Source organism: Streptomyces sp. NPDC057474, assembly GCF_042802555.1.
GTDB lineage: Bacteria > Actinomycetota > Actinomycetes > Streptomycetales > Streptomycetaceae > Streptomyces.
The window spans coordinates 1-57,671 of sequence record NZ_JBHVDX010000019.1; the positions used below are offsets into that span (position 1 = coordinate 1).

Genomic DNA, 57,671 nt, shown 5'->3' on the forward strand with positions numbered 1-57,671 from the left:
CGGCGGGTCCGCCCCCTACGGAGGTTCCATGGCCGACAACGTCACCTCGTTGTTCCGCAGCACTGCGGCGCACAGCCCGTCGATGGCGGCGCTGACGCGTGAGGGCGGCGACGGGGTGGGTCCGGTGGACTTCTGTATCCCGTGCAACCCCTACTTCCCCACCCCCGCCATGTTCGATGACATGGCGGGCAAGCTGCGCGACATCATCACGTACTACCCGAGCAGCGCCGACACCATCACGGCGGAGCTGTGCAACCTGCTCCAACTGCCGCCGCAGTGCGTGGCGATGGGTAACGGCTCGACCGAACTCATCACCTGGCTCGACCATCTGATGGTCCGTGAGTCCCTCGCCGTCCCCGTCCCCACCTTCGGACGCTGGACCGACCAGCCGATGGAGACCGGCAAGCGGGTCGACATGTTCCCGCTCCAGGAGTCCAGCGGCTTCGCCCTGGACCTCGCGCAGTACGCCGAGTTCATCCGTGCCCGCGGCACCCGGGTCGCCGTCATCTGCAACCCGAACAACCCCGACGGCGGCTTCCTGCACCGGCACGCGCTGGTGCAGTTCATGGACGCGATGGCCGACCTGGACCTGATCGTCATCGACGAGTCGTTCCTGGAGTTCGCCGACGCCGAGTCCGAGCCGAGCACGGTCCAGGACGCGGTCATGCGGCCCAACGTGGTCGTGCTGCGCAGCCTCGGCAAGAACTTCGGTCTGCACGGCATCCGCTTCGGCTACATGGTCGCCAACCCCGCCCTCGCCGGCAAGATCCGCTCGATGCTGCCGAAGTGGAACCTCAACTCCTTCGCCGAGTACGTGGTGTTCATGCTGAAGAACCACGGCGCCGAGTACATGGAGAGCCTGCACCAGGTCCGCCGGGACCGCCTGGACATGGCCCGCCAGCTCTCCGCCCTCCCCGGGCTGACGGTGTACCCGTCGCAGGGGAACTTCCTCTTCGTGCGCCTGCCCGTGGGCGCCGAGGGCACCGTGGTCCGCGACCGGCTCCTCACCGAGCACCGGATTCTGGTCCGCGAGTGCGGCAACAAGGTCGGCTCGTCCAGTCGCTTCCTGCGACTCGTGGTCCGGCCCCAGGTGGACGTCCGTCGCCTGGTGTCAGGCCTGGAGTCGGTTCTCTACGGGTCCAGGAGGGGAGCCGCCGTACCCGAGCTGAGCACCGGGACCAGCTACAGCTCGGGTACGGCGGCCGTGGACCGGCTGATGGGCGAGACCAGCGGCACCGGGATGCACAACCTCGCCGCGCAGGCCATGAGCATGCCGGCCCCGGCGCCCGCGTCCTCCATGCAGTTCGCGTCCCCCGCGCCGGCGCCGATGCCCGCCGCCGCGTCCATGCAGTTCGCGTCCCCGGCCCCGGCGCCCGCCGGGTCCATGCAGTTCCCGTCCCCGGCCCCCGCGCCGGCCCCGATGCCGATGCCGATTCCCGCGCCGGCCCCGATGCCTGCCGCACCGGCCGCCGCCATGCCGGCCCTCGGCCTCCAGCCCGTCTCCCAGACCGGCATGCCCGGCCTCGCGGCCGCCGCCCAGGGCCGTCGCACCATGGGCGCGGCCCAGGGCCTGACCGCCGCCCAGGTACGCGGCCGCACCCAGCCGGAGCCGCTGGAGGAGCCGCAGGGGTGGCCTGCGGCGGGGGCGGTGTACAACCAGGTGGGGTGAGGCCCGGCCTCCCCGCCTGACGGACCCCATGAGGCGACGCCTCCAACAGGCCCTGTACGGGCTGCTGTTGGGGGCGTTGCCTTGTCGGAGCGTTGCCTTGTCGGAGCGTTGCTTTGTCGGAGCGTTGCTTTGTGGGAGCCCCGGCGTCAGTTCTGGTGGAGCTTGTTGCGGCCCGGGCCGCCGGAGAGGGTGTCCTTGCCCTTGCCGCCGTACAGGGTGTCGTTGCCGCTGTTGCCGTAGAGGGCGTCGTTGCCGTCCTCGCCGTACAGCTTGTCGTCGCCCTTGCCGCCATGGAGGGCGTCGTTGCCGGCCCGGCCGCGCAGGGTGTCGTTGCCGGAGTCCCCGTAGAGGCCGTTCGAGTTGGCACCGCCGCTGAGGGTGTCGTGGTCGGCGCCGCCGTGGCACGCGAAGGCGCAGCCGGTCATGGTGTCGTCGCCCCGGCCGCCGAAGGAGCCGAGACCCCAGACCCCGCCGCCGCCGTCGATCCGGTCGTTGCCGTTCTCGCCGTAGAGGACGACCGACTTGTTGCCGAGGAGGACGTCGTTGCCGGTGCCGCCGTAGATCGCGGCGTACGCGGAGTTGGCGGCGGCGATCGTCACCGTGTCGCTGTTGTCGCCGAGGCTGACGTCGTAGATGTCCGAGTCGTCGGAGCCCAGCGGGATCGGGACCGCGCACTCGGCGACGGTACGGTCGGCCGGCTCGGGGTACGTGCACTCCTTCGCGGCGAGTGTGATGGCGTACCGGTCGTTGAAGGTCAGCACATAGTCCGCCTCCCACTCCGTCCGCTCCACGATCTTCGCCGACACCGTCAGCCGGTTCGCCTGCCCGGGCGCGGCCTTGAACCACAGCTCACCCTTGTCGTGCACGAGGGAGGCGGTGGGCGCGGGGGCGGCGTGAGCGAGGGGTGCTGAGAGGAGGGCGCCGGCCAGGGTGAGGGTGAGGACAGCGGTGGCAGTGGCGGTGGTGACGGCTCTGTGCCTGGGCAGTCTGTGGATGGGCATGGCGAGGTACTCCTTCGCGGAGCGGTGAAATGAGTACCCGTTACGACACGGCTCCGGAACCGTGGGTTGTACCGAAAAACCCTCCCGAACACCCACAGGGCCGGTTTCATCCGGGGCACACCTACGGGAATCCCGGAGTTCACATCATGGCCACCCTGCATACCGGGCCTCGTCCGAAGTGAACGACGGTCGCGCCGAATCCGTACTTCCTGTCGCTGGTGGGGCATCTCGGTCACTCCCGTCACACCCTCGGAATCAAAACGCAACGTCCAGGGCCCCGTACGCACCGGTGTGCGCCATACGATCAAGCCCAATCTCTACTCCTGTACTCACGCGTCTCAGGTTCGGCTGCAAGCTGGAAGTGGGTGGACCGTGCGCCACAAGGCCCGGACGATCGTGGCGGCCACGGCCGCGCTGGGACTCGCGGCCGGGCTGTCCGGCTGCGGCGGCACCGCGGACGCGGAGTCGGGAACGGTCTCCCTGACGGTCGTCGCGACCAACTACGGCGACAGCGTCCGCAAGAACTCCGAGGGCTACTGGGACCGAGTCGCCCTGGCGTTCGGCGCCGAGCACCCCGGCATCGACGTGGACGTGGAGGTCTACGACCCTGACGAGGTCGACGAGAAGGTCGCCGAACTGGTCGAGCAGGGCGAGGCACCCGACATCGTGCAGACGGACAGCTACTCCGAGTACGCCGCGCGGGACCTCCTCTACAGCGCGGACGAGGTGCTGTCGGTCCCGGTCCAGGCCTCGTTCGTCCGGAGCCTCGCGAACGCCGGGGAGATGGACCGGGCGCAGTACGGCCTGCCGTTCACCGCGAGCACCCGGATGCTCTACTACAACAAGGACCTGTTCGAGCGGGCGGGCCTGCAGCCGCCGAAGACCTGGGACGAACTCCTCACCGCGGCACGGGCGTTGAAGGCGCAGGGGGTGAAGTACCCGATCGCCGTGCCGCTCGGCCCGGAGGAGGCGGAGGCCGAGACACTGATGTGGCTGCTGGCCGGCGACGGCGGCTACACCGACTCCACGAACAGCTACGACATCGCCTCCCCCACCAATGTGGCGACGCTGACCTGGCTGAAGGAGAACCTGGTTGGCGAGGGTCTCACCGGCCCGGTCGCCCCCGGGGAACTGAACCGGCGCGCGGCCGTCGACGCCTTCCTCACCGGCGACGCGGCCATGGTCAACGGCCCGCTGTCGCTCGTCCGCCAGATCGAGGACTCCTCCGATTCCGTGCCCTACGGCGCCGTGCCACTGCCGAGCCGCGACGGCGAGGACACGCCCACCATGGGCACCGCGGACTGGGTCATCGCCTTCAGGAACGACGACCACCGCGACGCCATCGGGCAGTTCCTCGACTTCCTCTACGCCGACAAGTACGTGACCGAGCAGGCCGCCCAGTACGAACTGCTCCCCGTCACCACGTCCGCCGCCGACGCCATGCGCGCCGACAAGGCCCACCAGTCCCTGTGGAGCGGCCTCGACACCCTGCAGAACCTCCGCCTCTACCCCGTCGCCGAGACCAACTGGTCCGAGGTGGCGACCGCGATCCGCGCACAGATCGGCAAGGCGGTGACCCCGGACGGGAATCCGCAGGAGGTACTGGAGTCGATCGCGAGGGTGGCCAAGTAACCCCCGGGGGGCGAGGAATGCCACCGAACAGGTCATTCAACGTTCCATCAACTCACCTGTCTCACAAGAGACTTGACGGTGGCTCACTTTGCCGAACTGACAGCCGGCCGACAGTTTCCGTTTCTACGGTGCCGTGTCCATGACAGACACTTCAGTGCCCTCAGAGGCAACAGAGGCAACCGAGGCGACCGAGGCGACTTCGATCGGGCGCCGCACCGTACTGATCGCCACCGGTGCCACGGCCGCCACCCTGGCCGTGGGCGCCGCCGCCACGCCTGAAGCCCCCACAGCCGGGACGGCCGACACGGGGAACACCGCGCCCGTGGCCGCCGCGGCCGTCTGCACCCTCACGAAGGAGATGACCGAAGGCCCCTACTACCTCGACGGACAGCTCGTCCGCGCCGACATCAGCGAGGACAAGACCGGCTTCCCGCTCCAGCTCACCCTCACCGTCGTCGACGACGACACCTGCGCGCCGCTCAACAGCGCCCTGGTCGAGATCTGGCACTGCGACGCGCTCGGCGAGTACTCCGGTTTCGTCGGCAACAACGGCCACGACGAGCCCGACAACGGCACGTTCCTGCGCGGGGCCGTGCTCTCGAACTCCAGCGGCGTCGCGAGAATCACGACCGTCTACCCGGGCTGGTACCGGGGCCGGTGCATCCACATCCACCTCAAGGTGCACACGGACGTCACGCTCACCTCCGACGGCTCGTTCACGGGCGGCCAGGAGCTCCACACCGGCCAGCTCTTCTTCGACGAGACCATCACGGCCCGGGTCGCGGCCCTCTCCCCGTACTCGGCCAACACGGTCCCCCGCACCACCCTCGCCCAGGACTCCATCTACGACGAGGGAGGCGCCGCCTCGGGACTCCTCACCCTGACGGCCCTGGGCGGCTCGCCCACGGCCGGGTACGCCGGGTCGCTGACGGTGGGGGTGGAGTCGAGCTGACGTAACCCGCCCCCAACGCCCTGGACGACGGCACGGGCTCCCTCCCAGACCGTGCGGGAGGGGGTCGGTGCCGTGTTGCGGGCCGGGGCCCGCCCCGACCGATCCCTCTACGGGCCCCAGGGCGGCCCCCTCCCCTCCCTCACCGATCGGCGTACGCAAACCGATCAGCCGAGGACGGGCGAATCCGGTCACCATTCGATCGAATTCATACGATTCCGACCAGGCGCGATGTCCTCTCGATCTCCTGGGTACTCATCGGGCGAGCACGGCTAGCGTGGGCGAGGTTCGCCAGTTCGCCTTTGACGCCCAGCGCCCCGTGCCCGTACCCATCGACACCCATCGAGAGGAGGCGGTCGTGATGCCGGGCGGGGAGATGGACAACGGAGCCGGAACGATCGGCGGCCCGGGCGGTGGCGCCCCCGGTCTCGCCCCCGAAACGCTCTTGCTGAGACGCCACTTCACGGGCGAGAACCTCCCCCAGGTGCGCGCCCAGGTGGAGGACACGGCGGCAGCGGCGGGCCTCGGCGGGGTACGCCTCGGCGAGTTCACCCTCGCGGTGAGCGAGATCGCCGCCAACGCCGTCGAACACGCCGGCGGTCAAGGCCGCCTCGAACTCCGCCGCCTCCCGCACGAACTGGAGTGCCGCATCACCGACAACGGCCCCGGCTTCACCCCCGCCATCCCCGAACTCCTCCCCGGCCTCACCGACAACTGCCCCGGCCGCGGCCTCTGGCTCGCCCACCTGGTCACGGACCGCCTGACGGTCACGACGGACATGACGGGGGCGGGGGCCGAGGTGACGCTGGCGATGCGGCTGGGATGAGCTGCGGAAGACGCCCACCGGGTGCAGCGACTCCCACCCGCGCTCAGGACATCTGTGCGCACGTTCTCCGCGGAGGTGGTCGCCGCCCGTAGGGCCCGCGCAAGGAAGCTCCGGTCGCCATCGGCGGGCAACGTGCGTCCGGCATTGCTGTACCGGCCTTCCGCGTCCTCGAGCCACGCCGCCGACGAAGGACGCAAGGTGTTCACTTCGGTGCCGCCGCGGATGGGCGCCGGTCGGCCAGGATGAAGCCCGCGCGGAGCGAGACCTGCCGGCGGCGGGGGCGGGACCTCGCCGACGAGACCTGGTGAACGGTCAGAAGCATGGTTCTCTGACGACCCCGTCCCATAACCTCGTGCATGGAGACGTCAGGTGCCATGTGGATCCATGTCGAGGAGGCGATGGTGCTCGGAAGAGGCACACGGTTGCTCGCGGGCGCCGTGACCGTGGCCTGCATGGTGCTCGTCGGCCCCAGCGCACCGAGCGGTGTCCTCTTCGCCAGGGCACTGCCCGTCGAGGCCGTCAGGGATGTCGTACCGAACCGGGTCATGACGTGGAACATCTGCAACCCCTGCGAGGCAAGCAACGTTGACCGGGCAGCGGAGATCGCCACGTACGCGCCCCAGGTCATCGGCCTGCAAGAAGCGTGCGTGCGTGACGTCGAGAGGATCCGGGACCATCTGGAGAACCTTCACGGGCTGGTGTACCACGTCGAGTACGGGATGGTTCTTCGGGATTGGGGCCGCTGCGGGGGAGCGCCGTGGAGTCCGGGAGCCTTCGGTCAGGCGGTCCTCTCGGCGGCACCGATGACGGACCGCGTCAACGTGGAATACCCCGACGGCGGATCCGAAGCCCGTGGATACATGGCAGTCACCACCATGGTGGGCGGCCGGCCCGTCCGGGTCTTCAACACACACCTCGCCCAACGACGTCAAGAAGCAGTCCGAGCGGACCAGACCGGCGTACTCGCCGCCGACGCCGCCCGGCACGACCGCGCGATCCTTCTGGGCGACTTCAACGCCGTGCCGGACGCTCCCGAACTCACCCGTATATGGGCACTGGCCGCGGATACGGACCCCCAGTGCCCTCCCTCGCCCACCGGCACCTGCGAGCCGACCACCGACTGGCACAGCAAGTTCGACTACGTCTTCCTGCGAGGCATCGCCCCGCTCGAGCACCACGTGCAACCCACCCCGTACTCGGACCACCATCTGCTGCACACCGACCTGGATCCGACTCAGAGCCCCTGAACTGGCGAATCCCGTCCGCTGCCTCCCACCGGCGCCATCGCCTCAGACGGTTGGTCGACTGTGTCCCAACTAGCGTCGAAACGGCGCCCGTTGAGACTTACATCCCCAGTGCATTCACAGCCGCACATCAAGGATTTCTTCAGGTGCGCTTCTAGCTTCGTGGGCATGACGGAGAACACGAACCCCCAGCACACACACCAGGACCCGACCCAGGACGCGGCAGGCAAACACCGGCGGGACAAGAGCGTTCGGCGGCGGCGGGTGCTCATCGGCGGGGCCTCGGTCGCCGCGGCGGGCGGCCTCGCGGCTGCCGGGCTCGCGGCGGCGACCACCACGGAGAGCACCGCCACCGGGAGCGGCACCACCGAATCCGCCTCGGCCAGTGAGTCGGCGTCCACCTCGACCAGCAGCGTCTGTGTCCTGAACGCCGAGGTCACCGAGGGGCCGTACTCCCTCGAAGGCGCCCTCGTCCGCGAGGACATCCGGGAGGAGACCGAGGGCTTCGAGGTCCAGTACACCTTCACCGTCGTCGATGTGGCGAACGACTGCGCGCCTCTCGCCAACGCCCTGCTCGAGATCTGGCACTGCGACCACCTCGGCGAGTACTCCGGGTTCGTCGGCGGCAACGGGCACAACTACGAGGACAACGGCACCTTCCTGCGCGGCGGTCAGACGACCGACGAGAACGGGCAGTGCAACATCACGTCGATCTGGCCCGGCCACTACGTCTCCCGCGCGGTCCACGTCCATATGCGAGTGCACACGGACGTCACCCTCACCGACGACTCGTACACCGGCGGCGAGATCATCCACACCGGCCAGCTCTTCTTCGACGAGGCCATCAACGAGGAGATCCAGGCGACCTCCCCGTACTCGGACAACACGACGCCGGAGACGACGCTGTCCAACGACAGCATCTATGACGACGGGGGTGCGTCCAGCGGGCTGCTGACGCTCACGGCGTTGGGGAGCAGTGTCTCCGACGGTTACAAGGCGACGATCACCGTGGGTGTGGACAGCGTCTAGCCGTTGTGGGTCGCCGTTGCCGCCGGTTCGGCGGCAACCCGCTCGTGGTGGCTTGTCGCGCCGTACCCCGCGCCCCTTTCGGGCGCGGGGAGGGCAGCCTTTTCCTTCAAGTGCTCCCGGATCGAGTACGTCAGGGCCGCCGCCCACAGTGCGTACACGGCGACGTGGACGACTGTGCTCACGGAACCCGACGCCGCGATCCAGTCGCTCTTGAGGAGCGTGCGGACGTTCGTCGCGATGATGACGCCGCCCACCGCCGAGCCCAGCACCCTCGGCGGGACCAGGCGGACCAGCCACGCGGCGATCGGCGCGGCGATCAGGCCGCCGAGGAGGAAGGCGGCCACCCAGGCCCAGTCGAGGCCCTGGGAGCCCAGGGAGAAGAGGAAGCCCAGGCTGGCGGAGACCGCGACGAGGAATTCGCTGGTGTCGATGGAGCCGATGACCTTGCGGGGTTCCATACGGCCGCTGGCGAGGAGGGCGGGGGTGCCCACCGGGCCCCAGCCGCCCCCGCCGGTCGCGTCGAGGAAGCCGGCGACCAGGCCGAGCGGGGACAGGAACCGCTTCCGCAGCGGCTGACCGAGGCGTTCCCTGGGCAGGCCTCGCAGGGTGAAGCGGGACAGCACGTAGAGGCCGAGGCCGAGCAGGATCAGCGACATCGCCGGCCCGGCGACCTCGGTGGACAGGTTGGACAGGACGGTCGCGCCGAGGAACGCGCCCACCGCGCCCGGTACGCCGATCTTGGCGACGACCTTCCAGTCCACGTTCCCGAACCGCCAGTGCGAGGCGCCCGACATCAGGGTCGTGCCGATCTCGGCGAGGTGCACCGTGGCCGAGGCGGTGGCCGGGTTGGTGCCCATGGCAAGCAGCAGCGTCGTCGAGGTCACGCCGTAGGCCATGCCCAGGCTGCCGTCCACGAGCTGGGCGCCCAGGCCCGCCAGCGCGAGCAGTACCAGCGTCCGCATGTGTTTCCGGTCCCGTCTTCCGTCGCCGCTCTTTCCTGTCTTTCCCACCGGTTAAGTAGGGATTGACCGGTGGGAACGCTACGGGGCCAAGCTGAGGAAAGACTTAGGACGAGGTAACGATCCTGTGCACGTGGCCGCGGGGCCTACGGGTTCTCCCAGGCCGTCGGCTCCGCCGCCAGATCCTTCACCGGCTCGGGGAGGGCGCCGGCCGCGATGTCGGCCACCGTGACGCCCTCCAGGATGCGGCGGACGTTGGCCCGCAGCGCGATCCACAACGGCAGCAGCGGCTCGGCCGACCCGGTGTAGGTCAGGCCGGTCGGCCGCTCCCCCCGCACCGACACGATGGGCCCGTCCACGGCTCGGATCACATCGGCGACGGTGATCGAGGCGGGGTCTCGGGCCAGCTGATAGCCGCCGCTGCCGCCTCGCCGACTCGTGACGAGGCCGCCACGCCTCAGGTCCCCGAGGATGCCCTCAAGAAACTTGTGCGGAATCTCCTGCACGGTCGCGATGACTTCCGCCTTCACCGGCCCACTGCCCTGCCGTACGGCGACTTCCAGTACCGCGCGTACGGCGTAATCCGCCCGTGCCGAGATCCTCATGGCCAACATTGTCGACCACCCGCGCCCCCCGAGGGGCGCGGGACTGGTCCGGGCTCTCAGCCGAGCCGGATCACATTCCACGACAGCGGCTCAAGGACCGCGCTCAGCACGCCGTCCTGAAGCGAAGCCCCCTCACCCGCGTGCGGAGCGACCCGCTCGGGCTCAGCCAACGTGTTCCGCGCGTCCGGGTCCGCGTCGGCCAGCACACTGTGCTCGACGATTCGAGTCAACTCCAGCCCGTTCAGGGCGACTTCCAGCGGCAACGCATCCGTACGACCCCGGTTGACCGCGAAAACGGTCACCGACCCGTCCTCGGCCCGCACCGCCGTCGCGTGCAGCAGATCCGCCTCGCCATACTTCTTCGTCTCGTACGTCGGCGAGTCCACCCGCACGTCGAGCACCTCGCCCCGCCCGTACTTCGCGGCCTGGGCGAACGGGAAGAAGGTCGTCTGCCGCCAGGCCTGCCCGCCCGGCTCGGTCATGATCGGGGCGATGACGTTGACGAGCTGCGCGAGGCAGGCGACGGTGACGCGGTCGGCGTGCCGGAGGAGGGCGATGAGGAGGGAGCCGAAGACGACCGCGTCCATGACGCTGTAGTTGTCCTCCAGCAGACGCGGCGCCTCGGGCCAGTTCAGCGGGTTCGCCTTCGCGTCGTCCTCCCACTCCTGGAGGTACCAGACGTTCCACTCGTCGAAGGAGAGGTTGATCTTCTTCTTGGACTTGAGCTTCGCGCCCACGTGGTCGGCGGTGGCGACCACGTTCTCGATGAAGGACTCCATGTCGACGGCGGAGGCGAGGAAGGAGTCGTAGTCGCCGTCGGTGGGCCAGTAGTAGGCGTGCAGGGAGATGTAGTCGACGAGGTCGTACGTCTCCGCCAGGACCGTCGCCTCCCACTCGGCGAACGTCGGCATGGACTGGCTGGAGGAACCGCAGGCGACGAGTTCGACGTCCGGGTCGATCTGGCGCATCGCGCGGGCGGTCTCGGCGGCGATACGGCCGTACTCGACCGCCGTCTTGTGGCCGGTCTGCCAAGGGCCGTCCATCTCGTTGCCCAGGCACCAGAGGTTGATGCCGAACGGGTCCTTGTCCCCGTGGGCGGCACGGAGGTCGGAGAGGGCGGTGCCGGCGGGGTGGTTGGCGTACTCCTGGAGTTCGAGGGCCTCGGCGACTCCGCGGGTGCCGAGGTTCAGGGCCATCATGGGCTCGGCCTGGGGGCCGATCTTCTTCAGGAAGGCGATGTACTCGGAGAGGCCGAAGCGGTTGGTCTCGGTGGAGCGCCAGGCGAGGTCGAGGCGGCGGGGGCGCTCCTCGGCGGGGCCGACGGAGTCCTCCCACTTGTAGCCGGAGACGAAGTTGCCGCCGGGGTAGCGGATCGTGGTGACGCCCAACTCCCGCACCAGGTCCAGCACATCGGTGCGCAGACCCGCCTCGTCGGCCGCGGGGTGGTCCGGCTCGTAGATTCCTGTGTAGACACAGCGGCCGAGGTGCTCGACGAAGGAGCCGAAGAGTCGAGGGTTGACCTCGCCGACCTTGAAAGCGGGGTCGAGGGTGAAGCGGGCGGTGCGGGTCATGGGGGCGGCCCTTCGGTTTTCGTGTTCAGCGTTCGTTGTTCGGTATTACGGATGGCGCTCGTTGAGTCGAACGGGACGCTATGGTCGAAGCCAGGGCGAGTCAATGGGGCGGGTGGTTGAGGGACGGACGCCCCATCGTCTGCCAGGTGCACTGGTCGGGCGGGTACGGGTCGTTGGTGGTTGCTCGCGCAGTTCCCCGCGTTCCTGAAGGGGCAGCCCGTTTCGAGGGCGGCACAACTATCGTTCGTCAAGATTCAACGATCGTTGGATTCTCGTGGTGTGGGCGCCCCCTGCCACGTAGGGTCGGCGCGTGCCTGCCCTCCCCGACGCCCTTGCCGAGACCCTGACGCGACTCGACGCCCGTATCGCGGAGACCGGTGCCGACCGGGGGCTGCTTCTTGACGTACCGACGCTGGTGGAACGTACGGCCCTCGGTGAGGACGAGGTACGGGCGTTGCTCGACGGGGGCGAGCCGATGGCCGACCGGGTCGACGACCGGGTGCGCGGGCGGGTGCGGGCGTTGCATGAGGCGTATGTCGCGCGGAGCGGGAAGCGGGCCGGTGAGGTCTGCAAGGAGGTCGCGGAGCGGCTCTCGATCAGTCCCGAGTGGGCCCGGCAGCTGCTGCTCGGCAAGAAGATGCCGAACGTGCCCGACCTGACCGAACTCGCGGAGTTCTTCGGGATCGAGGAGGGCGTCCGGTTCTTCACCGACCCGGCCGCGACCGTCCTGAACCGGGAGCTGGGGCGCGTACTCACGGGACTTGAGGGTGACGCGGACGACGACGGGCCGCTGGTCGAGTACGGTCCGCTGGTCGAGTTCGCCACCCGGCACGGGGTCGTCACGCTCGCGCTGCGCGGCCATCGGCTGACCCCCCGCAAGCAGGAGGCGCTCGCTGTCATGCTCGAAGGGCTGCTCGGCGTCGACGACGAGGCGGCCCGGCGATGAGCGGTGGCGAGGGCATGAGGGATGCCCGCGCCAGGAGCAGTGACGCCCGCGTCAGGAGTACGGGAGGCGGCCTCGCCCGGGTCATGGGGATCGCGGGGCTGCGCGGGGCCGTCGGCAGGGTCCGGGCCGCGTTGTTGCCGTCGCGGTCCGGCGCCGAGATGCGGAAGTTGACCGCCGGGCTCAGCAAGGCGGTGCGGGGGAGACTCGACGCGCCCGTCGACGTACGGGAGTTGGGCGCGGCGCTGTGTGCGGAGATGAGTGCGCGGCGGGGCGGGCGGCCGGTGAAGCTACGGTTCGAGCGGTTTCCGGACGGGATCGGGGTGACCGGGCTGTGGATGGAGTTCCCCGACTTCGATCTGGTGATCGTCGAGGAGCGGGCGGAAACCGTGCAGCAACTGGTCATCCTGGGCCATGAGTTGTGGCACATGCACGCCGGACACTGCCACAACCATCTGCCGGGCGCTGACGCCGCCGCGCTCGCGCTGTCCGGTGAGACGGGCAGGCCGGGCGGGCCGGGTGAGTGCGACGCGTCCGCGCTGCCGCCGCTCTCCCCCGAACTGTCGGCCGCGCTCGGGCAGGGCGGCACGCCCATCGCGGCGCGCAACGGCTCGCACGAGTCCGACGAGCAGGAGGCCGAGGACTTCGGCCATCGGCTCGCGACCGCCTTCCGTTCCTGGGTGGACACCGGGCAGGGCGGGTCGGCCGATCCTGCCGATTCGGCCGACCCCGTAGGGCAGGCCATCCAGGCGTCCTTGGGTTATCGCAGGCACCGGAGATGAGGGGGACGGCTGTGCCCGCGACGACGACCGGGGCCCTCGGTCCCGCCGACTTCTTCGGCGAGCTGTACATCTCGTTCTGGATCCCCACGGCCGTACTGACCGCCGCCCTGGTGATCAAGCTGCCCGGCATCGTGAAACTGTGGCGGGACTCGCTGCTGCGGGCGGTCGGCGGGCTGCTGCTGCTCGCCTGCTGCGTCTTCGTGTTCGCGGTGCCGTCGGTGATCGCGTGGACCAACCGGACCGTGGGCGTGCCGAACGTCGCCGCGCCCTGGGTGTACTCCCTCATCACCGCGTTCTGCGCGTGCTGTCTGCTGCTGATCGTCGCCTGGCGCAACGGCCCTGCCGACCGTTCCCCGGCGACCCGTCGGCTCGTGCGGTGGGTCGTCGGCGTGTACGCGGGGGTGATCGTCGCCCTGTGGGTGCTGTTCGTACTGGCGGACGTCCCCCGCGAGCGGCTGCGCGACCTGGACACGTACTACGCCACCACGCCTTTCATGCGCGAGGAGATCCTGCTCTACCTCGTCGCGCACACGGCGGCCTGTCTGATCACCTTCCGGCTGATCCGCAACTGGGTCCGCGCGGACGGCCTCGACCTGTGGCTGCGCGGTGGTCTGAAGGCGCTGGGCCTCGGCTGCGCGCTCAACCTGGTGTTCGACGCCTCGAAGCTCACGGCGGTGGTGGCCCGCTGGACGGGGCACGACCTGGACTGGCTGAGCACGCATGTGGCGCCGCCGGTCGTCGCCCTGGCGGCCATCTTCATCGCGGTGGGCTTCATCCTGCCGCACGGCGGCCAGTATCTGCGGGACCGCTGGCGGGTGCGGACGAGCCACCGGCGGCTGCGGCCCCTGTATCTGCTGACCCGGACCGTCGACGGCTCCCGCGTCCCCTTCGCGCTGCGCGCCACCCCGGAACTGCGCCTCACCCGCCGGGAGACGTTCATCCGGGACGCCCTGCTCCGGCTGACCCGCCACCTCGACGAGGACCTGCGGCGCCGCGCGTACGACACCGCCCTGGACCTCGGCCACGAGCCCGGCCGCGCGAAGGCCCTCGCCGCCGCCGTCACGATCCAGGACGCGGTGGCCACGCGGAAGCGGTCTCCCGACAGCGGGACGACGGCCGCACTCGCGTCGGGCCCACTCGTCTTTCCGGGGCTCGCGGCGGGCTCCGGTGACCTGTCGGGCGTGGGGGACCTGTCGGGCGTGGGGGACCTGTCAGGGGTCGGTGGCCTGTCAGGGGTCGGTGGCCTGTCGGGCGCGCCGGGCCGTGCGGTCTTCCCGGAATTCACGGTCTCCTCGGACTTCACCGGCCTGCTCCAGGACATCGAGGCCGTGTCCCTGGTGCTTCGCGAGCCCGTCGAGATCGAGGCGGTGCGTGCGCTCGCTGCCGCCTCCAGAGCAGAGAGCAGTGTGCCCACACATGAGTGAACGTCCCGCCGCCGACCGGTCCTCCGGGTCGTCACGGCCCGTCCGGCCCGTCCGGGCGGTCCAGGCGGTCCAGGCGGTCCGGACCGACCAGAACGGCCGGACCGCCGTCGTGCTCGGTGGTTCTCTCGCCGGCATGCTCGCGGCCCGTGCCCTGGCCGGGTTCGTGGACAAGGTCACGGTCGTCGAGCGGGACGCGTTGCCCGAGCGCCCCGGTCCGCGCCGGGGCCTGCCGCAGGCACGCCACGCCCACATGTTGTGGTCGGGCGGGGTCCAGGCGGTGGAGGAACTGCTGCCGGGGACCACCGAGCGGCTGCTGGCGGCCGGGGCCCACCACCAGGCGGTCACCACGGACATGGTGGTCCTGTCGCCCCAGGGCTGGTACCGGCGCTGGCCCGTGTCCCACCACAACCTCCTGGCCGGCCGGGACCTGCTGGACGCGACCGTCCGTACGGCTGTTCTGGCCGACGAACGGGTCGAACTGCTGGAGCGTACCGAGGTGCTCGGGCTCGTCGGCGGCGAGGCGGCCGTGACCGGGGTCCGGGTCCGCCACGACGACGGCACCGAGCGCACGCTCGAAGCCGGGCTCGTCGTCGACGCCACCGGCCGTTCCTCCCGCGCACCCCACTGGCTCGCGGCGCTCGGGCTGCCCGAACCGGAGAAGCGGGAGGTCGACTCCGGTCTCGCGTACGCCAGTCGGGTCTACCGCGCGCCCGAGGGGGCACGGCGGGGTTTCCCGGTGGTCGCCGTACAGGCCGACGCGCGACAGCCGGGCCCCGGCCGGTCCGCCTTCCTGGTGCCCATCGAGGACGGGCGGTGGATCGTCATGCTGTCCGGGACGCGGGGCGGCGAACCCTCCCCCGACAACGACGACTTCGTACGGTTCGCCCGGGAGGATCTGCGGCATCCGATCCTCGGTGAACTGATCGCCGGGGCCGAGCCGTTGGGAGATGTGGCGTTCACGCGGTCGACTGCCAACCGGCGTTGGTTCTACGAGCGGATGTCCCGCCGGCCGGAGAACTTCACCGTCGTCGGCGACGCGCTCGCCGTGTACAACCCGGTCTACGGGCACGGTATGGCGGTCGCCGCCCAAAGTGCGGTCGCCCTGCGGGATGTGATGCGGCGTCAGGGGTGGGGCTCGCCCGGTCTGGCACGGCGGATCCAGAAGGCGGTGGCCCGTCCGGTGGGGGTAGCCTGGGACCTCGCCATAGGGCAGGACGTGTTCTACAAAGGTGCGACGGAGGCCGGCCCCACGTTGCGGGACCGGCTGGTCGCCGCGTACGTGGACCGGCTCCTCCTCACCGCCACCGGCAACGGCCGCATCGCCCGCCGCCTCACCGACGTGACCTCCCTGGAACGCGGCCCGGAGGTCCTTCTCACCCCGAGTGTCCTCCTCGCGGCAGCCGCCGGCCCCCTCAAGCCGAGGCTGGAGGAGGCACCGCTGACGGCGGAGGAGCGCAAGGCCGCCGGCCTCTGACCACCGCCGCGCGACTGCGCGGGAGGCCGAGACCGGATGCGGTCCGTTCGGCACCGGCGACCACGTGAGCGGCGGACCCAGGACCCGGGAATCAGCCCGCGAACGCCGGCTGAGCCAAGCCCTTCCCCGCGCCCGGTACCACCAGCAGCGAACCCGACAGCGGGTGCGGGGTCTCCGTTCCCGTGCGGGCTGTCGTGATGTACAGGTCGGTGAGGTCGGGGCCGCCGAACGCGCAGGCGGTGGGGCGGGGGGTGGGGAGGTGGATGACGCGGTCCAGGTCGCCGGTCGGGGTGTAGCGGCGGACGGCGCCGCCTTCCCAGAGGGCGACCCAGACGCAGCCCTCGGCGTCGACGGTGAGGCCGTCGGGGAAGCCGTCGCCGTCCTCGATGGTCACGAAGGGGCGCCGATCGACGGGCAGGCGGCCGTCCTCGGTGTCCGTGTGGTCGAAGACGTCGACGCGGCGGGTCGGCGAGTCGATGTAGTACATCAGTCGGCCGTCCGGGCTCCAGCCCGTGCCGTTGCTCACGGCGACGTCGTCGAGGACGGTCGTGGCAAGGCCCTCGCCCGTGAAGCGGGCCAGGTTGCCGCCGCCCGGGGCCTCGTCGTAGCGCATGGTGCCGGCGAAGAGGGAGCCGTCGGGGGCGACGGCGGCGTCGTTGGCGCGGCGGCCGGGGACCGGCTCGTGGTGCAGCCAGCGGAAGCCGCCGTCGGGGTCGGTCAGGCCGACGCCGTCCCGGAGGTTGAGGACGAGGCCGCCGCCGACGCGGGGCTTGGCCGCGCCGACGTGCTGTTCGGTGACGAGGACCGTGCGGCGGCCGGAGGCCGGGTCGTAGGTGTGGACCCGGGAGCCGAGGATGTCGATCCAGATCAGGCGCTGGGCGTCGGCGTCCCAGGTGGGGCCCTCGCCGAGGGCCGCGTACTCCCGTACCGCGATCTCGTAATCCGTGTACGCGCTCATGCCACGCTCCGGTGGCCGAGGCGCTCGGACAGCTCCGCGGCGCCCTTGGCGGCGAGCTGTTCCAGCTCGATCCGGCGCTCGTCGCTCCAGCGGATCATGGGGACGGAGATGGAGATCGCGGCGACGACCTTGCCGGTCCGGTCGCGGACCGGCGCGGCGACGCAGGAGACATCCGGGTTGGACTCGCGGTTCTCCACGGCGAGACCCCGCTCACGGATCCGGGCCAGGGCCTCGCGCAGGGCGGCCGGGTCGGTGATGCTGTTGGGGGTCATGGCGATCAGGTCGGCGTCGTTTGGGATCCGGGCGCTCAGCTCGACCTCGGGAAGGGAGGCGAGGAGCATCTTGCCGACGGAGGTGCAGTGCGCCGGGAGGCGGCGGCCCGCGGCGGAGACCATGCGCACGGCGTGCGTGGAGTCGACCTTGGCGATGTAGATGACGTCCGTGTACTCCAGGATCGCCACGTGCACCGTCTCGTCGCAGGTCTCGGCGACGGACCTGGCCACCTGCTGTCCCTCGGCGGCGAGGTCCAGCTGCTCGGCGTAGCGGCTGCCGAGCTGGTACGGGCGGACTCCGAGGCGGTAGCGTCCCGGCTGTCCCTGTACCTGGACTATGTATCCCCGGGCGGCGAGCGTGGTGACCAGCTCGTGCACGGTGGTGCGGGGCAGCTGGAGTCTGCGCACGATGTCGGGGGCGGACAGCGTGCCGTCCCCGTCCAGGAAGAGCTCCAATATGTCGAGCGCCCGGGTCACGGCAGGTACTAGGCGTCCCACTGTCGGCCCCCTCCCTCTGTCTGTCTTGTCTGCGGCGAGTGTTCGAAATTTCAACTGTCGATCGGCATAACGAACACAGGCTAGTCATAGTGCCCATGACCGGGCAATGGTCCGGAACACCCCGGGTTTCCTGTGACCGGTGAGCGGACACTGCCCTTCCACGTGGCGAGGGAGACGGGGAACACGGTGACGGAACCCGGCAGAGCGGCGAAATTCGGGCTCGGGGCCTGGTCCCCAAGCAGGCCCCCCGAATCCCAAGCAAGGCTCCGAATCCCAAGCAGGGGCCTGCTCTCTTCAGCGCCGCCCGCTCGATCAGCGTCTGCCGCGCGGGTCTCCCAGCTCTCCACGCAGCCGTTGCGCCCGCAGCACCAGTTCCAGTTCGAAGCGGCGGTCGGGGTCGTCGATCTCGTCGCCCCAGAGTTCGCGGATCTGCCGGAGGCGGTAGCGGACAGTTTGCGGGTGCACACCGAGGCGGGTGGCGATCTCGGGGGCGCCGCCGCGGGTCTCCAGCCAGGCGAGGAGGGTCTCGGCGAGGCGGCGGCCGTGGGTGGGGCCGCAGTGGGCCAGCGGGGCGAGGCAGCGCAGGGCGAGGTCGTCGATCAGCTCCTCGGGCTGGAGGAGGACGAGCGCCTCGGTGTGCTCGGTGCAGTGCAGGACCTCGCCGCCGGGCAGCAGCCGGCGTTCCATCAGACGTACGGCGGCCTCCGCCCAGCGCAGCGACTTCGCCGCGTCGGCCAGCGGCACCGGCGGGCCGATCGCGCCGGACCAGCCGGTCAGGGCGCGGTGGAGGAGTTCGGGACGGCCGGCCGCGTCCGGTTCGGGGACGACCATGCGGGGCTGCTCGTACTCCATGTCGAGCAGGACGCCCTGGCCGACGGCCGGGGCCATGGCCTCTCGGGCGGGGCGTAACAGGACCCCGACCGCGACCTTCTCCGGGAGGGTCCAGCCGATCCGGGCCGCCCGTTCCGTGAGCGCGTCGGCCGGGTCGCCCCGGTGGTGCTCGGCGAGAAGGAGTTCCATCAGTCGGCGTTGCAGTCGCAGCCGTTCGCCCGCCTGTCGGGCCGCCGCCTCCGCGTAGCCGCGCACCGACTGGTCGACCAGGCCGTCCAGGTACTCGTATCCGGCGTCGACCAGCTCGTACATCGCGGGCGGCGGGATCTCCACGCGCTGGCCGATCTCCGCGAAACGACGCCAGGCGAGGCGTACGCCGAGGCGGTAGATCGCCTGCAACGAATCCAGGCTGCGGCCGTTCAGGCCCTCGCCCCGGCCGAACTCCTGGAAGACGCCGGGAGGGACGCGCGGTCGGCCCTCTGCGGTCTCCAGGTGCTGGACGAAGACCTCGATCGCGCGGCGGATGCCGATGAGGGCCATCGGCTCGCCGGAGTCGTCGAGGACGACGGGCAGATGCGGGTACTCGCGGCGGATCTCGCGCAGGATCTCCTCGGCGAGGGCGGGGGCCTCGGCCATGGCGATCGCGGCGAACTCGCGCACCTGCAGCCGCGGCACGTCGTGCCAGGCGGATCGGACTGTGACGGTTCCCGGGCCTCCGGTCACCCCTCAGCGCTCCTGACCGGCGTTCTCGTACGTGATGAGTGGGGTGTTCGGCTGGTCCGGGGTCGCGTCGAGCAGCGCGACGATGCCGAGCGCGGCCCCCACGGCGAGAGCGGCGGCGGTCACGATGGTCAGTGCGGCAGCGAGCAGTCTGGACATCGCAGGGGCAGCCTCTCGGTCGACAGGTCGTCCCCACCCAGGGCACCCCGCAGGCTCAGTGTCAGCAATGCATTGACACTGCGTCAAGACTCCGCCTACGGTTCCCGGCCCATACGTCACGCGCACATTCCCCCCTGGCGTCGCCTCTGCCGCACGCCTACCCGAGACGCACCTCCCAACGCCCCCTGGAGTGCCCGGATGCGCCGTACAGCCCACCCGTCGCCCGACCACCACCCCTCATCGAGGCCCTTCGGGCCGCACCCACCAGGCGCGATCTCACTGGTCCTGCTGGGCCTCGGCACCTTTCTGCTGGTCCTCGCGCCCATGCTCGCGTGGTACGTGCAGCCACGGGCCGCCGTGAATCCGATCGACATCGACACGACAGCCGTCTACACCGGCACGGGCAGCGTCTTCGACGTGGAGCAGGTGAAGACCGTGCCGGACCAGGAGATCACCGTGACCCAGCGGGTACGCGGCGATGTGGCCGAAAGTGAGCGCAGCGGGGCCGCGGTGTGGGACGTGATCACCTCGGTCGACACCGACAAGTCGCTGCCGGCGGCCGACCCGCACGACGCCCTGGACTTCAGCCCGCACCGGTGGGTCAGCGACCGCAGGACCAACCGGCCCGTGCACTGCTGCGACGAGAAGCCGTACATCGAGGGCGAGGCGTACCTGAAGTTCCCCTTCGACGTACAGGAACGCTCCTACCGCTGGTGGGACAACACGCTCGGCGCGACGGTGACCCTCCACTACGAGGGCCGGAAGAAGGTCCGGGGCTATGAGGGGCTGCGCTTCACGGCGAAGGTTCCGGCCACCCGGACCGGCACCCGGATGGTCCCGGGCGCCCTCGTCGACGAGCCGAACCGGCCGCAGGTGCTCGCCGAGGAGTGGTACGCCAACCACGGTCTCGAACTGGTCGTCGACCAGAGCACGGGACGCGTGCTCTACGCGCAGACCGGGCCGCGCCGGACGCTGCGGGCGCCGGGCGGGGACGAGGACGCCGCGGTGCTGCTGGACAGCCGGAAGCTCGCGTTCACCTCGGCGACGCAGAAGTTCGCGGTCGACCAGGCGGAGAAGGACAGCGGACTGCTGCGACTGGTGGGGCGGACGGTGCCGATCGGTACCGCTGTGGCCGGTTTCGTCCTCGCCGCGGTGGGTGCCGTTTTGGTCGCGCGCGGCAGGCGGCGCCCCGATACGTCCGAGTCGTCCCAGGAACCGATCACGATATGACAGGGCGTCAGTTCAATAAACCCCGGAAATTGTCACGCAGGTGAGTAGCAGCTTCGAACCGCTGGGCGAAAACTGTCCACCCCACCTGAGCACAGCCCACCCACACCCTGCGTACAAGCACCTACAAGCACCAGAAGAAACGAGCGACCCGCAAGACCCACCCGGACCCCTCCCAACCGGAACATCCCCCACAGCGAACGTCCTTCTCCCCGCTGAGTTCCGCACCCCGAGACGAGTTGGAGCACCCATGCCCCAGCACGTGCCGTTCTCGCTGGTCGAGGTGTTTCCACGCCTTGATCAGCAACGGTCCGCAGGCCCCCCACAGCCGCGCCGGATCGTCTTTCTCGCCCGCCGTGACCTCGGTAATCCGGCGGCGGGGGGCTCCGAGCTCCTCGTCGACCGGCTCGCCGACGGCCTGACCCGGCTCGGCCACCAGGTCACCCTGCTGTGTGGCGGCCCGGCGGCCTACCGCGACTACCGTGTCGTGTCGGCCGGCGGCGACCTGAGCCACCATCTGCGCGCCAAGTCGGCCTTCGCCCGTCAGGTCGGCGACTGCGACCTCCTCGTCGAGGTGTGCAACGGCATGCCCTACCTCGCGCCGCTCTGGCACAACGGTCCGACGATGTGCCTGGTCAACCATGTGCACACGGATCTGTGGAAGCTGCGGTTCGGCGGCCCCCTGGCGCCGGCCGCGCGGCTCGGCCGAAGACTCGAACACTGGTCGCTGACGGCCGCGCAGCGCCGGAATCTACTGGTCGCCGTGTCCTCGTCCACCGCCACCGCGCTCCGCTCGATCGGTGTGGAGCGGGAGCGGATACGGGTCGTGCACAACGGGGTCGAAGAGCCCGGGCCGCGTTCTGAGCGGTCGCCCGAGCCGCTGTTCGTGGCGGTGGGACGGCTCGTCGAGTACAAGCGGATCGACCTGCTGCTGCGGCTGTGGGAACGGGTGCGTCCGGTCACGGGCGGGCGGCTCGTGATCGTCGGTGACGGGCCCGAGCGGTCGCGGTTGGAAGCGATGGCCGGGCCCGGGGTCGAGTTCGCCGGGCACGTCTCCGAGGCCGAGAAGCACCGGCTGCTGTGTGCGGCCTGGTTGCTGCTTCATCCGTCCGCCGTGGAGGGGTGGGGGCTGGTCGTCACGGAGGCGGCGGTGCGGGAGACCCCGTCGGTTGCCTTCGATGTGCCTGGGCTGCGGGATTCCGTCGTGGACGGGGAGACCGGGGTGCTGGCTCGGGGGGAGTCCTCGTTCGCCGCCGCTTGGTGCGCGTTGGCGTTGTCCACCGATCGGCGGGTGCTGATGGGGAAGGCTGCGCGGGAGCGCGCTGCGCATTACCGGTGGGACCGTACTGTGCGGCAGTTTCGTGCGGTGGCCGCCGAGGCCGTGCGGGGCTGGACTCCGTGAGCGCCAAATGGGGTGCCTCGGACGGTCGTTGGCGGGTGCGGGTGCGTCGTGGCTCGTCGCGCCCACGCGGCGGAGCCGCAAATGTCACAGCCCCGCGCCCCTACGGTGACCCCTCCCTGAAACGCTCCGTATCCCTGTTTCGGGCCTTCATGCGGGAGCAGGACGATCCCGAGTACTGCTATGCGCTCCTCGCCCGCGATGCCGTTGATCAGGTCGAGGCCTACAGTGGTGGGCTCCTCGACGGGCTGACTGTCGTCGATGTCGGCGGCGGGAGCGGGTACTTCACCGAGGAGTTTCGGCGGCGGGGTGCGCAGGCGTATCTCTTCGAGCCGGATCTGCGGGAGTTGGGGGCGAAGCCGCCCGAGGGGGCCGTGGTCGCCGACGGGTATCTGCTGCCCCTGGCCGACGGGGTCGCGGACGTCACCTTCACCTCCAACGTGCTGGAACATGTGGCCGATCCGCCGACCTTCATCAGTGAGCTCGTGCGGGTCACGCGGCCCGGCGGGCTGATCTATGTGTCGTTCACGAACTGGCTGTCCCCCTGGGGCGGGCACGAGTGGGCGCCCTGGCACTACCTGGGGGCGGAGCGGGCGCGGGCCCGCTATCGGCGCCGTACCGGGAAGGACGCCAAGCACACGCTCGGCGAGAACCTCTTCGCCGTGCACATCGGACGCACTTTGCGGCAGGTGCGCGGCCGGGACGACGTGACGGTCGTGTCGGCGCGCTCCCGCTACTGGCCGTTTCTCGCGGAGACCGTCGTGAAGGCGCCGGGACTGCGTGAGTTCGCCACCTGGAACCTCCTCCTCATCCTCCGGCGGTGTCCACCATGACGAGCACGGTCCAGGCTCCACCTCCCGCGCCGGTACGGCCGGCGGGCACGACCGAGGGACCCCCCGAGGGCCCTCGGTCGAGGCGCTGGCTGCTGGGGTTCTGGGCCGTGGTGTTCGTCCTGCTGGTCGCCGCGCAGCCGGGGCGGCAGACCTTCGACACCAAGCTCGGAGTCACCACCGATCCCTGGCAGTTCGTCGCCGATCTCGGTCAGTTGTGGCACGACCGGGGCGGGTTCGGCGGGATCCAGGACCAGTACGTCGGTTACCTGTGGCCGATGCTCCCGTACTACGGGCTGACCGATCTGGTCGGGCTGCCGGTGTGGCTCGCGGAGCGGCTGTGGCTGTCGCTGATCGTGTCGGTGGCCTTCTGGGGTGCGCTGCGGCTGGCGGAGCGGCTGGGCGTCGGCAGTTCCGCATCACGGCTGTTGGCCGCCGGCGCCTATGCGTTGTGGCCCGTGTTCACCACCGTCGTCGGGTCGACCTCGGCCGCCGCGCTGCCGGGGGCGTTCCTGCCGTGGGTGCTGCTGCCGCTGACGAGCGAGCGGCACAGCGCGCGCGTGGCCGCCCTGCGGTCGGCGCTCTTCATCCCGTTCATGGGCGGGGTCAACGCGTCCGCGACCCTGGCCTCGCTGTTGCCCGTCGGGCTGTATCTGCTCACCCGGACGCCGGGGCCGCGGCAGCGGAGGCTGATCGCCTGGTGGGTGCCGGGGGTGATCCTGGCGACCGCGTGGTGGGTGGTCCCGCTGCTGCTGCTCGGCGTCCACGGGGAGAACTTCCTTCCATATGTGGAGAGTTCGCAGACCACGACAGCGACGATGTCCGCCACCGAGGCGCTGCGGGGCGCCGGGAACTGGGTGGCGTATCTGAACTTCGGTGAGGCCTGGCTGCCGGCCGGGTGGTCCGTCGCCGCCTCCGTGATCGTGATTCTGTCATCGGCGCTGGCGGCGGGGCTGGGTCTCGCCGGGCTCGCGCGGCGGGACATGCCCGAGCGGCGGTGGCTGGTGCTGACCGTGCTGGTGGTCGCGCTGATCACGCTCGCCGGGTACGGGGGTGTGTTCGGGGCGCCCTTCCACGGGGTGGTCCAGGACTGGCTGAACGGGGGCCTCGCGCCCTTCCGGAACATCTACAAGTTCCAGACCGGGCCGGCGCTCGCACTCGTCCTCGGTCTCGCGCATCTGGTGGGGGTGGCCGCGCAGGCGCGCGGAGTCCGCCGGGTGCGGGGCCGGCGGTTCGCACCGCTGATCGCGGCCGTGCTCGTCATACCCGGGCTGCTGTGGCCGTACCTCAACGGGTCGGTACTGCAACCGGGTTCGTTCCAGGAGCTGCCCAAGTACTGGCAGTCGACGGCGAACTGGCTGGAGAAGTACTCCCCGGATTCACGGGCGTTGGTCGTACCGGCAACCGCGCACGGCATCTACACCTGGGGCACCACCGTCGACCAGCCCCTCGACGTGCTCGCCGACTCCCGCTGGGCGCAGCGCGACTATGTCCCCTTCGGCACCGCCGGCAACCGGCGCGCGATGGACGCCGTCGAGCAGGCGTTGCTGACGGGTGGTCAAGTACCCGGACTGGCCGACTACTTGAGCCGGGCCGGTCTGTACTACGTCGTCGTACGCAATGACCTGGACCCCGACCAGATCGGCTCCGTACCGACGACGACCGTGAAGCGGACCCTGGAGCAGTCCGGGTACGAGCGGGTGACGGGGCTCGGGCCGATGATGACCGGCGGGCGGATCGCCGCGGACACCCCGCTCCAGGTCGAGGGGCTGTACGCGCAGCACCGGGCCGTGGAGATCTACCGCCCCGCCGAGGACGTGCCACGCCCCGGGCAGGCCGGGCTGAAGGCGATCGCGGACACCGCCGTCGTCTCCGGCGGGCCCGAGTCGCTGCTGCCGCTGGCCGCCGACCCGGAGCTGCGCGCCCGGGCCACCGTGCTGACCGGCGACAACCACCCCGGCCTAGGCACCCCGGCCGTCCAGGTGGTCGGCGACGGGCTGCGCCGCGCGGACACCCGCTTCGGCCTGGTCAACGCCAACACGTCGTACACGTACACGGCGAACGAGCGGAACCCGAGCGGGAGCGTGCAGGACCCCGGTGAGAAGCCGAAGCAGATCCTGCCGGTGTCGGGCCTCGACCATCAGACGGTGGCCGAACTGCGTGGCGCCAAGTCGGTGACCGCCTCGACCAGCGGCAACTGGCTGTTCCATCTGCCGCAGTACGACCCGGTGAACGCCTTCGACGGCGACCGGGACACCGCCTGGGCAGAGGGCGCGGCCGGGTCGGCGAACGGGGAGTGGCTGCGGATCGACTTCGACGGCAGCCAGGACATCCCGGAGACGTTCGAGGTCACGCCGTTGCCGCAGGACGGGGTGCGGTCTGCGGCTACGCGGATCAAGGTGGAGACCGAGCGGGGCTCGCGCTCCACGAACCTCCAGGCCGACGGTTCGACGCAGACGGTCAACGCCCGTCCCGGCGAGAGCGGTTGGCTGAAGATCACGATCCTCGACTCGGCGGAGCGGCACACCGGGCTCGTCGGCGCGGGCTTCTCCGAGATCGACATCCCCGGCGTCAAGGTCACCCGGATGCTGCGGCTCCCGACGGACGCGAAGGAGACCGACGCCTCCGCCGAGGTGGTCTCGCTCCAGCGGGCCGCCGACCCGACCGGTCTCTCCCCCACGGGCACGGAACCCGGGCTGCACCGCGCCTTCGCCACCTCCACGGCGGGGACGTACGAGGTGAAGGCGACGGCCGTCCCCGTGCCGGGTGAGGAGTTGGACAAACTGCTGTACGAGGTCGCCCCCGACCAGCAGACCCGGATCACGGCGACCGCCGAGTCCACGGCCTCCCTCGGGGCCGGGCTCTCGCCGCGCAACCTGACCGACGGCGATCTGACCACGGCGTGGATCGCGGGCGACGACCCCACGATCCACCTCAGCTGGGGCGACAAGTGGCCGGTCGGCTCGCTCGTCCTGGCCCCGGCGGGCGGCCTGTCGACCCGGCCGACACAGGTCGAGATCAGCTCCCCGGACGGTGCGGCCATCGCCGGTGTCGACGAGAACGGCTGGGTCCGCTTCGACCCGATCAACACCGACCAGCTCGACATCACCATCACCGAGACGGCCCCCCTGACCGTCCACAACCCCGTCGCCGACGACGACCTGCAACTCCCGGTCGGCCTCACCGAGGCGTACGTCCCGGCCCTCGACCAGTACCGCACCCCGCAGCCCGCCCCGACCCGGGACTTCGAGCTCCCGTGCGGCGAGGGCCCGGTGGTCGAGGTCGACGGGACGCTGTACGAGACGAGCGCGCAGGGGACGGTACGGGACCTGGTGGAGCGCCGGTCGATCGACCTGACGCTCTGCCAGAACAGCGGTGCGGGGGCTGGGTTGGAGCTGGACGCGTCCGACCGGCACACCTTCGAGTCCGAGGACTCGGGCGCCCTGGCCGTCACCACCGTCACCCTCACCCGGGGTTCGATCGCCGAACCCGCTGCCAGTGGCCGCGACCTGGGCATACGGGACTGGCTCGGCGACCGCCGCGAGGTCACCGTCGGCGACGGCGCGGCCTCCTACCTGACGACGTACGAGAACTTCAACGACGGCTGGAAGGCCACGCTGGGCGGCCGCGAGCTGACCCCCGTGCGGCTCGACGGCTGGCAGCAGGGCTGGCGCGTCCCCGGCGGCGCGGGCGGCACGGTCAAGATGTCGTACGAGCCGTCCGTGACGTACGAGGCCGGGCTGATCGGTTCCGGTGTGGGCCTCGCCGCCCTGATCGGGCTCGCCCTCTGGCGCCGCCAGGAGCCCAACCCCGACGAGCCCCAGCCCACCCCGCCGGGCCCCGGCCTCTGGCTCGGCACGATCGCCCTCACCCTCGTCGGCATCGTCATCGCGGGCTTCTTCGCCCTCCTGGTCCCGCTCCTGGCCCTCCTCGCCTGGAAACGGCACACCCTGCTCGTACCGATCGCCTTCCTCGCCCTGGCCGGCGCCGGTGTCGCCGCCGCCTTCGGAGCGGGTGAGCCGGTCGCGGCGGACGAGGGCGCGTTCGGGCATGTGGCCCAACTCCTCGCGCTGATCGGTCTGTTCGCGGCGCTGGTGAGCGTGGGTGCGGACGTCGTGACCTCGCCGGAACGGCCCGGCTCCACACGGAGGTTCGAGGTGCCGCCGGGGGCGAAGGCGCCTACGGAGCCGTTGCCGCAGCGGCGGCGGGTGGACAAGACGCTGAACGGGGGGCCGGGAGGTCCTGGAGCAGGTGGCGGGTCCGTCGCGAGTCCGACGATCTCGGCGCGCGGGCCGGGCTCCCTGCAGGGCGACCCGGACACCCCGACCCGGCGGATTCCGTTGACCAAGCCGAAGTTCAGGGCGACGCCGCCGGAGGCCGACGGTTCTACGGGAAACGGCCGTACGGAAGACGGCGGTACGGGTAAGGGGGAGCCGGTATGACGGCGCTGGACCACCCCGCACGGGACGAAGCCGCTCACGGGCCCGTCCGCGTCCCCTTCCCGGTGGTCGACGAGGTGTCCCGCCACTGCCTCCAGGAGGAGGAGCCCGAGACCGTCCACATCGAGGTCCACCTTCCCGGCCGCCTCGACCCCGACCGCCTTCGCACCGCCTTCACCGCCGCCCTCCGCGCCCACCCCCGCATCCTCATGCGGGAGGCGCCGGGGCGGTGGTACAGCCGCCGCTACGAGTGGGAGCTGACCGAGGGTCCGGAGGTCGAGGTGGTGGCCTTCCTGCCGGCCGGCCCGCACGCACTGCGGGACGCGCGGACGAGGGCCCTGATCGAGGCACCCCCGCTGACGCTGTCGCCGCCGATCCGCTTGGAGGTGGTGGCGGGAGCGGGGCCTGCGGTGGGAAGCGAGGCCAGCGACGACGTGGGCCACGCATCTCGCCGTGCCGCCCCGACTGCGGGCATTCGTGCCGCTGGGACGATGGGGGTCCCCCCGCTCGAGCGAAGCCGAGAGTGGGGGAGGGTGGGCGCAGCGGCACCTCGAACCGCCGAGCAGCGGAAACACCCCCCGGCCGACCCCACCCCCGGACACCGCACAGGCACCGGCACCGTCCTCTTCCTCACCATCAACCACACCGCACTCGACGGCCCCGCCTGCCTCCGCATACTCGCCACCGCGGCCCAGCTGTACGGCGGCAAGGACAACGCCCCCACAGCCCCACCCGTCCGCCCCACCTCCACCCAGGACGAGCCGACCCCTGCCGAGACGGAAACCCCCTCCAACTGGGCCCGCCCCGCCCGCGTCGCCCCCGGCACCCCGGAGCCCTCCCCCGGCAACGGCCTGCTCGTCACCGAACTCCCCGTCCCCCGCCGCCCGAAGTCCGCCCCCTACACCGTGAACGACCAACTCATGGTCACCACGGCCCTGATGCTCGCCCACTGGAACCGGGAACACGGCGCCCACCCCCGTCCCCTCCGCATCACCATGCCCGTGGACGACCGCCCGAGGGACACGGACATGCCGATAGGCAATGGCACCCGCTTGGTCGAAGTACCCTTCTCGCCGGTCGAGTTGAACCCGGCCCACACCCCCCTCCCCACCCTGCTCCGCCGCACGGCGGAACGCACCCGCGCCCTGAAATCACTCCAACGCCCCCAACTGGGCCACGGTGCCTCCCTGTTGACCGCCCCGGTGGTACCCGTGTCGTGGCGCGCGGCCCTCACCCGGGGCCTGCGCAGAGCCGCGGCCCCCTGGACGTCGACGACTCTGCTCAGCAACATCGGCCGCATCCCGTACGCGCTGGACTTCGGCGAGGAGGCCGGCCGTGCCCGCGCCGTATGGTTCTCGGCCCCCGCCCGCATGCCCCGCGGCCTCACCGTCACGACCGCCTCCACGGCGGGCCGCCTCCACCTGGCCCTGCGCTGGTCCCGTGCCCTGCTCAGCCACGGTGACGGCGCCCACCTACGCGACCTCTTCGAGCACTATCTGCACGCGACGGCAGAGGACACCGAGTAATAATGCCGACCACCTCGCCCACGGAATCCCCGGCCCACGCCCCGAGAAAGGGACTCAGGGACTTCTACGAGGACCCGTCCGTCCCCGTCGCCTCCGGCACCCCCCGCAGCCTCGCCCAGGCCCGCATGCTGGCGGCCGCCCTGGGCCCGGCGGCCACCACAGGCCCCCGCACGATCCTCGACATAGGCTGCGGCGACGGCACCGCGGCCGCCACCGCCGCACCGCTCCTCCCCGGCCACCGCATCATCGGCGTCGACTGGTCCCAGGACGCCCTCAGACGCGCCCGCACCCGCATCCCGTCCGCGATCCGCGGTGAACTTGCCGACGGAGGGCTGCCGTTGAGGTCGGAGTCCGCCGACGCCGTCCTGTTCAGCGAGGTCATCGAGCACCTGGTCGACCCGGACGCGGCCCTCGACGAGATCCGCCGCGTCCTGCGCCCCGGCGGCCATCTGATGCTGTCGACACCCAATCTCGCCGCCTGGTACAACCGCGCCCTGCTGCTCGCTGGCGTCCAGCCGGTGTTCTCGGAGGTGAGCCTGCGCGGCATCCACGGCCGCCCGGGGACGGAGGTCGTGGGCCATCTGCGGCTCTACACCGCCCGCGCGCTACGGGAGTTCGTGGCCGCCTCCGGCTTCGAGGTCGTACGGCTGCGCGGGGCGCCCTTCCACGGCGTACCGCGCCCGCTGCGTCCGCTGGACCGCCTGGCCTGCGCGGCCCCGTCGGCCGCGTCGATCCTGCTGCTGCACGCACGGAGGATGTAGGCGATGTGGTGGGGAGTGGCCGCGGCCCTGTTGGCGAACGCGCTGTACAGCACCGGATTCGTCCTGGAGAAACGGGCGCTCACCGCCATGCCGCAGGTGACGGTCCGGGAGCCGGTGAAGCTGCTGCGGCAGGTCGTCGGCAGCCCGCTGTGGATCGCGGGGTCGCTGTCGCTGGCCGCCGGGTTCGCCGCACAGCTGGCCGTGTACCGGACGCTGCCGATCGCCGCCGCCCAGGGCATCTTCGTATCGGGGCTGGTCCTGCTGGTCCTGCTCTCGGCGCGGCTGCTCGGCGAGGAGACGACCGGCCGGGAGCGGTACGCCCTCGGGGCCATCCTCGCCGCGCTGCTGATGGTGGTGCTGTCGCTGGACGAGGGCTCCGACACGGTGAGCCGGGAGGCACCGTACGCGCTGGTCCTGACGATCTGTCTGCCGGCGCTGGCGGCGGGGGTGGGGCTGTACCGGTCCGCCGAGCGGCGCGCCCGGCACCGGCACCGGCTGCCGACCACGGGCGTCGAGTACGGCGTGGCCGTGGGTCTGCTGTACGGCGTCAGCTCGCTCGCGATCAAGGGCGTGTCGAGCTATCTGACCAGCGGCGGGCTCGGGGACGCGGTCGTCGGACTGCTGCGCTCCCCGTACCCGTACCTCCTTCTCTTCACCGGCGCGTTCGGCCTGGTGATGTCGCAGGCGGCGCTGCAGCGCTGCCGGGCCTCGCTGATCGTGCCGGTCTGCACGACGGTGACCTGCCTGTTCACGGCGGTGCTCGGCACGCTGTCGTTCGGCGAGTCGCTGCCCGACGATCCGCTGCGGCTGGCCCTGCGGCTGTCGGGCACGGTGCTGGCGGTCGCCGTACTGCTGAGCATGCCCAAACACGACAGTCCGCCGCCGCCCTCGCCCCAACCCCCCATTCCTGCCAAGGAGTTGACCCCTCCATGAACCCCGACGACCCGTTGCTCCAGATCCTGGCGTGCCCGCTGGACAAGGGGCCGCTGCATCTGGTGGTCCACAAGGAGGAGCGACCGGACACCGCCGCCCAGGCGTCGGAGTCGCTCTACAACCCCCGGCTGCACCGCCGTTACCCGATCATCGACGGCATTCCGCAGTTGCTGCCGTCGTCGGGCGAGCAGGTGACGGAGGACGAGCACCAGGAACTCCAGGCACTCCTCAAGAGGATGAGCTCATGACGACGCTCGCCGCGCGGCTCGCGCCGCTCCTCCCGGACCGGCTGATCGCCGCGACCGCCCGGCTCGTCTACCCGCGCTTCGAGCCGGAGCTGGCCCGGCTCGACGAACTGTGCCCGCCGGAGTGCGGGACGGCGGTGGACGTCGGCGGCTGGTACGGCCCCTGGACGCGGCGACTGGCAGGACGAGCCGGGCGCGTGGTGACCGTCGAGCCGGTGCCCCGGCTGGCCCGGCTGCTCGCCTCGGCGGCCCCCGCCAACGTCCGCGTCGTCCAGGCCGCCGCCTCGGACCACCCGGGCACGGCCCGCCTCTGGCTGCCGCCGGGCGACGACGGTGGACGGGGTGTGTCGTCGCTGGTCCGCCGGGACATCCACGCCCGCGCCCTGGACGTCCGCTGCGTCACCCTCGACGGTCTCGGCCTCACCGACGTCGGCTTCATCAAGATCGACGTCGACGGCAACGAGCCGGCCGTCCTGCGCGGCGCGTCCGGCCTCCTGGTCCGCGACCGCCCGGCCCTCTTCGTCGAACTGGAGTCCCGTATCCAGCCGATCACCCCGGTCGTCGACCTCCTCGCCGGCCTCGGCTACGCCGGCTGGGTCCTCCCCGCCGGGACCTGGCTCCCCCTCGACCCGGCCGCCCTGGAGGCCCACCAGGCGCGTACGTCGCACATGGCGTCCAAGGGGCTGCTCCGCCGTGTCCTGCCGTTCGCCGGGCCCCGGTACGTCAACTCGGTGCTGTTCCTGCCGGACGGGCGCCGCCCGGGTGAGCGAGCCGGTGGCCGCCGGACCGCCTCGGGCGCCGTACGCCACGATGGACCCCATGTCCTCCGCGAAGCGCCCCGGCCCCGATAGGCCCTCCGGTCCGTTCACCCCGCTGGACTTCCAGCTCGTGCTGCTGCGCCGTATGGCCGACCACAACCCGGAGCTCGTCGAGGACGCCCGCCGTGAGATGGGCGTCTCGATCGCAGAGATGCGTGAGGCGAACAGGCGGTGGCAGGCGATGGTGCGGTCGCCTCGGGCACGGGGGTCGGCATCCCGGTACCGGTCGGTTCTGGGCGCGCCGGAATCGGTCACGGCGCGGAAGATCGGCGACCTGGACTGCGAGGCGTGGCTGTGGCCGGTGCCGTTGTGGGCCGACCTCCGCTTCGAGGTGTTGCTCGCGCCGAACGGGGCGGTGTGGAACGAGTGGCTGGTGCGGGCTCCGGGGGCGGCCGGGCCCGAGTTGCGTGCGCTGGAGGATCTGACGCCGTGGTCCTGCACGGTGGATGAGGTGGCGCGGGCCTTCGCGCCGGTGCGGCCGTTGGAGGGGACGGCGCCTACGCGGTGGGGGTTGGCGTTTGCGGCGCCTGATGGGGCGGGGGTGCGGCGGGAGTGCGTCGCGGAGTTCACGTGGGGGCTGTTGCAGAGGATCGCCTAGGAGCTCGGGAGAGTCGGGTCCGTTTGCGACTGCAGGTCCGATTGCGACTGCGGGTCCGATTGCGACTGCGGGTTCGATTTGCGACTGCGGGTTCATGGGGGCTGATCGCGCGCCCACGCGGCGGAGCCGCACATCGATACAGCCCCACGCCCCTAACAGCACCTGGTCGCACCCCGTCAGGTCACGCACGCTATCGATCAGCCTTCTCTCTATCCGGTCCCAAAAGCCTTCTGAGCAGAAGATTGGCGATCATCCGGCCGTTGGCATCACATATGGGCCTACTGTCCGTGCAGAGTCCTGATCCTCACGGGAAGGCACCCCATGACGCCCCAGCACCCCGCTGAGCGAACCGTGCCCGTCGAGCGGCTGCGGCTGGGGGATCACGCGTGTATGGGGCCGGGGGCCATCGAGGAGGGGGACGGGGAGTCGCCGTGGAAGGTGTTCACCGCGTACACCCGGACGAGTCTGGCGCGCGGGGAGAAGGTCCTGCTCGTCATGGACCCGGACGACCTGACCGACGACGAGGTGGTCGCCCTGCTGGACCGGGGCAGCGGGCAGGTCGTGACGGCGCGCGCCGGCGGCCAGTTGTCGCTCAAACGCAACACGGAGATCTACGTCCCCGACGGCCGCTTCCAGGAGCGGCGCACGATCGACACGTACGCCTCCGAGGTCGACCGCGCCCGCGACGAGGGCTGGGCGGGGCTGCGGGCCACCGCCGACATGAGCTGGGCGCCCCGGATGAACCTCGGCCACGACCGGCTGCTGGACTACGAGGCGTCCGTGGCGCCGCTGTTCGCGGACCCGCTGTTCACCGCGATCTGCTGGTACGACCGCCAGCGGTTCGACGACGACCTGACGGCCCGCGTCGGCAAGGTCCACCCGCTGCGGGTCATGGAACGCCTCGACTCCCTGGAGGTCACCGAGACCCCCGACGGCGGGCGGATCGCCGGTACCGCCGAGCTGAGCACGCGGACCGAGTTCGTCGAGGCCCTGCGCGAGGCACTGGAACGCCGTGACGACTCCGGCCCCAGCCACTTCGTCCTCGACCTCCGTGACCTGTGCTTCATGGAGGCCCACTGCGCCTGGCAGCTGATCAGCCTCGCCGCGTCGCTCCCGGCCGGCAGCGAGGTCACCGTGCGCTGCGGCGAGCTGCTGGGGCTGGTGCTGGAGCAGTTGGGCGCCGACGAGGTGCCCCAGCTGGTGGTCAGCGTGGCGGGAGAAGAGGACGAGGGAGACGCCGGATGAGCGAGGGTCAGCTGCACGATCACGGACGCCGACCCCGGCCCGTCGGCCGGCGGCGGGCCCGCCTCACCTCCGGCCGACGGCGGGCCCGCCTTTCCGGAAGCGCGGTCCGAGGGGCACGGGCTGCGTCTCGCCGAGTCACTGATCGCCGGCCCGGGTGTCGGCGCCGTCCGTATCCGCGTCCGCAGCACCCATCGGGGCACCACGGCCACCCCGTCCGTGCTTCTGCCGGCCCCGCCGACCCGGCCGAGCCCGGCGGATACGACGCCCTCGGCATCCCCGGCCCCGGCTCCCGCCCCCGCTACAGTCCCGCCCGCGCGCTGAACCAGGCCGCCACCTGACTGCGGTTGTGGAAGCCCAGCTTCACGAGGATGCGTTCGACATGGCCCTCGGCGGTACGGCGGGCGATGACGAGATGGTCGGCGATCTGCTTGTTGGTGCGGCCCTGGGCGACGAGGGCGGCGACCTGGAGTTCACGGCGGGTGAGCGGGACCGGGTCGGCGACGGGAAGGGGGGTGGGGACGGGGGAGGGGTTCCTCGCCGAGGCTCGGTCGTCGGCCACGCCTCCGACCGAGGCGGAGCCTTCGCGTGGGCCCGAGGTGGAACTCTGGCGTACGGCAGCGACCTCTTCCGTGCCTGCCCCGGGCGCCGAGCCGTCCCATCGGCCCCCCGTCCGCAGGGCGGAGTCCGGGCGTTCGCGCCGCCCGCCCGTACGCGGGGCGGAAGCCGAACCCTCCCCCGGCTCGCCCAGGGCGTAGGCCACCGCCTGCTCCGCCGTCAGGCGGCCGCCTCGGCGGTGGGCCAGGGCGTAGGCGTGGTCGCCGAGGGCGCGGCGGGCGTGGTGTTCGGCGGCGCGGGGCCGGCCGGGCTGGAGGGCGTCCATGGGGTTGCCGCCGATGTCGTGCCAGATGCGGTCGACGGCGCCGTGCAGGACACCGGCCCGCTCGGCGTCACCCGCCAGGGCCTCGGCGGCGGCGAGCAGGTCGAGGGTGCGGGCAAGGCTCTGGTGCTGGCGCACGGTGTACGGCAGCCGCAGGCAGGCGCGGGCGTGCTCGGCCGCGCGGTCGTACTGCCCGGCCGACCAGTGCGCGAGGGCGAGGGTGCGCAGCGCCCAGGAGCGGGCCCACTGTTCGCCGTGGGCCTCGCAGAGGGCGACGGCCTCGGCGCACAGCGGGATCGCCTCCGCCGCGCGGCCCCGGCTGACGAGGGTGCAGGCCAGTTCGACGCGGGTGAGGACGACGAAGGCGGTGCAGGCGCGGGCCCGGCCCGGGCCGAGAGCGCCGGCCGGCACGGGCGGGGGCGCGGGCACCGGGAGTTCCTCGTCGGCGGCGGCCGCGGTCCGCACCGGGTCGAGGCCGGCCAGGACGGCGGCGGAGCGGCTGTGGACCAGCGAGGTCAGGGCACCCGCCCACATGGCGCGGGTCAGGGCCTCGTCGGGCCGGGCCCCGGCCCGCAGGGCACCGTCCATCCAGTGCCGGCCCTCGCCCCAGATACCGCCCGCGACCCAGTGGAACCACAGGCCGGCGGCGAGCCGCAGCCCGTGCTGGGCCTCGCCCGGGGTGGTGAGGCAGAAGTCGAGGGCGGCCCGGAAGTTGTCCTGGTCGATCCGCAGCCGTTCGGTGATCCCGGCCTGATCGGGGCCGAACCAGGCCTGCTCGTACTCGGCGCCGAGGCGCGCGAAGTGGTCGCGGTGCCGCCGCCGGGTGTCGGTCGCCTCGCCCAGGTCGTGCAGCTTCTCCAGCCCGTAGTCGCGCAGGGAGACCAGCAGCCGGTAGCGCACCTGCCCGGCGTGCTCCTCCCGGACGAGCACCGACTTGTCGACGAGCCCGGCGACGGCGTCCAGGACGGCGCACGGGGCCACGTTCTCCCCGGCACAGGCGGCCTCGGCGGCGCAGACTGCCTCGGCGGCGGCCAGGTCGAAGCCGCCGACGAACACCGAAAGCCACGCCCACACCAACTGCTCCTGCGGGGTGCACAGTTCATGGCTCCAGTCGACGGCGGAGCGCAGGGTGCGGTGGCGGGGCGCGGAGGTCGGGCTGCCGCAGGTGAGGAGCTGATAGCGGTCGTCGAGGCGTTCGACGAGCTGGTCCACGCCGAGGGCGCGCACCCGGACCGCCGCCAGCTCGATGGCGAGCGGCAGCCCGTCGAGTCGTCGGCAGAGCCGGGCCACGGCCTGCTGGTTCGCCTCTCCGACGGTGAAGCCGGGGACCACGGCCGCCGCCCGGTCGGCGAACAGCCGCAGCGCGGGGAAGGACCCGACCGCCGACGGGGTCAGCTCCTCCGGCGCGGGCGCGGGCAGCGGCGGCACCTCGAAGAGCTGTTCCCCGGCCAGCCCGAGTCGGTGCCGGCTGGTGGCGAGGATCCGTACGCCCTCGGTGGCCGCCAGCACGGTCCCCGCGAGGACCGCACAACTACCCAGCAGGTGCTCGCAGTTGTCGAGCACGATCAGTAAGCGCCGCTCGCGCAGATGGTCGAGGAGGATCTCCAGCGGGGGCCGTACGGTCTCGTTGCGGACGCCGAGCGCGTCGTTCACGGCGTGCGGGACGAACGCCTCGTCGCTCAGCGCGGCCAGCGGTACGAGCCACACGCCGTCCGGGAAGGCCCGTGCGACCTGTCCCGCCACATGCCCGGCGAGCCGGGTCTTGCCCACCCCGCCGGGTCCCGTCAGCGTCAGCAGTCTGCCCGCCGACAACAACCGTCTGACATCGGCCGCCTCGTCCCGTCGCCCCACGAAGCTCGTCAGCTCCGCCGGGAAACCGGAAGTGCGCCGCGACTCCGATCCGCCCACGATGCTGGTCACGCCCTCAGTTGTGCTTCTCGTACGCGCTGTTGTAACCCCGAAGGGTAGGCAGCGGGTACGGGCGGGAGGCGCGCTTCGTGGATTTCCCGCCTCTTCGGGTGAGGGGGGCTTGCGGGGTCGGGCATGGGCCGGGTCATGGGCCCGGTCATGGGCCCGCTGGTCAGCCGGTGGTGGTCGCCGCCGCCAGGATCGCGTCGACCACGCGGGGCAGCGAATCCGGGTGCAGCCACAGGAAGAGGTTGGGCTCGACGAGCTCCAGCTCCATCACGCACGGCCGCCCGTCGTCCCCGGTGACGAGGTCGACGCGCGCGTACAGCAGCTCGGGCCTCCCCGGTACGGCGGCCAACGCCCGCTCGGCGACGGCGAGTTCGGCCTCGGTCGGGTTCCAGGGCTCCAGGCCCGGGTGGGCGATCTTGTCGGCGTCGTACGCGGTGCCGGGCGCGAGCACCGCCCCCTTGCGGCTGGCGTGCAGCAGCCCGCCCCCGAAGAACTGCAGGGCCCGCTCCCCTTCGGTGTCTATGCTGGTCACGAACGGCTGCACCATCGCGGTGAGTCCCTCGGCGTGCATCCGCTCGACATGGCGTACGGCGGTCTCCCGCTGGTCGGGGGTGTACCGCGCGGCGAACCGGGCGCCCGCGCCGGAGGTGGGCTTGACGACGTACTCGTGTGCCTCCGGAAGTCTCACGGTCTCGCCCGGCGCGAGATAGGCCGTCGGCACGACCGGTACCCCGGCGTCGGCGAGGTCACCGATGTACCGCTTGTCGGTGTTCCAGCGCACGACCCCGGCCGGGTTGGCGAGCCGGGTGACCTCGCCGGTCTTCTCCGCCCAGGCCACGAACTCGGCCGCGCGCCAGCTGTAGTCCCAGGTAGACCGGATGACGACGAGGTCGTAGCCGGCCCAGTCGGCCGCCGGGTCGTCCCAGTGCACGGCCGCCGCGTCGGCCCCGGCCTCCCCCAGCGCCCGCACGAGCGCCGGCAGATCCCGGTCGTGGCTCGTCTCCGGCCCGGGGTCGTAGGTGGCGACGGCTATGCGGGGGGCGGCTGTGCGGGCCACGGGGGCTCCATTCTCGTACGTCTGCGGCGGCCCTCCGGGCAGGTGCCCGGGAAGGGGGTCTCCGGCGCAGGCTAACAATCGCGAAGACCGAGGAGGGAGGGGATTTCCGCGAGGGTGCTCCCTCTCACGGCACGGCCGGCCCCGTGATGAGGCGGCCCTTCCTGTCGTACGGCCAGACATTGGGGACGCAGCCGTTCATGCCCTTGATCTGCTGCATCATCGCCGGGGCGGGCTTGCCCTCGCCGGGGCAGCCGACGTGGCCGAGGCCGAGGAAGTGGCCGACCTCGTGGTTGATGATCAGGGCGCGGTAGGCCTTGACGTCCTTGGCGTAGACAGGGGTCGCCAGTTCCCAGCGTTCGAGGTTGACCATGACGTCGGCGCCGACGTTGCAGTTGTACTCACCGCCGGTGTTCAGGCCGCCCGCGCCGCAGACGTCGTCGACGGTGCCGGGGGTCGCGAGCTTGACGACGAAGTCGAAGGTGCCGCCGGAGACCCGCTGGAAGGCCCGGTCGCCGCCGGCCGTCCAGCCACGCGGGTCGGCGAAGACGCGTTCCACCTCGTCGGCGACGTCGGCGCTGGACAGCGACAGCCCCTTCTCGACCTCGACCCGGTAGCGCAGGGGCGTGCCCTCCCCCACCTTGCCGCTGCCGCCGGAGGCCGTGGTGAACGTGCCCGGCCCGGTCCTGGGGATGGTCACCGGGGAGCCGCTGGGGGACGACGACGCCGACTTGCCCGGAGACGAACTGGGCGAGGAGGAGGGGCTGCGGGGGGCACCGGCGCCGGCACCGGAACTCTGACTGGGGCTGGGGCTGGGGCTGGACGAACGCCGGGAACGCTCGGGCGAGGGCTCGGCGGACGCGCTGGCCCCCGCCTCGCCGGCTAACTCCTCGGTTCCGCCGTTCATCCAGCTCAGCGCCGCGAATCCGGCGACACCGAGGACCGCCACGGCCCCGAGCCCGCCCCACAGGGGCCCTCCCCCCTGTCGCGCGGGGCCCTTTCTCCTGCGCCCCGAGCCCTTCCCTCTCCCTCCGGCCGTCCCCGTGGCCGAACCTTGGGCGGTGACACGCGGCGGCCCGCTGCGGCGGCGGGTACGGGTGCCGGAAGGTGTTGCGTTGTGCGCGGTCATGTTCCTTCAGAGTGTGATCGATACGTGATCGGATGTGGCCGAGTCAGTCACGAAACGATAACGGGTGATCGACGCGGCTCCGCACCACCGCTTGACCTTCACCTTCGGTGAAGCCCCAGCATCGATCGCGGAACGAGGAACGGCCAGGTCCGAGGGAAGGCCAGGGGAGCCATGGAGATGCTGACGATCGGGGCCTTCGCGAAGGCGTGCCGACTGTCACCGAAGGCACTGCGGCTCTACGACGAGCTGGAGCTCCTCCGGCCCGCCCGGGTCGACCCGGACACCGGCTACCGCTACTACGCCACCGAGCAGTTGGAGCAGGCCCGGCTGGTGGCCTGGCTGCGCAGGCTCGGCATGCCGCTGGCCCGTATCCGTACGGTGTGCGCGCTGGAGCCGGGTCCTGCGGCCCGGGAGATCCGGGCGTACTGGGCCGGGGTCGAGGCCGAGACGGCGGCCCGACGCGACCTGGCGGCCTTCCTCGTGGACCACTTCACCCACACATCCGAGGAGGACACCCCGATGCTGGAACTCCGTTACGCCGCTCTCTCCGACACCGGCCTGGTTCGCGCCGCCAACCAGGACACCGCCTACGCCGGCACCCGCGTCCTCGCCGTCGCCGACGGCTTCGGTCCCGGCGGGGCCCCCGCGAGCACGGCCGCTGTGGAGGCGCTGAAGATCCTGGACCGCGACACCCTCCCGGCGGGCAGCGTGCTGAACCTGCTGGAGGACGCGGTGCGGGGCGCGACCGAAGCCGTACGGGACATCGCGGCGACCGGGGACGACGGCACGACCCTGACCGCGATGCTCTGGACCGGCTCCCAGCTCGCCCTCGTCCACATCGGCGACTCCCGCGCCTATCTGCTGCGCGGCGGCGAACTGTTCCGGATCACCCACGACCACACCGTCGTCCAGTCGATGATCGACGAGGGCCGCCTGACCCCGGAGGAGGCGACGACCCACCCCCAACCCGCCCTGCTTCTCAAGGCGTTGACCATCGACGAGACCATCTCCACCCCCGACCTGCGCCTCCACGACGCCCACCCCGGCGACCGCTACCTCCTCTGCTCGGACGGCCTGTCGTCGGTCGTCCCCGACCCGGCCATCCAGCGAACCCTTTCCTCGATCGCCGACCCCGGGTCAGCCGTACGCGCTCTCGTCACCGAGGCGAACGAGGCGGGCGGGCCGGACAACGTGAGCTGCGTGGTGGCGGACGTGGTGGCGGTCGACGTGGCGGACGAGGTGGCGGACGAGGTGCGGAAGGAGGCAGCGAAGCGATAGGAAGCTCTATCGATCGTCCCGCTGTGCCGCACGCCCCGGCAGCGGTTCCAGCGCCCGGTTCAGGCGGTCCAGCCATTCCTCGGCCGTCCCCCGCACCTGTGGGTGGGCCGCGCGGAAGTCCGCCCAGTCCACGGAGTCCAGTACGACCGCGTCCAGGTGCAGGGCGTCCGCGGCTGCCGTGTCACCGGGCTCGCGGCGGAAGACCTCGCGCAGCAGCCGTGGGGACAGTTCGGTGGCTTCGGCCTCCGCGAGAAGTACGGCGTCGTAGAGGTCCTTGGCCCGGGCGCGGCCCTCGGTGGCGCAGTCGGCGTGCAGCCACAGGAGCTTCCAGGCCAGGGACAGTTCGCGGCCGGGGGTGCGTACGACGGTCCTCGCGGAGCCGTCGCCGCGGGGTATCGCCGTCCACACCGGGAGCTCCGGGAGCCTCTCGTCGCGGGCGAAGTCCAGCCGCGCCTCGCCGGGCGGGAGGCCTTCCGCCGCCCAGGGGATCGTCAGGCGGGTGCCGGGAGTCTCGTACTCCGTGTAGGTCCAGGTGCCGTCGGGGCGGGCGGCGTCCACATCGAGCACCACCCCCGACGCGGCCACCGGCCGTTCCCGCACCAGGTCGAGCACCGCCAGGTGCGGCGGGCACTCCTCCGGCTCCGCCTCGACGATCCAGTGCAGCCCTTCCGGCGGGACCGCCGGCCGCAGGCCCCCGGTGTCGAACTCCTCGAACTTCCAGATCTCGTACCGGTCGGCGCCGTCGGCCGCCTCCGGCCACTGCTGCACGTCCTCCAGCCCCTCCACGTACGGATAGGGGTGCGCGGCATCCACCGGGACCAGCAGGGGCCGGGGAACGATCCAGTCGAGGTCGGCGGGCTCCCGCGCCTCGGCCCCCACCCACGCCGGCATGACCATGCTCCCGCGCAGCACCAGGTCGTCCCCCAAGGGGGAATCGGCGACGAGGTGGAGCAGGTGGTCGAGCACGGCCCGGTGGGCGAGGCGCCACGCGTCGGACCGGGTCACGATGCTTCTGCCTGCCCCGTGCGGAAGTCCGCCCGCGTGTCCGCATGCCCGCCCGTCCCCTCGTCGATCCACCCGCTGTCCAGGGCCGGACGGTCGTCGTGCACGACGAACTCCTCCTCCACCTCGACGGCCTTGAACCCCGCCGCCGCGAGCGCGTCGAGAAGGGCGTCGAGACGGCGGCGGGCCTCGGGGCGGCCGACCCCACGGCAGCGCTGGGTCACGAAGCGCTCGTGACCGCTGCCGCTCCGCCCACTCAGCTCGCGGCGGGCGTTGCGCGACACATGGGCGGAATGCAGCTCGGCGAGTGCTCGTACCGCCACCACCTCGGCGCCGTCGGCGAGGGCGAGCTTGACGTGGTGTTCGAAGTAGCAGCCGGGAGGAAGGGCCCGGGCCTCGGCGGCCGTCCGGGGCACGTCCTCGTTCCAGGGCGCGGCCTCGATCTTCACCCGGGCGACCTCGAACCCCTCGGCACCCAGCCGCTCGACCCAGGCCGACGCGGCCGCTCGCCGCGCCGGCAGGACACCCTCGCCGCGCACCGTCAGCATCGGCTGGTCGGGCGTCGCGCCCCGGTCGAGCACGATCCGCGTGTACTTCACCCGGTGGCGCTCCGCCCAGCGACGTATCCGGCCCTCGTCACCGGCCACGGAACCGGACCCCACCGTCAGATGGGTCTCGAACTCCCCCGCGAAATCCCGCACCGCCGCCCCGCATTCACCCGTCCGCGCACCGGGGCCGACTGTACTGACCACCACTGACAACGGCGGGGGGCCGCACGCGGGGCCGCGCTCAGGAGGCCGATTCCCCCGGGTCCCAGTCCAGCAGGCGGACCTTCGCGACCGTGCGGACGTGGCGGCGCATCGCGGTGGCCGCCTGCTTGGGCTGCTGGGCGGCGATGGCGTCGAGGATCGCCTGGTGCTGGGCGAGGGAACGGTCGGGTCGGCCCGGCTGGCGCAGCGACTCGGTGCGGCTCTCGGCGATCTGGTCGGCGATGGAGCGCATGAACTCGGCGAGCAGACTGCTGTGCGCGGCCGCCGTGACCGCCGCGTGGAAGAGCCGGTCGCCCTCGATGCCGTGCCCGGCCCGCTCGATCTCCCCGGCCATGTGCGCGAGCGCGTCCCGCATCGCGGCCAGGTCGTCCTCCGTCCGGCGCTCGGCGGCCAGTTCGGCGAGCTTCGTCTCCAACGCCTCGCGGGCCTCCAGCACATCGGGCAGCCGCCGACGCCGTTCGACCATCTCCTCGACGGGCTCGACGTCGAGGCTGTCCCGGACGAGATACGTGCCCCCGCCGTGCCGCGCCTCCACCAGGCCCTGGACCTCCAGCACCACGATCGCCTGCTTGACCGAGGCCCGGCTCACCCCCAACCGCTGGGCCAGATCCCGCTCGGGCGGCAGCCGGTCGCCGGCTCTCAGACCGCCCTCGGCGACGTACTGACGCAACCGGTCGAGAACCTGCTCGTACAACCGCTGCTTGGCCATGGGTCGCAGGGCGTCGCTCACGGTTCCCCCGATCGTCCGGCTGGTCCGGCTGGTCCGGCGCGTACGGCGACGCCCGGGCGCGTCCGGCGTCGCTCGTCGGGAGCGTAACACCGGCCCGCGCCGGTGGCCCGGTGGCCGAGTGGCTGAGCCAATTCTTGCGCGACCTCTTGACGTCATGGTCGTACGCGCCCACGCTGACCACCCGTAAGTGGCTCAGCCACTCGGCCACTCGCTCGTAGTCACCCGCCTCTCTTCCCCCCTCTCCCCCAACCTCCCCCTCGGCTGTTCCGGGACCCAACGACGGGAGCCCGTATGTCCCCCGAACTCATCTCGATCCTCGTCCTCGCCGTGGTGTTCGTCATCGCCACGACCCGTTCCGTGAACATGGGCGCGCTCGCCTTCGCCGCCGCCTTCGGAGTGGGCGAACTCGTCGCTGACCTCGACGCGGACGGCATCTTCGCCGGCTTCCCCGGTGACCTGTTCGTCGTCCTCGTCGGCGTCACCTATCTCTTCGCGATCGCCCGTGCCAACGGCACCACCGACTGGCTCGTGCACGCCTCGATCCGGCTCGTACGGGGCCGGGTGGCGCTGATCCCCTGGGTGATGTTCTTCATCACCGGCGCACTCACCGCGATCGGCGCGGTCAGCCCGGCCGCGGTCGCGATCGTCGCCCCCATCGCCCTCAGCTTCGCCGCGCGGTACGGCATCAGCCCCCTCCTGATGGGCGCGATGGTCGTCCACGGCGCCCAGGGCGGCGGTTTCTCCCCGATCAGCATCTACGGCACGATCGTCAACGGCATCGTCGAACGCGAAAACCTCCCGGGCAACGAAGTCGCACTCTTCCTGACGTCCCTGATCGCCAACCTCGTGATCGCGGGCGTGGTGTTCGTACTGTTCGGGGGGATGAAACTGTGGAAGCAGGGCGCGACGGCCGAAGGGCCGGCCCCGGCCACGGGCAGCGACTCCCACCCCGCTGACCCAGCTGCGGGCAATCGTGCCGCTGGGGCGGCACCCGTCCCCACCCCCGGCACCGCATCCACCTCCAGCACCGAACCCGCCCTCACCCCCGCCCGCATCGCCACCCTCACCTCCCTCGTCGCCCTGGTCGTCGCGGTACTCGCCTTCGACCTGGACGCGGGTCTCACCGCGGTGACCCTCGCAGCCACCCTCAGCGCCGTCTGGCCGGACGACAGCCGCAAGGCCGTGACCCAGATCGCCTGGTCCACGGTCCTCCTCATCTGCGGCGTCCTCACCTACGTAGGTGTACTCGACGAGATGGGCACCATCACCTGGGCCGGCGAGGGCGTCAGTGACATCGGCATCCCCCTCCTCGCCGCCGTACTGCTCTGCTACATCGGCGCGATCGTGTCGGCCTTCGCCTCGTCCGTGGGCATCATGGGCGCCCTGATCCCCCTGGCCGTCCCCTTCCTGGCCCAGGGCGAGATCGGCGCGGTCGGCATGATCGCGGCGCTCGCCGTGTCCGCGACGGTCGTGGACGTGAGCCCCTTCTCCACGAACGGCGCGCTGGTCCTGGCCGCCGCACCGGACGTCGACCGCGAGCGTTTCTTCCGACAGCTGATGATCTACGGGGGGATCGTGGTGGCGGTGGTACCCGCGGTGGTGTGGCTGGTGCTGGTGGTCCCGGGGTTCGGGTAGTCACCTGCGCGGTAGCGGTAGATCAGACCGGTAGCGGCCCAACAGACCGACAGCCGCACACCGACGGCGACAACAAGGAGTACGAAACGTGTCCCCTCTCTTCCCGGCCCTCACCGGCGAAGCCCGGGCCGAGCGCCCCGCCCTGCGGTTCGGCGACCGGTCCCTGACGTACGCGGAACTCGCGGCCGTGACCGGCGCGCTGGCCGCCCGGATCCGCGACGCGGGCCGCGTGGCCGTCTGGGCGACACCGACGCTGGAGACGGCTGTGGGCGTCGTGGCCGCGCTGCTGGCCGGCGTCCCGGCCGTACCGCTCAACCCGAAGTCGGGCGAGAGCGAACTGGGACACATCCTGAAGGACAGCGCCCCCGCCCTGGTCCTCACCGCCCCCGACACCGAACTTCCAGTCGCTCTGGGTGAGTTGGAGCGCGTGGACATCGACGTGCGGGAGCGGCCGGCTCCGCGCCCGGCGGCGGACGAACCGTCCCCGACCGCCCCCGCCCTCATCGTCTACACCTCCGGCACCACCGGCCCCCCCAAGGGCGCCGTCATCCCCCGCCGGGCCGTCGCCACCACCCTCGACGCACTGGCCGACGCCTGGCAGTGGACCGCCGACGACGTACTGGTCCACGCCCTCCCCCTCTTCCATGTACACGGCTTGATCCTGGGCATCCTGGGCCCGCTGCGGCGCGGCGGCTCTGTCCGCCACCTCGGCAGATTCGACACAGCCGCTGTCGCCCGGGAGCTGTCGGCGGGCGCGACGATGCTGTTCGGCGTCCCGACGATGTACCACCGCATCGCGGAGACCCTGCCGACCGACCCGGAGCTGGCCCGGGCACTCGGCCGCGCCCGCCTCCTCGTCTCCGGCTCGGCCGCGCTGCCCGTGCACGACCACGAACGGATCGCGGCGGCGACCGGACGCCGGGTGATCGAGCGGTACGGCATGACGGAGACCCTGATGAACACCAGCGTCCGCGCCGACGGCGAACCGCGCGCCGGCACGGTCGGACTCCCGCTGCCGGGCGTGGAGTTGAGGCTCGTCGAGGACGACGGCGCCCCCCTCACCGGGTACGACGGCGAGTCGGTCGGCGAGATCCAGGTACGCGGCCCGAACCTCTTCACCGAGTACCTCAACCGCCCCGACGCGACCGCCGCCGCGTTCACCCCCGACGGCTGGTTCCGCACCGGCGACATGGCCGTCCGCGACCCCGACGGCTACGTACGCATCGTCGGCCGCAAGGCCACCGACCTCATCAAGAGCGGCGGCTACAAGATCGGCGCGGGCGAGATCGAGAACGCGCTCCTGGAACACCCGGGGGTACGGGAAGCCGCCGTCACCGGCGAACCGGACCCCGACCTCGGCGAGCGCGTGGTCGCCTGGATCGTGTCGACGGACCCGCAATTCCCGCCCCTGGCCTCCGAGTTGGCCGCCCACGTCGCCACCCACCTGTCCCCCCACAAGCGCCCCCGAATCGTCCACTACCTCGCCGCCCTCCCCCGCAACGACATGGGCAAGATCATGAAGCGAGCGCTGAAGACGGATGAGTGACCGGCGCCGCTCGGCCCGCGAGGCCATCGCCTTCCTGACGGGTGACTTCACGGAACTCCCCACCCCGCAAAGGGACTACGCCCCCGACGGCCCCCTCTCCTGGCACGGCTACGACACCTCGCGCGCCCGCGCCGCGGAGCGCACCGGGGAGGAGGAGTCGGTGGTGTGGGGCCGGGCGGTGATCGGCCCCACTACGGCGACGGGGGCCGAGGCGACCGGCACCGACACCGACACGGCAGCCGGGGTGCCGCCACCGGGCATGTCTGCCGAGGCGCAGCAGCACGGCAAGGCAGGCGCGCGCCCCAGGACCACCACCGGCACGGCGGCCGTACTGATCTCCTTCGAGTTCGGCTTCCTCGGCGGCTCGCTCGGCGAACGCACCGGCGACCGCCTGGAGGCGGCGTACACGTACGCTCGTGAGCACCGCCTGCCGGTCGTCTCGCTGGTCGCGACCGGGGGCAGCCGCATGCAGGAGGGCATGCGCGCCCTCATACAACTCCAGCGCGTGGCCCGCCAGTCGGCCCTGACGAGGGAGGCCGGGCTGGCGCAGATCTCGGTCCTCCGCGACCCCACGACGGGCGGGGGCTGGGCCACCCTCGGCGCCGGCGCCGACATCGTCCTCGCCCTCCCCGACGCCCAGGTCGGTTTCGCCGGCTCGCGTGTCCGCCCACCCGACGCCGATCCGGCGGCGTACACGGCCGAGTCCCAGGTGACTGCGGGCTCTGTGGACGCGGTGGTCCCGCCGGAGGCACTGCGAGAGACGTTGGGGCGATGGCTGCGGCTGCTGACGAACCCGTCGACGCGGCCGGCGCCTCCACCGCCCCACCTGCCCATGCCGTCCTCGTTCCCCATCGGCCGCGCCCCCGAAGGGGCGCGGGGGATCGCGCGAGCAACCACAGACGACCCGCGGCTTCTCCCCACCACAGGCCGGGAGGCCGTCGAACGCGCCCGCTCCCTCCAACGCCCCCGCGCCGACGCCTACTTGCATGCCTACTTCACCCACCGCGCGGCCATCAGCGGGGACCGCGTCGGCGGCACCGACCCCGGCATGCTGTGCGGCTTCGGCGAACACGAGGGCCGGACCGTCGCCTACGCCGCCCAGTGCGGTACGGCGACCCGCCCGGCGGGCTACCGCACCGCCGCCCGCCTCATCCGCCTCGCCGACCGCCTCGGCATCCCCGTACTGACCCTCGTCGACACCCCCGGCGCCGCGAACGACGCCGAAGCGGAACGCCAGGGCGTGGGCCCCGCCATCGCCGACCTCTTCACCGCCGTCACCAGCGCCCGCACCCCCCTCACCACCCTCCTCATCGGCGAGGGCGGCTCGGGCGGCGCCCTGGCCCTCGCCACCCCCGACAACACCTGGGCCACCCCGGACAGCTACTTCTCGGTGATCGCGCCGGAGATGGCCGCCGCGATCCTCAAACGGCCGGAAGAGCTGGCGGGCGCGACAGCCGACGAACTCCGGGTGCGGCCGCAGGACCTGGTGGAGTTGGGTGTCGTACGGGGGGTCGTCGGGCCCGCGACGAGCCGCCCACCTGGCTGACGCCCGCGTGGACGACGCCCATGTGGACGACCGCACGCGTGGACGACGCCCGTGTGGACGACCGCACGAGCGGTGGAGGCCCCTGCTGCCCCCCTCCTCCCCACCTGCCAGGCCGGATTTTCCGTCACGGGACCACCCGTCCAGCCGCACCCCACCCGGCCCACCCCAACAGGCAGCGCCGCCCCGCCCCCCGCACGATGCAAGGGAACCAGGGACCCGCCGACCGGCGGCGGTCCGTACGGTCCGTGCTCTCGGGAGGATCCGCAATGACCGCGATGACCGCCAGTCTGGAACAGCTGCGCCGCTGCCACTTCGGCGTCGATCTGGGGGCCGCGCGGACCCGGGTGTACGTGAAGGGCGCGGGCCTGGTCGTGGACCAGTCGAGCGTGGCCGCCGTGAACACCCGGACGGGCGCGCTGATCGCAGTCGGGGAGTTCGCGGAGAAGATGATGGGCCGTACGCCCGACTACATCCGGGTCGTGCGGCCCGTCTCCGGCGGCACGGTGGTCGACATCGAGATGGCCCAGCGCATGCTGCGCCAGCTGCTCGGCGACAAGGTCCGCCGCACGCTGCGCCGCAAGCCCGCCCTGCGCGCCGCCGCCTGCACCCCGCACGGCGCGGACCCGCTGGCCCAGCGCGCCACGATCGAGACGCTGGTGGGCCTCGGCGCCCGCCGCGTGGAACTGGTCGACACCCTCATCGCGGCGGCCGTCGGCTGCGGACTGCCCGTCGAGCAGCCCGAGGCGACGATGATCATGGTCTGCGGTGCGGGGGCCACCGAGCTCGCCGTCCTCTCCCTCGGTTCGGTCGTCAGCGCCGTACGTATCCCCGTCGGCGGCGAGGCCATCGACCACGCGATCGTGCAGCACCTGCGCCTGAGGCACGAGCTGACGCTGCCCAGCCAGTCCGTACGACCGCTCCAGCTCGCCCTCTCCGGCAACGGCCTCACCTCGCACGGCCCCGCCTCCACCGAGATCCACGGTCTCGACGTGGCGACCGGGCTCGCCCGCTCCGTCCAGGTGGACACCGCGGCCGTGCGCGACGCCATCCAGACCCCCCTCACCGCCGTGGTCGACGGTATCGGCAAGGTGCTCCGCGACTGCCCGCCCGATCTGGTGGCCGACCTCGCCGACCGGGGCATCATGATGGTCGGCGGCAGCGCCCTCCTCCCCGGCTTCGACCAGATGCTCCGCCACGCCACCGGCATGCCCGTCCACATCGCCGAACGCCCCGACGTCTGTGCCGCCCTCGGCATCGGCGCCATGCTGGAAGGCCGCATCGCACCCCTCACCCTGGACCCCGTGGGCGACTGATCACCGCCACCGACGCCCCACGACCGGACCGTCACGGCGACCCGGCCGGTACGGCGACCCGGCCGGTACGGACGGCAGGGTCTCCCGACCCGACCCGACCCGACCCGACCCGGAACGCTGACCCGACCCGGAACGCTGATCCGACGCCGACGACCTCATCCACCCGACCGGCACGGGTGACCGGCCGGACACCGGCGCCCCAGCCCGAGCCACCTCCGCGGACGACATCCCTCCCCCTCCCGGCAACCGTCCTCCCCCCTCCCGGCAACCGTCGTCGGTGTCGGCACGGCCCTCGGCCTCCGTCCGCTTCGCCGGCCCCGTCGAGAACCGCCTCCCCAGCCGGTCGGCCGGAGCACGAAGGGGCGGCTGCCGATCCGACGTTCACCTGGCTGTCGCCTCTGTGAGCCCCCGATGCCTCACCGAACGCGCGTACGTGTCGTTTCCGTGCAAGTTCGTTGACGCTAGGGTGATTTGGATGACCGCGGCCGCGGAGGAGAGCGTGCGAATGGCAGGGCCCGTGACCCGGATCGGCATCACCGGACATCGTGAGATCCCGGACGGGGCACTGTCAGCCGTACGCTCGGGTGTCCGGGCGGAACTACGGGCCATGGGTTCGGCCCGGGCCATGAGCAGCCTGGCCGCCGGCGCCGACCAGTTGTTCGCCGAGATCGCCCTGGAGTACGGCATCCCGCTGACCGCCGTGATCCCCGGCATGGACTACGAGGCCCACCTGGGCGACGACCGGGTACGGGAGTCGTACCGCCGGCTCCTGAAATGCTGTGCCGGGCGCGTGCAGTTGCCGGCCGAGCGCACCCACGACGAGGCCTACTACGCGGCTGGCCGCTACATCGTCGACCATGTCGACCGCATGATCGCCGTATGGGACGGCGCCCCGGCCCGCGGCCCCGGCGGCACCGGCGACATCGTGGACTACGCGCGAAGCACCGGTGTCCCGGTGACGGTGCTGTGGAGCCCGGGCGTCGGCCGCCCGCTCTGACACCCCGCACCCCGCACGCCGCGCCCCCACGCCGCACTCCACACTCCGCACTCCGCACTCCGTCAGAATCCGAATCGCACCAGCCAGTCCGTGTGCTGCGGCGAGACCAGCCGCTCCGCCTCCGCGACCGCGTCGGCCCAGCCGTCCTCGGTGACGGTGGTGCTCATCGCGACCCGTAGAGTCTCCAGATCCTGTTCCACGAGCGAGTGCGCATAGGTGAGGGGGCGGTGCCGTCGGACCTCCTGCCAGGCCACCCCGGCCGCCGCCGCGGCGCTCAGCACACCGGTCAGGTCCCAGCGCCCGATGACGCCCAACGCTCTGAGGACGGAGGCGATCAGCGCCAGCGACGTGAGCATGGCCGTCATCCCGGACCAGCGCACGGACGCCTGGTGCGCCTGCCCGGCCCGGTTGCCGTACCAGATCAGTTGTTCCACCACCCTGTCACGCAGATAGATGTCGCGCCGGGCCGCGAACGGCTTGGCCCGTATCGCCCGCATCACCGGCGTGATCTGCCCGATCCCGTAGGCACTCGCCCCTTCGCGCTGGTCCTCCCACCCCACTTTCCTCAGCTCGCTCAGGCGCTCCTCGAGCCGGGTGGCGAACAGGGCCTCCGGGTTGGCGATCCGGGAGTGGAAGGGACCCCCGTGCGCCATGTACTGCCAGGCCAGCGATTTGATCACCTCGGCGGCCGCCCGGTGGGCCTGCCAGTGGAGGCGGGCGCGGCGGCGGGACACGTAGACACCGATCACGATCGTCAGCGCATAGAGCACGGCGGCGATCCAGTAGGGGACACGGCTGTTCAGTCGTTCGGACATCGAGGCGGTCGCGGTGGCGAGGAGCAGAACGACCAGCTGGGTGCGGACCACGCGGAAGGATTCACCCTGATGGACCACTGCCATGCGGTCATTCACCTGGAACAGCGGAGGCAGGTCGTCGTCATTCACCGTGGTGCTCGGGCCGGGCGTAGCGGCCATGAAGACCTCGCACAGACATGTGGAGTGAACGGCAGGTCATGCTCTCGTCAAAGTCAAAAATGCGCCAGGGCGCCTACCTTGCGCACGAGGTACCCATGACCGCGGATGGGCGGCACTCTTTACCCCAGGAGGCGTGCATGGTATGGGGCGTGCATGATAGAACCATCGCTTACATAGTCGTCGTCACCTTAATGACCGGGCCCTTGCGCTCTCGTCGGGCGGGGGCCGACGCAGCACCTATGGTCCCCTTGAAGAAGACGAGAAAACTATGAACCTTACGGGCACGACGCCGAACCGCCGACCGGGCGCCACCCGCCCCGCCCTCAAGCGGACGGCCACACTCGCGACGATCGACCCGCGTGAGCGCCGCAGCCAGCGGTCCACCGGTCGGGTGACCGCCGGTCGCGAGGCGAGCCCCTCTGGTGCGGGCGGGTTCAACTCGTCCATCTAGTCACCGTCACCGAGGCCCCAACCTCCCTGTTGATCAAGGAAGTTGGGGTCGCTGTGTGTCCGCGCCGGACGGCCGGGCGCGTACACTCCGGAAAAGTGACGGACTCTCACGGCCGGCAGCCGATCCACCAGCTGGTCCTCAAAGTGCACAGCCGCTGCGACCTGGCGTGCGACCACTGCTATGTGTACGAGCACGTGGACCAGAGCTGGCGTGCCCGGCCGGTCGTGATCTCCGGGGAGACTCTCGGCCAGGTGGCCCGTCGGCTCGCCGAATACGCGGCGGACGTCGAGCTGGATTCCGTGACGGTCATTCTGCACGGCGGAGAACCACTGCTCGCGGGACCGTCCCGACTGAGGAACATCTGCGCCGAACTCACCCGCGCACTGGCGCCGGTCACCGTTTTGGATCTACGCATTCACACGAATGGCGTGCAGCTGAACAGACGGCATCTGGAAGTGTTCCGGGAATTCGGTGTGAAGGTCGGAGTTTCCCTCGACGGGGGCCGCGCCGCGAACGACCGTCATCGACTGGACCGCCGGGGCCGCAGCAGTTACGACAGGGTGCTGCGGGCGATCGAACTGCTCCGTCTCCCGGAATACCAGCACCTCTATCAGGGTCTGCTGTGCACGGTGGATGTGGCCAACGACCCGGTCGCGGTGCACGACGCCCTGACCGCCCTCGCGCCGCCCCGCATCGACTACCTGCTGCCGCACTCGACCTGGGACAGCCCCCCGTCCGGCCATGGCCAGGGCACTCCCTACGCCGACTGGCTGCTGAGAGTCTTCGACCGCTGGGAGGAGCAGGGCCGCCCCATGCCGGTCAGGACCTTCGACTCGGTGCTCAGCACCCTGCGCGGCGGTCCGAGCCTCACCGAGGCCATGGGACTCGCGCCGAGTGACCTCGCGGTCGTCGAGACCGACGGCACCTTCGAACAGGCCGACTCGCTCAAGACGGCGTACGCCGGCGCCCCGGCCACCGGCTACGACGTCTTCCGGCACAGCTTCGAGGAGTTCGCCGGGCATCCGGGAGTACGCGCCCGCCAGCTCGGCGTCGACGGCCTCAGCGACACCTGCCGCGGCTGCCCGGTCGTCGAGTCCTGCGGCGGCGGGCTCTACGCCCACCGGTACAGCGAGGAGCGCGGGTTCGACAATCCGTCGGTCTTCTGCGCGGACCTGCGCTCCCTCGTCGAGGGGGTCGCCGAGCGGATCACCGAGCGGGCACTCGTCGCGGCGGTCACCAGCACCGACGAACTCCGCCTGGCGCAACTGGAGTTGAACCGACTGCTCCTGGCCGACGCGAACGGCCGGCTCGCCGGAGCCGTCGACTGGGACGCCGCCTGGCGGCTGTTCGTCCGTCTGGACTCCGACGCGACCGCCGGCGCGCACCTCGACACGGTCCTCGCCCACCCCTATCTGCGCCCCGCCCTGCTCCGCTCCCCTGACGGCCCCGGCCACCTTCCGCGCCTCATGGCCGCCGCCGCGGCCGCCGCGGTGCGGGCGGGCTCGACGGTGACCCTCGGCTGGCACCAGCCGGACGGCGAGGTACACCTCCCGACCCTGGGGACCGTACGGTTGCCGCGTCCCGGGCGGGTCGAGTTCACCATCACCGAGGGCGACTTCCAGGTACGCGTCCCGGAGTACGTGGGTGAGGAACAGCAAGCGGAGTGGCGGCCGTTGGAAACCCTGCGTCTCACCGAAGAGGCGCCCCTCCTCATCGACGACGCCGATCCGTACCGCGACCGCTACCCGGTGCCGGTGGCGGAGCCGCTGAGCCCGAGCGATCTGGCCCTCTTCGGCAAGCGGCTGCGAGCCGCGTACGGCCTGCTGGACGAACGCGAACCCGGCTGGCGCGGCGGCGTCAACGCGCTCCTCGCCACCACGGTCACGCCCCTCGCGGCGGGCACCGGACTGCGGATCGGCGCCGACGCACCGGGTGCGCTGGGCGTGGCCGTCGACTTCGAGGCCGAGGAGTTCGTCCGCGAACTGCCGCTGCTGGGACGGCGGTCCAGACTCACCGCCCTCCGGCAGATCGCGGACCTCACCGTGCCCGGCACCGGCGCCGGAAGGCTGCTCGACGAGGCGAGCGAGTACCTGGGCAGAGCGACCGCGTCACCGGCCCGGTCCGCCGAGGACCTTCGGCGGGCCCGCCGCGCCCTGGACCGGCTGACCGCCGCCCCTCCCGGTGAACTCACCGAGAACGGCGCCTACTTGGTCGAGGAGATGCACACCGAGTGGATGGCGCTCCATGGCTGACGTCGCTCGGTCGCAGGACCCGCTGAGCCGATTCCAGGACACCCTGGCCGAGTTGGGCATCCGCCCGGGCGGGGTCCTCATGGCGCACGCCTCGCTGCGCGGCAGCGGCCTCTCCCCCACCGCCGTACGCGACGCCCTGCTGGGCGCCCTCGGTCCGGGCGGCACGCTCGTCGTGCCCGCCTTCACTTCGGAGAACTCCGACACCTCCCGCGAGTACGCCGAGCGCACCGAGGGGATGGACGAGCGGGGGAAGGCCGCGTTCCGGGCGTCGATGCCGCCTTTCGATCCGGCGAGCACCCCTTGCCCGACGATGGGCGCGCTCGCCGAGTGTGTACGGACCACGCCGGGCGCCGTGCGCAGCGGTCATCCGCAGACCTCCTTCGCCGCACTCGGGCCCCGCGCGGCCGAGTTGCTCGGCGACCACGACCCGCACTGCCACCTCGGCGAGCGGTCGCCGCTGTCCGAGCTGTACGAGGCCGACGCCCAGATCCTGCTGCTGCGCGTGGGGTTCGAGGTGTGCACCGCGTTCCATCTCGCCGAGTACCGGATGTCCCCGCCGCCGGCGACCCGGACGTACCGCTGTGTGGTGCGGGAGAGGGGCTGGATCGAGTACGAGGATCTCGTGCTGTACGACGGGGACTTCGGAGAGATCGGCGAGCGGCTTCCGCGTGATCTTCGCACTGAGCGGGAAGTGGCAGGAAGGACCGCCGTGCTCATCGGGATGCGTGACGCCGTTGACACAGCTCTGAAGCAGATGTCCGGATATCGCTTGGAAATGACGTGAAACAAGCCATCGGCCACAGGTGGTGATCAGGCACATTGTTGGTTCGCCCGGATGGCGCCTTCGGCACGGTCGGGGGGCATCTGCGGGCAGGGGGGCGCGCGCGTGGACACACCTGAACGGGGGCGGGTCGCGGACAACCGGCCTTATTTCTTCCTCAGTTACGCCCACACACCACCCTGGGGGCCGGGCGGCGGCGACCCGGACCACTGGGTGCACGTGCTCTTCCGCGACCTGTGCGACCACATCATGGCGCTCACCGACCTGCCCGCCGGGGCGGCCGCGGGCTTCATGGACCGGGAGATGCGCTCCGGCGACGGCTGGCCCGACAAGCTCAGCGAGAACCTCGCCCTCTGCCGGGTGTTCGTGCCGCTGTTCTCCCCGCGGTACTTCACCAGCGAGATGTGCGGCCGCGAGTGGTACGCGTTCAACGAGCGCGTCGTGCAGGCCAAGACCGCCGGAGCGGGCGACGTACCCGCCATCGTCCCGGCGCTGTGGACGCACGTTCCCTTCGACCAACTCCCGGACTCCGTACGGCACATCCACATCGAGCACTCCCCTTTCGGGGAGCGCTACCTGGCCCACGGGATCTACGGGCTGATCAAGCTCAAGCGGCTGAAGGACGAGTACGACGAAACCGTCCTCGCGCTCGCGCAGCGGATCGTCCGGGTCGCCCACGAGTCACCGCTGCCGTCCAGCCGCCCCCGCCCTTACGAGACGACGCCCAGCGCCTTCAAGCCGCGCGGCGAAGGCCCGCGCAGTATCCATCTGACCGTGGCGGCGCCCACCCGGCACACCGTCCCGGAGCACCGCGACACGCGCCCGTACGGGGAGGACGCGCGGGACTGGAACCCGTACCACAGCGAGTCGACCCGGCCGCTGCCCGCGCTGGCGGAGGAGCTGATCCGGTCGCTGGACTACCGGATCACCGTCTCCGACTTCGACGACGGACATGTGGTCCCCGACGTGCCGGCCACCAGCGGGCCCGACGGGCGCGGGAGCGGCGAGGCGGCCCAGCCCGGGCACCCGGCGATCCTGCTGGTCGACCGCTGGGCCGTCCACGACGAGGAACGGCGGGGCAGACTCCGGGAGTTCGATCACGCCGCCCACCCGTGGGTGAGCGCGATCGTGCCCTGGAACCGCGCCGACCTGCAGTGCCACGGCGAGGAGGGCCAGCGGCTCACGGCCGAGCTGGAACGCGTCCTGCCGAACATCCTGGACCACGGCCGCCGCACCGACTGCCGGGTGGCGGTCATAGGTGTGCCCACGCTGAAGGCGTTCACCGATGTGCTGCCGTCCGTCGTGGCGCATGCCACCCGGCAGTTCCTCAGGAACGCCGCCGCGCATCCGCCCCCGGGCCCGCGAGGGCCCCGGCCCCGTCTGATGGGCCCCTATCACCCGCCGCCTTCCGACGCGGGTCCCGACCACGGAGGAGAAGCATGACTGCCCGGCAGGACGGACGGATCATCACCTTCTACTCGTACAAGGGTGGTACGGGGCGCACGATGGCCCTGGCCAACACGGCATGGATCCTCGCCGCCAACGGCAAACGCGTGCTGACCGTGGACTGGGACCTGGAAGCCCCGGGGCTGGACCGGTTCTTCCGGCCGTTCCTGGACCCGAACGCGCTCGCCGCCACCACCGGGGTCATCGACATGATCACCGAGTACTGCTGGGCGGCGACGACCGGCGGCCAGCGCTCGGGGCCCTGGCACCTGGAGTACGCGCGGGTCGAGCAGCACGCGGTCTCGCTCACCCCGGAGCGCCACGGGCTTTCCTTCTCGGGCGGCGGCTCGCTGGACTTCCTCTCCGCGGGCAGGCAGAACCGGGAGTACTCCGCGACGGTGTCGTCGTTCGAGTGGGACAACTTCTACGAGCGGCTGGGCGGCGGTCTCTTCCTGGACGCGCTGCGGGACGACATGAAGGCGGCGTACGACTACGTGCTCATCGACAGCCGTACGGGGCTGTCGGACAGCGCGGACATCTGCACCATCCAGATGCCCGACATGCTCGTCGACTGCTTCACCCTCAGCGACCAGTCGCTGGACGGCGCGGCCTCCGTCGCCCGCAGCGTCGCCGACGGCTACCGCAAACGCCACATACGGGTGCTGCCCGTGCCCATGCGCATCGACGAGGGCGAGAAGGAGAAGGTCGACGCCGGCCGGGCGGTGGCCCGGCTGAGGTTCGAGGGGCTGCCCAAGGGGCTCGGCGGCGAACCGATGAGCGCCGAGGAGCTGAACGGCTACTGGGGCAAGGTCGAGATCCCCTACCGCCCCTACTACGCCTACGAGGAGACCCTCGCGACCGTCGGGGACAAGGGCGGCATAGCGAACTCCCTGCTCTCCGCCTTCGAACGCCTCACCTCGGTGATCACCGACGGCGAGGTCACCGAGCTGCCGCCCGTCCCCGAACAGGTGCGGCTGCGCTGCCTGGAGGCGTTCACCCGAAGGCGGCCGCTGCCCCGGTCGATGGACGTCGTCGTGGTGTACGCGGCGGAGAACCGGATGTGGGCGGAGTGGGTGGAGGCCGTGCTCAGGCCCCGCGGCTGCGACGTCACCCTGCACGACGTGGCCGTCGGGCTGCCCGCACGCCCGGATCGGGCGACCCAGGTCGTCGTCCTGTTGTCCAGCGCCTTCCAGAAGTCACGCACCGTCGGTGAGGTCTGGCACGCCCTCGCCGACGGCCTGCCGGACGCCCCGTACTCCACCCCCGTCACCCTGCGGGTCGACGAGACCCGGCGCGCCGACCCCCATTTCGGCGGCGACCCCGTGAACCTGCACCGGCTCGACGAGGCCGCGTGCACCCGCGCTCTGCTGGGCGCCCTTTCGCTGCCGGAGCGGCCCGTCGACAACGGCGGGGGGCCCGGTCCGCGTTTCCCGGGCCGTGTCCCCAGCCTGTGGAACGCGCCGCAGCGCAACACCACCTTCACCGGACGGGGTTTCATCCTCGACCAGCTGCGCGAGCAGTTGCGCGGCGGCCTGTCCGTCGTACTGCCGCAGCCCCAGGCCCTGTTCGGGCTCGGCGGGGTCGGCAAGACCCATGTGGCCCTGGAGTACGTGCACCGGTTCCTGGCCGACTACGACCTGGTGTGGTGGATCTCCGCCGAGGACATCGACAACGTGGTCTCCTCCCTCGCCGAACTCGGCGGCCGGATCGGCGCGCCCGGCGGTGAGGACATGGCGCTGGTCAGCCAGGAGGCCGTGCACATGCTGGCGCGTGGGGTGCCGACGCGGCGCTGGATCCTCGTCTTCGACAACGCCGACGACCCCGCGGAACTGCTGCCCTTCCTCCCCACCGGGGGCGGCGGTCACATCCTGGTCACCTCCCGCAACCAGGCCTGGACGCAGCAGGGCTCCGCGCTGCCCGTCGACGTCTTCCAGCGCCAGGAGAGCGTCGAGCACCTCTCCCGGCGCGCCCCGGGCCTGAGCGCCGAGGAGGCCGACCGGGTGGCACAGGCGGTGGGCGACCTGCCGCTCGCGGTGGAACAGGCGGGGGCCTGGCTCGCCGAGACGGCCACCCCCATCGAGGAGTACCTGCGGCTGCTGGCCGAGCAGACCACCGCCGCCCTGGACCTCAACCAGCCCGCCGACTACCCGCAGACAGTGGCCGCGACCTGGAACGTCTCCATCGCCCAGCTGAAGGAGCGCTCACCCGCCTCGGTCCGGCTGCTGCAGCTGTGCGCGTTCATGGCCCCGGAGCCGATCTCCGCGCATCTGCTCTACAGCAAGGAGATGATCGACGAGCTGCGCAAGGTGGACGGGACCCTGCAGGAGAGCCTGATGCTGGGCCGGGTCATCCGCGAGATCGCCCGGTTCGCCCTCGCCAAGGTCGACCAGGTGAGCAACAGCATCC

At 71.6% G+C, this 57,671-nt stretch carries 47 protein-coding genes (1 of these 47 running past the window's edge); 32 read left to right on the forward strand and 15 right to left on the reverse strand.

All coding sequences use genetic code 11. From position 1 onward, the window contains the following. Window positions 1-28 precede the first annotated feature (28 nt). On the forward strand, window positions 29-1,669 hold the full coding sequence (locus ACFU53_RS07985) for a pyridoxal phosphate-dependent aminotransferase (protein WP_383987533.1): 1,641 nt from the start codon (window positions 29-31) through the stop codon (window positions 1,667-1,669). A 146-nt stretch (window positions 1,670-1,815) separates the two neighbouring features. Here ACFU53_RS07985 and ACFU53_RS07990 read toward each other — a convergent pair whose 3' ends face one another. Then, window positions 1,816-2,670, reverse strand: coding sequence for a calcium-binding protein (locus tag ACFU53_RS07990; protein ID WP_383987369.1), 855 nt, complete (start codon window positions 2,668-2,670; stop codon window positions 1,816-1,818). A 372-nt stretch (window positions 2,671-3,042) separates the two neighbouring features. On the opposite strand from ACFU53_RS07990, the gene ACFU53_RS07995 reads away from it, so the two are divergent. The 5 genes from ACFU53_RS07995 to ACFU53_RS08015 all read left to right on the forward strand — a co-directional run bounded on the left by ACFU53_RS07995 (window position 3,043) and on the right by ACFU53_RS08015 (window position 8,350). After that, a complete protein-coding gene (locus ACFU53_RS07995) occupies window positions 3,043-4,302 on the forward strand; it encodes an ABC transporter substrate-binding protein (protein ID WP_383987372.1) in 1,260 nt (419 codons plus the stop codon). Between the two features lie 139 nt (window positions 4,303-4,441). Continuing rightward, window positions 4,442-5,254 (forward strand): intradiol ring-cleavage dioxygenase, encoded by an 813-nt coding sequence (locus tag ACFU53_RS08000; protein ID WP_383987375.1) that lies wholly within the window; start codon window positions 4,442-4,444, stop codon window positions 5,252-5,254. Between the two features lie 358 nt (window positions 5,255-5,612). Further along, on the forward strand, window positions 5,613-6,077 hold the full coding sequence (locus ACFU53_RS08005) for an ATP-binding protein (protein ID WP_383987536.1): 465 nt from the start codon (window positions 5,613-5,615) through the stop codon (window positions 6,075-6,077). A gap of 356 nt (window positions 6,078-6,433) precedes the next feature. Beyond that, window positions 6,434-7,324 (forward strand): endonuclease/exonuclease/phosphatase family protein, encoded by an 891-nt coding sequence (locus ACFU53_RS08010; protein WP_383987378.1) that lies wholly within the window; start codon window positions 6,434-6,436, stop codon window positions 7,322-7,324. Between the two features lie 165 nt (window positions 7,325-7,489). Beyond that, the gene (locus tag ACFU53_RS08015; RefSeq protein ID WP_383987381.1) at window positions 7,490-8,350 is read left to right on the forward strand and encodes an intradiol ring-cleavage dioxygenase; all 861 of its coding nucleotides are present in this window, start codon (window positions 7,490-7,492) and stop codon (window positions 8,348-8,350) included. Here the strand turns inward: ACFU53_RS08015 and ACFU53_RS08020 are convergent. The 3 genes from ACFU53_RS08020 to ACFU53_RS08030 form a co-directional block, all read right to left on the reverse strand. After that, on the reverse strand, window positions 8,347-9,312 hold the full coding sequence (locus ACFU53_RS08020) for a sulfite exporter TauE/SafE family protein (protein ID WP_383987384.1): 966 nt from the start codon (window positions 9,310-9,312) through the stop codon (window positions 8,347-8,349). The genes ACFU53_RS08015 and ACFU53_RS08020 overlap by 4 nt on opposite strands. A 143-nt stretch (window positions 9,313-9,455) precedes the next feature. Further along, window positions 9,456-9,914: an RrF2 family transcriptional regulator gene (locus tag ACFU53_RS08025; RefSeq protein WP_383987387.1), complete on the reverse strand. Its 459-nt coding sequence runs from the start codon at window positions 9,912-9,914 to the stop codon at window positions 9,456-9,458. A 56-nt stretch (window positions 9,915-9,970) separates the two neighbouring features. After that, window positions 9,971-11,485 carry an alpha-N-arabinofuranosidase gene (locus tag ACFU53_RS08030; RefSeq protein WP_383987390.1) on the reverse strand — a complete coding sequence of 505 codons (1,515 nt, stop codon included), beginning with the start codon at window positions 11,483-11,485 and terminating at the stop codon, window positions 9,971-9,973. Window positions 11,486-11,795: 310 nt separating this feature from the next. Here ACFU53_RS08030 and ACFU53_RS08035 point away from each other — a divergent pair, with 310 nt between their 5' ends. From ACFU53_RS08035 to ACFU53_RS08050, 4 genes are all read left to right on the forward strand, one after another. After that, entirely contained in the window at window positions 11,796-12,431 is a 636-nt protein-coding gene (locus ACFU53_RS08035; protein ID WP_383987393.1) for a transcriptional regulator, read from the forward strand. Window positions 12,432-12,514: 83 nt separating this feature from the next. Continuing rightward, entirely contained in the window at window positions 12,515-13,210 is a 696-nt protein-coding gene (locus tag ACFU53_RS08040; protein ID WP_383987539.1) for a toxin-antitoxin system, toxin component, read from the forward strand. Next, window positions 13,207-14,634: an MAB_1171c family putative transporter gene (locus ACFU53_RS08045; protein WP_383987396.1), complete on the forward strand. Its 1,428-nt coding sequence runs from the start codon at window positions 13,207-13,209 to the stop codon at window positions 14,632-14,634. Before ACFU53_RS08040 ends, ACFU53_RS08045 begins: the two co-directional genes overlap by 4 nt. Next, a complete protein-coding gene (locus tag ACFU53_RS08050; RefSeq protein ID WP_383987399.1) occupies window positions 14,627-16,108 on the forward strand; it encodes an FAD-dependent oxidoreductase in 1,482 nt (493 codons plus the stop codon). Before ACFU53_RS08045 ends, ACFU53_RS08050 begins: the two co-directional genes overlap by 8 nt. 91 nt (window positions 16,109-16,199) lie before the next feature. Here ACFU53_RS08050 and ACFU53_RS08055 read toward each other — a convergent pair whose 3' ends face one another. The 4 genes from ACFU53_RS08055 to ACFU53_RS08070 all read right to left on the reverse strand — a co-directional run bounded on the left by ACFU53_RS08055 (window position 16,200) and on the right by ACFU53_RS08070 (window position 19,546). Then, window positions 16,200-17,066 carry an SMP-30/gluconolactonase/LRE family protein gene (locus tag ACFU53_RS08055; protein ID WP_383987402.1) on the reverse strand — a complete coding sequence of 289 codons (867 nt, stop codon included), beginning with the start codon at window positions 17,064-17,066 and terminating at the stop codon, window positions 16,200-16,202. Further along, complete coding sequence (locus ACFU53_RS08060; protein ID WP_383987405.1) at window positions 17,063-17,836, reverse strand: IclR family transcriptional regulator; 774 nt, start codon at window positions 17,834-17,836, stop codon at window positions 17,063-17,065. The genes ACFU53_RS08055 and ACFU53_RS08060 overlap by 4 nt, the downstream gene beginning before the upstream one ends. A 312-nt stretch (window positions 17,837-18,148) precedes the next feature. Next, on the reverse strand, window positions 18,149-19,390 hold the full coding sequence (locus ACFU53_RS08065) for a helix-turn-helix domain-containing protein (protein WP_383987408.1): 1,242 nt from the start codon (window positions 19,388-19,390) through the stop codon (window positions 18,149-18,151). A 3-nt stretch (window positions 19,391-19,393) separates the two neighbouring features. Further along, window positions 19,394-19,546, reverse strand: coding sequence for a hypothetical protein (locus tag ACFU53_RS08070; RefSeq protein WP_383987410.1), 153 nt, complete (start codon window positions 19,544-19,546; stop codon window positions 19,394-19,396). 198 nt (window positions 19,547-19,744) lie between these two features. Between ACFU53_RS08070 and ACFU53_RS08075 the strand changes: the two genes are divergently transcribed. The 11 genes from ACFU53_RS08075 to ACFU53_RS08125 all read left to right on the forward strand — a co-directional run bounded on the left by ACFU53_RS08075 (window position 19,745) and on the right by ACFU53_RS08125 (window position 33,567). Further along, complete coding sequence (locus ACFU53_RS08075) at window positions 19,745-20,776, forward strand: DUF3068 domain-containing protein (protein ID WP_383987413.1); 1,032 nt, start codon at window positions 19,745-19,747, stop codon at window positions 20,774-20,776. Between the two features lie 247 nt (window positions 20,777-21,023). Beyond that, window positions 21,024-22,175 carry a glycosyltransferase family 4 protein gene (locus tag ACFU53_RS08080; protein WP_383987416.1) on the forward strand — a complete coding sequence of 384 codons (1,152 nt, stop codon included), beginning with the start codon at window positions 21,024-21,026 and terminating at the stop codon, window positions 22,173-22,175. A 149-nt stretch (window positions 22,176-22,324) separates the two neighbouring features. Further along, on the forward strand, window positions 22,325-23,005 hold the full coding sequence (locus ACFU53_RS08085; protein ID WP_383987419.1) for a class I SAM-dependent methyltransferase: 681 nt from the start codon (window positions 22,325-22,327) through the stop codon (window positions 23,003-23,005). Further along, window positions 23,002-27,444, forward strand: coding sequence for an alpha-(1->3)-arabinofuranosyltransferase (locus tag ACFU53_RS08090; protein WP_383987541.1), 4,443 nt, complete (start codon window positions 23,002-23,004; stop codon window positions 27,442-27,444). The genes ACFU53_RS08085 and ACFU53_RS08090 overlap by 4 nt, the downstream gene beginning before the upstream one ends. Continuing rightward, window positions 27,441-28,967: a condensation protein gene (locus tag ACFU53_RS08095; RefSeq protein ID WP_383987422.1), complete on the forward strand. Its 1,527-nt coding sequence runs from the start codon at window positions 27,441-27,443 to the stop codon at window positions 28,965-28,967. The genes ACFU53_RS08090 and ACFU53_RS08095 overlap by 4 nt, the downstream gene beginning before the upstream one ends. A gap of 2 nt (window positions 28,968-28,969) precedes the next feature. Continuing rightward, window positions 28,970-29,728, forward strand: coding sequence for a methyltransferase domain-containing protein (locus ACFU53_RS08100; protein WP_383987425.1), 759 nt, complete (start codon window positions 28,970-28,972; stop codon window positions 29,726-29,728). A gap of 15 nt (window positions 29,729-29,743) precedes the next feature. Continuing rightward, window positions 29,744-30,661, forward strand: coding sequence for a hypothetical protein (locus ACFU53_RS08105; RefSeq protein ID WP_383987544.1), 918 nt, complete (start codon window positions 29,744-29,746; stop codon window positions 30,659-30,661). Then, window positions 30,658-30,909: a Trm112 family protein gene (locus ACFU53_RS08110; protein ID WP_383987428.1), complete on the forward strand. Its 252-nt coding sequence runs from the start codon at window positions 30,658-30,660 to the stop codon at window positions 30,907-30,909. Before ACFU53_RS08105 ends, ACFU53_RS08110 begins: the two co-directional genes overlap by 4 nt. Next, window positions 30,906-31,757 carry an FkbM family methyltransferase gene (locus ACFU53_RS08115; protein WP_383987431.1) on the forward strand — a complete coding sequence of 284 codons (852 nt, stop codon included), beginning with the start codon at window positions 30,906-30,908 and terminating at the stop codon, window positions 31,755-31,757. Before ACFU53_RS08110 ends, ACFU53_RS08115 begins: the two co-directional genes overlap by 4 nt. After that, window positions 31,717-32,322, forward strand: coding sequence for a hypothetical protein (locus tag ACFU53_RS08120; protein WP_383987434.1), 606 nt, complete (start codon window positions 31,717-31,719; stop codon window positions 32,320-32,322). The genes ACFU53_RS08115 and ACFU53_RS08120 overlap by 41 nt, the downstream gene beginning before the upstream one ends. A gap of 321 nt (window positions 32,323-32,643) precedes the next feature. Continuing rightward, window positions 32,644-33,567, forward strand: a complete 924-nt coding sequence (locus tag ACFU53_RS08125; protein WP_383987437.1) for an MEDS domain-containing protein — start codon at window positions 32,644-32,646, stop codon at window positions 33,565-33,567. Window positions 33,568-33,865: 298 nt separating this feature from the next. On the opposite strand, the gene ACFU53_RS08130 is transcribed toward ACFU53_RS08125, so the two are convergent. The 3 genes from ACFU53_RS08130 to ACFU53_RS08140 form a co-directional block, all read right to left on the reverse strand. Next, a complete protein-coding gene (locus ACFU53_RS08130; protein WP_383987440.1) occupies window positions 33,866-36,364 on the reverse strand; it encodes a LuxR C-terminal-related transcriptional regulator in 2,499 nt (832 codons plus the stop codon). 160 nt (window positions 36,365-36,524) lie between these two features. Then, the gene (locus ACFU53_RS08135; protein ID WP_383987443.1) at window positions 36,525-37,418 is read right to left on the reverse strand and encodes a RimK family alpha-L-glutamate ligase; all 894 of its coding nucleotides are present in this window, start codon (window positions 37,416-37,418) and stop codon (window positions 36,525-36,527) included. A 124-nt stretch (window positions 37,419-37,542) separates the two neighbouring features. Further along, window positions 37,543-38,364 carry a DUF3152 domain-containing protein gene (locus ACFU53_RS08140; protein WP_383987446.1) on the reverse strand — a complete coding sequence of 274 codons (822 nt, stop codon included), beginning with the start codon at window positions 38,362-38,364 and terminating at the stop codon, window positions 37,543-37,545. 351 nt (window positions 38,365-38,715) lie between these two features. Between ACFU53_RS08140 and ACFU53_RS08145 the strand changes: the two genes are divergently transcribed. Then, a complete protein-coding gene (locus tag ACFU53_RS08145) occupies window positions 38,716-39,822 on the forward strand; it encodes a MerR family transcriptional regulator (RefSeq protein ID WP_383987449.1) in 1,107 nt (368 codons plus the stop codon). 6 nt (window positions 39,823-39,828) lie between these two features. Here the strand turns inward: ACFU53_RS08145 and ACFU53_RS08150 are convergent, their stop codons facing one another. From ACFU53_RS08150 to ACFU53_RS08160, 3 genes are all read right to left on the reverse strand, one after another. Beyond that, complete coding sequence (locus ACFU53_RS08150) at window positions 39,829-40,827, reverse strand: nucleotidyl transferase AbiEii/AbiGii toxin family protein (protein ID WP_383987452.1); 999 nt, start codon at window positions 40,825-40,827, stop codon at window positions 39,829-39,831. Next, window positions 40,824-41,525: a hypothetical protein gene (locus tag ACFU53_RS08155; protein ID WP_383987454.1), complete on the reverse strand. Its 702-nt coding sequence runs from the start codon at window positions 41,523-41,525 to the stop codon at window positions 40,824-40,826. The genes ACFU53_RS08150 and ACFU53_RS08155 overlap by 4 nt, the downstream gene beginning before the upstream one ends. Window positions 41,526-41,613: 88 nt before the next feature. Beyond that, on the reverse strand, window positions 41,614-42,324 hold the full coding sequence (locus ACFU53_RS08160; RefSeq protein WP_383987457.1) for a FadR/GntR family transcriptional regulator: 711 nt from the start codon (window positions 42,322-42,324) through the stop codon (window positions 41,614-41,616). A gap of 291 nt (window positions 42,325-42,615) precedes the next feature. Here ACFU53_RS08160 and ACFU53_RS08165 point away from each other — a divergent pair, with 291 nt between their 5' ends. From ACFU53_RS08165 to ACFU53_RS08185, 5 genes are all read left to right on the forward strand, one after another. Beyond that, a complete protein-coding gene (locus ACFU53_RS08165; RefSeq protein ID WP_383987460.1) occupies window positions 42,616-43,959 on the forward strand; it encodes an SLC13 family permease in 1,344 nt (447 codons plus the stop codon). An 88-nt stretch (window positions 43,960-44,047) separates the two neighbouring features. After that, entirely contained in the window at window positions 44,048-45,505 is a 1,458-nt protein-coding gene (locus tag ACFU53_RS08170; protein WP_383987463.1) for an acyl-CoA synthetase, read from the forward strand. After that, window positions 45,498-47,051 (forward strand): carboxyl transferase domain-containing protein, encoded by a 1,554-nt coding sequence (locus ACFU53_RS08175; RefSeq protein WP_383987466.1) that lies wholly within the window; start codon window positions 45,498-45,500, stop codon window positions 47,049-47,051. Before ACFU53_RS08170 ends, ACFU53_RS08175 begins: the two co-directional genes overlap by 8 nt. Window positions 47,052-47,326: 275 nt before the next feature. Then, a complete protein-coding gene (locus ACFU53_RS08180; protein WP_383987547.1) occupies window positions 47,327-48,364 on the forward strand; it encodes a rod shape-determining protein in 1,038 nt (345 codons plus the stop codon). Window positions 48,365-48,869: 505 nt separating this feature from the next. After that, window positions 48,870-49,361: a hypothetical protein gene (locus ACFU53_RS08185; RefSeq protein WP_383987469.1), complete on the forward strand. Its 492-nt coding sequence runs from the start codon at window positions 48,870-48,872 to the stop codon at window positions 49,359-49,361. Between the two features lie 62 nt (window positions 49,362-49,423). On the opposite strand, the gene ACFU53_RS08190 is transcribed toward ACFU53_RS08185, so the two are convergent. Continuing rightward, on the reverse strand, window positions 49,424-50,335 hold the full coding sequence (locus ACFU53_RS08190; RefSeq protein WP_383987472.1) for a DUF4231 domain-containing protein: 912 nt from the start codon (window positions 50,333-50,335) through the stop codon (window positions 49,424-49,426). A gap of 268 nt (window positions 50,336-50,603) precedes the next feature. On the opposite strand from ACFU53_RS08190, the gene ACFU53_RS08195 reads away from it, so the two are divergent. From ACFU53_RS08195 to fxsT, 5 genes are all read left to right on the forward strand, one after another. Then, window positions 50,604-50,786: a hypothetical protein gene (locus tag ACFU53_RS08195; RefSeq protein WP_383987475.1), complete on the forward strand. Its 183-nt coding sequence runs from the start codon at window positions 50,604-50,606 to the stop codon at window positions 50,784-50,786. Window positions 50,787-50,881: 95 nt separating this feature from the next. Beyond that, window positions 50,882-53,038, forward strand: coding sequence for a radical SAM/SPASM protein FxsBH, inactivated beta-hydroxylase extension form (fxsBH, locus tag ACFU53_RS08200; RefSeq protein WP_383987478.1), 2,157 nt, complete (start codon window positions 50,882-50,884; stop codon window positions 53,036-53,038). Next, window positions 53,031-53,822: an aminoglycoside N(3)-acetyltransferase gene (locus tag ACFU53_RS08205; RefSeq protein WP_383987481.1), complete on the forward strand. Its 792-nt coding sequence runs from the start codon at window positions 53,031-53,033 to the stop codon at window positions 53,820-53,822. Before fxsBH ends, ACFU53_RS08205 begins: the two co-directional genes overlap by 8 nt. 102 nt (window positions 53,823-53,924) lie before the next feature. After that, a complete protein-coding gene (locus ACFU53_RS08210) occupies window positions 53,925-55,262 on the forward strand; it encodes a TIR-like protein FxsC (RefSeq protein ID WP_383987484.1) in 1,338 nt (445 codons plus the stop codon). Then, window positions 55,259-57,671 carry the 5' portion of an FxSxx-COOH system tetratricopeptide repeat protein gene (fxsT, locus tag ACFU53_RS08215; protein WP_383987487.1) on the forward strand. 1,535 nt of this gene lie beyond the right edge of the window, so the window shows 2,413 of its 3,948 coding nt (coding positions 1-2,413); the start codon lies at window positions 55,259-55,261; its stop codon lies off the right edge, out of view. Before ACFU53_RS08210 ends, fxsT begins: the two co-directional genes overlap by 4 nt.

Bases quoted from the DNA above. Each gene is read 5' to 3' on its own strand.
- ACFU53_RS08005 (WP_383987536.1), top strand. From the start codon at position 5,613: ATGCCGGGCGGGGAGATGGACAACGGAGCCGGAACGATCGGCGGCCCG.
- ACFU53_RS08125 (WP_383987437.1), top strand. From the start codon at position 32,644: ATGACGCCCCAGCACCCCGCTGAGCGAACCGTGCCCGTCGAGCGGCTG.
- ACFU53_RS08145 (WP_383987449.1), top strand. From the start codon at position 38,716: ATGGAGATGCTGACGATCGGGGCCTTCGCGAAGGCGTGCCGACTGTCA.
- ACFU53_RS08055 (WP_383987402.1), bottom strand. From the start codon at position 17,066: ATGAGCGCGTACACGGATTACGAGATCGCGGTACGGGAGTACGCGGCC.
- ACFU53_RS08050 (WP_383987399.1), top strand. From the start codon at position 14,627: ATGAGTGAACGTCCCGCCGCCGACCGGTCCTCCGGGTCGTCACGGCCC.
- ACFU53_RS08045 (WP_383987396.1), top strand. From the start codon at position 13,207: ATGAGGGGGACGGCTGTGCCCGCGACGACGACCGGGGCCCTCGGTCCC.
- ACFU53_RS08100 (WP_383987425.1), top strand. From the start codon at position 28,970: ATGCCGACCACCTCGCCCACGGAATCCCCGGCCCACGCCCCGAGAAAG.
- ACFU53_RS08180 (WP_383987547.1), top strand. From the start codon at position 47,327: ATGACCGCCAGTCTGGAACAGCTGCGCCGCTGCCACTTCGGCGTCGAT.
- ACFU53_RS08000 (WP_383987375.1), top strand. From the start codon at position 4,442: ATGACAGACACTTCAGTGCCCTCAGAGGCAACAGAGGCAACCGAGGCG.
- ACFU53_RS08205 (WP_383987481.1), top strand. From the start codon at position 53,031: ATGGCTGACGTCGCTCGGTCGCAGGACCCGCTGAGCCGATTCCAGGAC.
- ACFU53_RS08075 (WP_383987413.1), top strand. From the start codon at position 19,745: ATGCGCCGTACAGCCCACCCGTCGCCCGACCACCACCCCTCATCGAGG.
- ACFU53_RS08015 (WP_383987381.1), top strand. From the start codon at position 7,490: ATGACGGAGAACACGAACCCCCAGCACACACACCAGGACCCGACCCAG.
- ACFU53_RS08165 (WP_383987460.1), top strand. From the start codon at position 42,616: ATGTCCCCCGAACTCATCTCGATCCTCGTCCTCGCCGTGGTGTTCGTC.
- ACFU53_RS08190 (WP_383987472.1), bottom strand. From the start codon at position 50,335: ATGGCCGCTACGCCCGGCCCGAGCACCACGGTGAATGACGACGACCTG.
- ACFU53_RS08115 (WP_383987431.1), top strand. From the start codon at position 30,906: ATGACGACGCTCGCCGCGCGGCTCGCGCCGCTCCTCCCGGACCGGCTG.
- ACFU53_RS07985 (WP_383987533.1), top strand. From the start codon at position 29: ATGGCCGACAACGTCACCTCGTTGTTCCGCAGCACTGCGGCGCACAGC.
- ACFU53_RS08090 (WP_383987541.1), top strand. From the start codon at position 23,002: ATGACGAGCACGGTCCAGGCTCCACCTCCCGCGCCGGTACGGCCGGCG.
- ACFU53_RS08010 (WP_383987378.1), top strand. From the start codon at position 6,434: ATGGAGACGTCAGGTGCCATGTGGATCCATGTCGAGGAGGCGATGGTG.
- ACFU53_RS08095 (WP_383987422.1), top strand. From the start codon at position 27,441: ATGACGGCGCTGGACCACCCCGCACGGGACGAAGCCGCTCACGGGCCC.
- ACFU53_RS08070 (WP_383987410.1), bottom strand. From the start codon at position 19,546: ATGTCCAGACTGCTCGCTGCCGCACTGACCATCGTGACCGCCGCCGCT.
- ACFU53_RS08185 (WP_383987469.1), top strand. From the start codon at position 48,870: ATGGCAGGGCCCGTGACCCGGATCGGCATCACCGGACATCGTGAGATC.
- ACFU53_RS08110 (WP_383987428.1), top strand. From the start codon at position 30,658: ATGAACCCCGACGACCCGTTGCTCCAGATCCTGGCGTGCCCGCTGGAC.
- ACFU53_RS08085 (WP_383987419.1), top strand. From the start codon at position 22,325: ATGCGGGAGCAGGACGATCCCGAGTACTGCTATGCGCTCCTCGCCCGC.
- ACFU53_RS08040 (WP_383987539.1), top strand. From the start codon at position 12,515: ATGGGGATCGCGGGGCTGCGCGGGGCCGTCGGCAGGGTCCGGGCCGCG.
- ACFU53_RS08175 (WP_383987466.1), top strand. From the start codon at position 45,498: ATGAGTGACCGGCGCCGCTCGGCCCGCGAGGCCATCGCCTTCCTGACG.
- ACFU53_RS08195 (WP_383987475.1), top strand. From the start codon at position 50,604: ATGAACCTTACGGGCACGACGCCGAACCGCCGACCGGGCGCCACCCGC.
- ACFU53_RS08120 (WP_383987434.1), top strand. From the start codon at position 31,717: ATGGACCCCATGTCCTCCGCGAAGCGCCCCGGCCCCGATAGGCCCTCC.
- ACFU53_RS08025 (WP_383987387.1), bottom strand. From the start codon at position 9,914: ATGAGGATCTCGGCACGGGCGGATTACGCCGTACGCGCGGTACTGGAA.
- ACFU53_RS08080 (WP_383987416.1), top strand. From the start codon at position 21,024: ATGCCCCAGCACGTGCCGTTCTCGCTGGTCGAGGTGTTTCCACGCCTT.
- ACFU53_RS07990 (WP_383987369.1), bottom strand. From the start codon at position 2,670: ATGCCCATCCACAGACTGCCCAGGCACAGAGCCGTCACCACCGCCACT.
- ACFU53_RS08020 (WP_383987384.1), bottom strand. From the start codon at position 9,312: ATGCGGACGCTGGTACTGCTCGCGCTGGCGGGCCTGGGCGCCCAGCTC.
- ACFU53_RS08030 (WP_383987390.1), bottom strand. From the start codon at position 11,485: ATGACCCGCACCGCCCGCTTCACCCTCGACCCCGCTTTCAAGGTCGGC.